This window comes from Sphaerotilus uruguayifluvii (assembly GCF_013294065.1).
Taxonomy (GTDB): Bacteria; Pseudomonadota; Gammaproteobacteria; order Burkholderiales; family Burkholderiaceae_C; genus Sphaerotilus; species Sphaerotilus uruguayifluvii.
Map to the genome: position 1 here is coordinate 1 of NZ_JABSNM010000020.1, position 57,671 is coordinate 57,671.

The 57,671-nt window shown below is 72.7% G+C and carries 38 protein-coding genes and 1 pseudogene (1 of these 39 running past the window's edge); 21 read left to right on the plus strand and 18 right to left on the minus strand.

What is annotated here, in order from left to right:
- Nucleotides 1-142 precede the first annotated feature (142 nt).
- Nucleotides 143-904 (minus strand): annotated as a pseudogene (locus HNQ01_RS18015) (SLC13 family permease); the annotation flags it as partial.
- Nucleotides 905-963: 59 nt separating this feature from the next.
- Between HNQ01_RS18015 and dnaG the strand changes: the two are divergent.
- From dnaG to HNQ01_RS18030, 3 genes are all read left to right on the plus strand, one after another.
- Complete coding sequence (gene dnaG / locus HNQ01_RS18020; RefSeq protein ID WP_173806889.1) at nucleotides 964-3,048, plus strand: DNA primase; 2,085 nt, start codon at nucleotides 964-966, stop codon at nucleotides 3,046-3,048.
- A 239-nt stretch (nucleotides 3,049-3,287) separates the two neighbouring features.
- Nucleotides 3,288-5,654, plus strand: a complete 2,367-nt coding sequence (rpoD, locus tag HNQ01_RS18025; protein ID WP_173806890.1) for an RNA polymerase sigma factor RpoD — start codon at nucleotides 3,288-3,290, stop codon at nucleotides 5,652-5,654.
- A 127-nt stretch (nucleotides 5,655-5,781) separates the two neighbouring features.
- Complete coding sequence (locus HNQ01_RS18030) at nucleotides 5,782-6,717, plus strand: adenylate/guanylate cyclase domain-containing protein (RefSeq protein ID WP_173806891.1); 936 nt, start codon at nucleotides 5,782-5,784, stop codon at nucleotides 6,715-6,717.
- 21 nt (nucleotides 6,718-6,738) lie between these two features.
- Here the strand turns inward: HNQ01_RS18030 and HNQ01_RS18035 are convergent, their stop codons facing one another.
- From HNQ01_RS18035 to HNQ01_RS18065, 7 genes are all read right to left on the minus strand, one after another.
- Nucleotides 6,739-8,277: a sensor domain-containing diguanylate cyclase gene (locus HNQ01_RS18035; protein WP_173806892.1), complete on the minus strand. Its 1,539-nt coding sequence runs from the start codon at nucleotides 8,275-8,277 to the stop codon at nucleotides 6,739-6,741.
- Nucleotides 8,278-8,279: 2 nt separating this feature from the next.
- Nucleotides 8,280-21,560: a putative Ig domain-containing protein gene (locus tag HNQ01_RS18040; RefSeq protein WP_173806893.1), complete on the minus strand. Its 13,281-nt coding sequence runs from the start codon at nucleotides 21,558-21,560 to the stop codon at nucleotides 8,280-8,282.
- Nucleotides 21,561-21,586: 26 nt separating this feature from the next.
- Entirely contained in the window at nucleotides 21,587-22,516 is a 930-nt protein-coding gene (locus tag HNQ01_RS18045) for an efflux RND transporter periplasmic adaptor subunit (protein WP_173806894.1), read from the minus strand.
- A gap of 4 nt (nucleotides 22,517-22,520) precedes the next feature.
- On the minus strand, nucleotides 22,521-24,470 hold the full coding sequence (locus HNQ01_RS18050) for a preprotein translocase subunit SecA (protein WP_173806895.1): 1,950 nt from the start codon (nucleotides 24,468-24,470) through the stop codon (nucleotides 22,521-22,523).
- A 5-nt stretch (nucleotides 24,471-24,475) separates the two neighbouring features.
- Nucleotides 24,476-26,650 (minus strand): site-2 protease family protein, encoded by a 2,175-nt coding sequence (locus HNQ01_RS18055; RefSeq protein WP_173806896.1) that lies wholly within the window; start codon nucleotides 26,648-26,650, stop codon nucleotides 24,476-24,478.
- The gene (locus HNQ01_RS18060; protein WP_173806897.1) at nucleotides 26,647-28,179 is read right to left on the minus strand and encodes an efflux RND transporter periplasmic adaptor subunit; all 1,533 of its coding nucleotides are present in this window, start codon (nucleotides 28,177-28,179) and stop codon (nucleotides 26,647-26,649) included. Before HNQ01_RS18060 ends, HNQ01_RS18055 begins: the two co-directional genes overlap by 4 nt.
- 94 nt (nucleotides 28,180-28,273) lie before the next feature.
- Nucleotides 28,274-29,035 (minus strand): HAD family hydrolase, encoded by a 762-nt coding sequence (locus tag HNQ01_RS18065; RefSeq protein WP_286180943.1) that lies wholly within the window; start codon nucleotides 29,033-29,035, stop codon nucleotides 28,274-28,276.
- Between the two features lie 59 nt (nucleotides 29,036-29,094).
- Here HNQ01_RS18065 and hemH point away from each other — a divergent pair, with 59 nt between their 5' ends.
- Nucleotides 29,095-30,192 carry a ferrochelatase gene (hemH, locus tag HNQ01_RS18070; protein ID WP_173806898.1) on the plus strand — a complete coding sequence of 366 codons (1,098 nt, stop codon included), beginning with the start codon at nucleotides 29,095-29,097 and terminating at the stop codon, nucleotides 30,190-30,192.
- Nucleotides 30,193-30,241: 49 nt separating this feature from the next.
- On the opposite strand, the gene HNQ01_RS18075 is transcribed toward hemH, so the two are convergent.
- From HNQ01_RS18075 to HNQ01_RS18090, 4 genes are all read right to left on the minus strand, one after another.
- Entirely contained in the window at nucleotides 30,242-30,988 is a 747-nt protein-coding gene (locus HNQ01_RS18075) for a PIN domain-containing protein (RefSeq protein WP_173806899.1), read from the minus strand.
- 166 nt (nucleotides 30,989-31,154) lie between these two features.
- On the minus strand, nucleotides 31,155-32,651 hold the full coding sequence (locus HNQ01_RS18080; protein ID WP_173806900.1) for a tripartite tricarboxylate transporter permease: 1,497 nt from the start codon (nucleotides 32,649-32,651) through the stop codon (nucleotides 31,155-31,157).
- Nucleotide 32,652: 1 nt separating this feature from the next.
- Entirely contained in the window at nucleotides 32,653-33,207 is a 555-nt protein-coding gene (locus HNQ01_RS18085; RefSeq protein ID WP_173806901.1) for a tripartite tricarboxylate transporter TctB family protein, read from the minus strand.
- A gap of 2 nt (nucleotides 33,208-33,209) precedes the next feature.
- Entirely contained in the window at nucleotides 33,210-34,172 is a 963-nt protein-coding gene (locus tag HNQ01_RS18090) for a tripartite tricarboxylate transporter substrate binding protein (RefSeq protein ID WP_173806902.1), read from the minus strand.
- Nucleotides 34,173-34,326: 154 nt separating this feature from the next.
- Between HNQ01_RS18090 and HNQ01_RS18095 the strand changes: the two genes are divergently transcribed.
- Genes HNQ01_RS18095 through HNQ01_RS18105 form a run of 3 tightly spaced genes read left to right on the plus strand, consistent with a single transcriptional unit; the run spans nucleotide 34,327 to nucleotide 36,948 of the window.
- Nucleotides 34,327-35,019: a response regulator transcription factor gene (locus HNQ01_RS18095; RefSeq protein ID WP_173806903.1), complete on the plus strand. Its 693-nt coding sequence runs from the start codon at nucleotides 34,327-34,329 to the stop codon at nucleotides 35,017-35,019.
- Nucleotides 35,016-36,482: a sensor histidine kinase gene (locus HNQ01_RS18100; RefSeq protein WP_173806904.1), complete on the plus strand. Its 1,467-nt coding sequence runs from the start codon at nucleotides 35,016-35,018 to the stop codon at nucleotides 36,480-36,482. Before HNQ01_RS18095 ends, HNQ01_RS18100 begins: the two co-directional genes overlap by 4 nt.
- A gap of 10 nt (nucleotides 36,483-36,492) precedes the next feature.
- The gene (locus tag HNQ01_RS18105; RefSeq protein WP_173806905.1) at nucleotides 36,493-36,948 is read left to right on the plus strand and encodes an RNA-binding S4 domain-containing protein; all 456 of its coding nucleotides are present in this window, start codon (nucleotides 36,493-36,495) and stop codon (nucleotides 36,946-36,948) included.
- Here the strand turns inward: HNQ01_RS18105 and HNQ01_RS18110 are convergent.
- Nucleotides 36,897-38,549, minus strand: a complete 1,653-nt coding sequence (locus tag HNQ01_RS18110; RefSeq protein ID WP_173806906.1) for a DUF5666 domain-containing protein — start codon at nucleotides 38,547-38,549, stop codon at nucleotides 36,897-36,899. The two genes, HNQ01_RS18105 and HNQ01_RS18110, sit on opposite strands and share 52 nt — an antisense overlap.
- A complete protein-coding gene (locus HNQ01_RS18115; RefSeq protein WP_173806907.1) occupies nucleotides 38,503-39,378 on the minus strand; it encodes a DUF6502 family protein in 876 nt (291 codons plus the stop codon). Before HNQ01_RS18115 ends, HNQ01_RS18110 begins: the two co-directional genes overlap by 47 nt.
- A 142-nt stretch (nucleotides 39,379-39,520) precedes the next feature.
- Here HNQ01_RS18115 and grpE point away from each other — a divergent pair, with 142 nt between their 5' ends.
- The 4 genes from grpE to HNQ01_RS18135 all read left to right on the plus strand — a co-directional run bounded on the left by grpE (nucleotide 39,521) and on the right by HNQ01_RS18135 (nucleotide 43,975).
- Nucleotides 39,521-40,078 carry a nucleotide exchange factor GrpE gene (gene grpE / locus HNQ01_RS18120; protein WP_173806908.1) on the plus strand — a complete coding sequence of 186 codons (558 nt, stop codon included), beginning with the start codon at nucleotides 39,521-39,523 and terminating at the stop codon, nucleotides 40,076-40,078.
- A gap of 132 nt (nucleotides 40,079-40,210) precedes the next feature.
- Nucleotides 40,211-42,154, plus strand: a complete 1,944-nt coding sequence (gene dnaK / locus HNQ01_RS18125; RefSeq protein WP_173806909.1) for a molecular chaperone DnaK — start codon at nucleotides 40,211-40,213, stop codon at nucleotides 42,152-42,154.
- Nucleotides 42,155-42,297: 143 nt separating this feature from the next.
- Entirely contained in the window at nucleotides 42,298-43,446 is a 1,149-nt protein-coding gene (gene dnaJ, locus HNQ01_RS18130) for a molecular chaperone DnaJ (RefSeq protein ID WP_173806910.1), read from the plus strand.
- A 130-nt stretch (nucleotides 43,447-43,576) separates the two neighbouring features.
- On the plus strand, nucleotides 43,577-43,975 hold the full coding sequence (locus HNQ01_RS18135; protein WP_173806911.1) for a polyhydroxyalkanoate granule-associated phasin: 399 nt from the start codon (nucleotides 43,577-43,579) through the stop codon (nucleotides 43,973-43,975).
- A 28-nt stretch (nucleotides 43,976-44,003) separates the two neighbouring features.
- Here HNQ01_RS18135 and HNQ01_RS18140 read toward each other — a convergent pair whose 3' ends face one another.
- Nucleotides 44,004-45,197 carry a CaiB/BaiF CoA transferase family protein gene (locus tag HNQ01_RS18140; RefSeq protein ID WP_173806912.1) on the minus strand — a complete coding sequence of 398 codons (1,194 nt, stop codon included), beginning with the start codon at nucleotides 45,195-45,197 and terminating at the stop codon, nucleotides 44,004-44,006.
- A 2-nt stretch (nucleotides 45,198-45,199) separates the two neighbouring features.
- Nucleotides 45,200-46,393, minus strand: coding sequence for an acyl-CoA dehydrogenase (locus HNQ01_RS18145; RefSeq protein ID WP_173806913.1), 1,194 nt, complete (start codon nucleotides 46,391-46,393; stop codon nucleotides 45,200-45,202).
- Between the two features lie 121 nt (nucleotides 46,394-46,514).
- On the opposite strand from HNQ01_RS18145, the gene HNQ01_RS18150 reads away from it, so the two are divergent.
- From HNQ01_RS18150 to HNQ01_RS18190, 9 genes are all read left to right on the plus strand, one after another.
- Nucleotides 46,515-47,450 carry a LysR substrate-binding domain-containing protein gene (locus tag HNQ01_RS18150; protein WP_173806914.1) on the plus strand — a complete coding sequence of 312 codons (936 nt, stop codon included), beginning with the start codon at nucleotides 46,515-46,517 and terminating at the stop codon, nucleotides 47,448-47,450.
- Nucleotides 47,451-47,534: 84 nt separating this feature from the next.
- Nucleotides 47,535-48,485, plus strand: coding sequence for a transporter substrate-binding domain-containing protein (locus HNQ01_RS18155; RefSeq protein ID WP_173806915.1), 951 nt, complete (start codon nucleotides 47,535-47,537; stop codon nucleotides 48,483-48,485).
- Entirely contained in the window at nucleotides 48,482-51,661 is a 3,180-nt protein-coding gene (locus HNQ01_RS18160; RefSeq protein ID WP_173806916.1) for a sensor domain-containing protein, read from the plus strand. Before HNQ01_RS18155 ends, HNQ01_RS18160 begins: the two co-directional genes overlap by 4 nt.
- A gap of 77 nt (nucleotides 51,662-51,738) precedes the next feature.
- A complete protein-coding gene (locus tag HNQ01_RS18165) occupies nucleotides 51,739-52,629 on the plus strand; it encodes a 3',5'-nucleoside bisphosphate phosphatase (protein ID WP_173806917.1) in 891 nt (296 codons plus the stop codon).
- 52 nt (nucleotides 52,630-52,681) lie between these two features.
- On the plus strand, nucleotides 52,682-53,308 hold the full coding sequence (locus HNQ01_RS18170) for an L-threonylcarbamoyladenylate synthase (RefSeq protein WP_173806918.1): 627 nt from the start codon (nucleotides 52,682-52,684) through the stop codon (nucleotides 53,306-53,308).
- Nucleotides 53,309-53,345: 37 nt separating this feature from the next.
- Nucleotides 53,346-53,849: a Cys-tRNA(Pro) deacylase gene (gene ybaK, locus HNQ01_RS18175; protein ID WP_173806919.1), complete on the plus strand. Its 504-nt coding sequence runs from the start codon at nucleotides 53,346-53,348 to the stop codon at nucleotides 53,847-53,849.
- Between the two features lie 61 nt (nucleotides 53,850-53,910).
- Entirely contained in the window at nucleotides 53,911-54,639 is a 729-nt protein-coding gene (gene plsY, locus HNQ01_RS18180) for a glycerol-3-phosphate 1-O-acyltransferase PlsY (RefSeq protein WP_173806920.1), read from the plus strand.
- Nucleotides 54,640-54,677: 38 nt separating this feature from the next.
- Entirely contained in the window at nucleotides 54,678-55,043 is a 366-nt protein-coding gene (locus HNQ01_RS18185) for a RidA family protein (protein WP_173806921.1), read from the plus strand.
- 30 nt (nucleotides 55,044-55,073) lie between these two features.
- Nucleotides 55,074-55,466, plus strand: a complete 393-nt coding sequence (locus tag HNQ01_RS18190; protein ID WP_173806922.1) for a glutaredoxin family protein — start codon at nucleotides 55,074-55,076, stop codon at nucleotides 55,464-55,466.
- A gap of 152 nt (nucleotides 55,467-55,618) precedes the next feature.
- Here HNQ01_RS18190 and HNQ01_RS18195 read toward each other — a convergent pair whose 3' ends face one another.
- Nucleotides 55,619-56,686 (minus strand): aldo/keto reductase, encoded by a 1,068-nt coding sequence (locus HNQ01_RS18195; RefSeq protein WP_173806923.1) that lies wholly within the window; start codon nucleotides 56,684-56,686, stop codon nucleotides 55,619-55,621.
- A 56-nt stretch (nucleotides 56,687-56,742) separates the two neighbouring features.
- Nucleotides 56,743-57,312, minus strand: a complete 570-nt coding sequence (locus tag HNQ01_RS18200; protein ID WP_434801524.1) for a cupin domain-containing protein — start codon at nucleotides 57,310-57,312, stop codon at nucleotides 56,743-56,745.
- An 81-nt stretch (nucleotides 57,313-57,393) separates the two neighbouring features.
- Here HNQ01_RS18200 and HNQ01_RS18205 point away from each other — a divergent pair, with 81 nt between their 5' ends.
- A protein-coding gene (locus HNQ01_RS18205) for a DMT family transporter (RefSeq protein WP_173806925.1) crosses the window boundary here: on the plus strand, nucleotides 57,394-57,671 show its start. Its footprint extends 652 nt past the window's final position; 278 of the gene's 930 nt are visible here — the first part of the coding sequence; its start codon is at nucleotides 57,394-57,396; its stop codon lies beyond the right edge, outside the window.

Below are 57,671 nucleotides of genomic sequence, written 5' to 3' on the forward strand. Positions count from 1 at the left end.
GAAGAACTGCGAGCGCTGGCTCAACACCAGCCTGCAGTTCGTCCATCTCGCCTTTCTGGCCTTGCTCCTCAGGAGATCGTGAACACGCTCTCAGCAGCAGCACGCCGGCGCCCACCAGCGCGGCCACGTCGCGCGGCCAGTCGGTGAACAAGAACACCCCGACCAGCGCCAGCGCCACGACCAGGCCCTTGGCCGTCTGCCAGCGGTCGAAGGGCTGCACCTCGGCGGTGAGGGCGGCGAGCTGCGCCGGATCCGGATCGGCCACCGGCGGCGTGCGGCGCATCGACACGGCCAGCAGCGCCCACAGCGCGGCCAGCCCCGCCAGCACCGGCCCGATCGCCTGCAGCGCATAGCCGGCGAACGGCATCTTCAGCACCTCGCCGATCAGCATGTTCTGCGGATTGCCGATCAGCGTCGCGGCCGAGCCGATGTTGCTCGCGCAGGCCAGCCCGAGCAGGAAGGGCACCGGATCGAGCCGCCGGCGCAGGCAGGCCTCGGCCAGCACCGGCGCCACAGCCAGGCAGACGATGTCGTTGGAGAACACCGCCGACAGCACCGCCGACACCGCGATCACCACGCCCATCAGCGCCGCCGGTCCCACCGGCAGCGCCGCGATGCGCCGGGTCACCGCGCCGTAGAAGCCGCCCAGGCGCATCTGCGCCGAGATCACCATGAAGGAGAACAGCAGCAGGATCGTCGGCAGGTGGATCGCGCGGGCGGCGGCCTCAGGGGTCATCACCTCGGCGCCGACGATGGCGATCGCGCCCAGCAGCGCCACGCCGGTGCGGTCGAGATGCAGCCGCGGCAGGCCGCCCAGGATCATGCCGAGATAGACGGTGGCGAAGACGGCCAGCACATAGGCATCGTGCAGGCCTTCGGAGAACAGGAGCGCGGGCAGGGACATCGCGGCATTCTAGGAAGGGCCGCCGAGGGCGCTCCGGTCGCTCCGCTAGACTCCGCCGCGTGATACCCCAAGGCTTCATCCAGGACCTGCTCTCCCGCGCCGACATCGTCGACGTGGTGGGCCGCGCCGTGCCGCTGAAGAAGGCCGGCATCAACTACAAGGGCCTGTGCCCCTTCCACGGCGAGAAGTCGCCCAGCTTCGTCGTCAGCCCCTCGCGCCAGACCTACCACTGCTTCGGCTGCGGCGTGCACGGCAACGCGGTCGGCTTCCTGATGGAGCACGGCGGCCTGGGCTTCGTCGAGGCGGTCAAGGATCTGGCCGGCGAGCTGGGCCTGACCGTGCCCGACGACGACCGCGACCCGCGCGAGCGCGAGCGTGCCGCCCAGGCCCGGGAGAAGCAGCTCTCGCTGGTGGACGTGCTCGCCAAGGCCTGCCGCCACTACCGCGGCCAGCTCAAGGGCAGCCGCCGCGCGATCGACTATCTGAAGGGCCGCGGCCTGACCGGCGAGATCGCCGCGCGCTTCGGCCTGGGCTACGCGCCGGCGGGCTGGCACGGCCTGGCCAGCGCCTTCGGCGAATACGACGACCCCAAGCTGGTCGAGTCCGGCCTGGTCATCCTGCAGGACGAGGCCGGCGAGCAGCGCCGCTACGACCGCTTCCGCGACCGGATCATGTTCCCGATCCGCAACCCGAAGGGCGAGGTCATCGGCTTCGGCGGGCGGGTGCTGGACAAGGGCGAGCCCAAATACCTCAACTCGCCCGAGACGCCGGTCTTCCTGAAGGGCCGCGAGCTCTACGGCCTGTTCGAGGCGCGCGCGGCGATCCGCCAGCGCGGCTTCATCCTGATCACCGAAGGCTACATGGACGTGGTGGCGCTGGCGCAGCTCGGCGTGGGCAACGCGGTGGCGACGCTGGGCACCGCCTGCACCGCCGACCATGTGGCCAAGCTGCTGCGCTTCGCCGAGCACCTGGTCTTCAGCTTCGACGGCGACGCGGCCGGGCGGCGGGCGGCGGCGCGCGCGATGGAGGCGGTGCTGCCGCATGTCGGCGACACCCGCAGCTTCCGCTTCCTCTTCCTGCCGGCCGAGCACGATCCGGACACCTTCATCCGCGAGCACGGCACCGAGGCCTTCGAGCAGTGCATCAATGAGGCGGTGCCGCTGTCGCGCCAGCTGCGCGCCATCGCCGCCGAGGGCTGCGACCTGACGACGCCGGAGGGCCGCACCCGCATGCTCGCGCAGGCCCGCCCGCTGTTCGAGCTGATTCCGGAGGGCCTGCTGAAGACGCAGCTGCTCGACGAGCTGGCGCGCGACGGCGGCGTCTCGTCCGAGGTGCTGGAGCGGCACTGGAGCGCCGCCGGCCGCCCCGGCCACGGCCCGGCCCGCGCGGCCGGCGAGCCGACGGCGCGCCGCCAGGAGCCGGCCCGCGCCCGGGTCGAGACCGATCGCGCGCCCGCCCCGCCGCCCGAGTGGGACGACATTCCGCCCGACGACCACACGCCGCCGGCCGAGGCCGTCGCGCAGGATCCGCTCGGCTACGACCCGCGCGACGACGGCACGCCGGCACACCGGCGCTTCGAGCGCGGCAACGGCCGCCCCTTCCGGCGCGACCGCGAGGGCCGTGACGGCGAGCGTGAACGCGGCCGCTGGCGCGATCGCCGCGGCGGCGATGCCACCGCCTCGCCGCGCAGCACGCCGCCACGCACCGCCTCGCTGCTCGACCAGATCGCCTGGACGCTGACCTGCGGCCTGGCGGCCTGGGAGACGCTGCCCGCCGAGATGCACGACCAGCTGGTGCAGCAGCCCGCGCCGCACGGCGCGCTGTTCTCGCGGCTGGAGCAGCTGCTGCACGACGAGGGCGCGCTGCCGCCCGAGGAGCTGCTGCCGCTGCTGCGCGGCGAGGCCGAGGAGGCCGGCACCGGCACGCTGCTGGCGCGCATGGAGCGCCTGCTCGCGCTGGGCAGCCTGCCGGCGGCCGGCGACCTGCCGGTGCTGATCGACCGGCTGCGGCTCGAGCAGATCGCCGACGAATGGAACCTGCTGCTCGAGTCCGGTCCCCTGTCGGACGAGGCGCGCACCCGCGCCGCCGAGCTCAATGCCCTGAGGGCGGCGCTGAAATCGAGGCTCAGCGGCAGCGCTGTATAATCGAAGGTTGGTTTCGATGCGGCAAGAGTGACAGCAGCGCCTGCCGGCCCCGGCCACCCGCGACACGGGCATGACATGAAGGCCACCCTCCCCGCCAGCGCTGCACCCGAGAACGTCCACGCCAGCTTGCCCGCCCGAACGCAGAGTCCGCGCCGCGTGCCGAAAGGTCCGCGGCTTCTCGGACTTGAGTTGCGGGCTCAAAGCCTCACCGTATCCGAGCACCCCAGCCGAGGAATCGCATGACCGCGAAGAACAGCCCCGACCAGACTTCCCCGACGAACAGCGCCGCCGCCCCGGCCGCCGCTCCGCGCACCGTGCGCGTGGTGCGTGCGGTCAAGGCCGTCAAGCCCGAAGCCGCCACGGCCACCCCGGCCGTGGCCGCTGCCGCTCCGGCACCGGTGACCCCGGCTGCCGCCGCCGCTGCCCCGTCGGAGGAACCGGTCGTCGTGCGCCGCGGCCGCAAGCCCAAGGCGGTGACCGCCGAGGCCGCGAAGAAGACCGAAGCCGCCAAGAAGCCGACCGACGCGAAGAAGAAGCCCGGCATCGAGGGCGGCGGCGACGACGACTTCACCGACCTGGACGGCGACCTGGACGTCGAGGGCGACGTCGAGGGCGATGTCGAGGCCGATCCGGAAGCCGAGAGCGCGACCGAGGACGAAGGCACCGGCGAGGTCGACAAGCCCAAGGCCAAGCCGCTGCGCATGAAGGTCAGCCGCGCCAAGGAGCGCGCGCTGATGCGCGAGTTCGGCCTCGACGAGACCACCCTGACCGAAGAGGAAGTCGCCAAGCGCCGCCAGGAGCTCAAGACCCTCATCAAGATGGGCAAGACGCGCGGCTACCTCACGCACCAGGAGATCAACGACCACCTGCCCGAGAAGCTGGTCGAGAACGAGATCCTGGAGGCCATCATCTCGATGCTCAACGACATGGGCATCGCGGTCTACGAGCAGGCGCCCGACGCCGCCACGCTGCTGATCGCCGGCGGCAACACCACCACGGCCACGGAAGAAGAAGCCGAGGAGGAAGCCGAAGCCGCGCTGTCGACCGTCGACTCCGAGTTCGGCCGCACCACCGACCCGGTGCGCATGTACATGCGCGAGATGGGCACGGTCGAGCTGCTGACGCGCGAGGGCGAGATCGAGATCGCCAAGCGCATCGAGGGCGGCCTGCAGGCGATGATGCTGGCGATCTCCGCCTCGCCCGCCACCATCGACGAGATCCTGGCGATGGCCGACCGCATCCGCGCCGGCGAGATGCAGATCTCCGAGGCGGTCGACGGCTTCGTGTCGTCGGAGGAAGCCGACGACTACGTCGCCGAGGAAGACTTCGACGAGTTCGACGAGGACGAGGAGGAAGGCGCCGGCACCTCCAAGGCGCTGACGAAGAAGCTCGAGGAGATGAAGAACCAGGCGCTGTCGCGCTTCGACTCCATCCGCACCGAGTACGCGCGCATGCGCGCCGCCATCGAGGCCGACGGCTACCGCTCGAAGGACTACGACGCCGCGCAGGACGCCATCAGCGCCCAGCTGATGACCATCCGCTTCACCGTCAAGACCATCGAGCGGCTGTGCGACCTGCTGCGCTCGCAGGTCGACGACGTGCGCCGCTACGAGCGCGAGCTGCGCAAGATCGTGGTCGACCGCTGCGGCATGCCGCAGGAGCACTTCATCAAGGTCTTCCCGCCGAACATGCTGAACCTGGCCTGGGCCGAGGGCGAGATCGCCACCGGCAAGGGCTACAGCGCGGTGCTGGGCCGCAACCTGCCGGCGGTGCAGGAGCTGCAGCAGAAGCTGATCGACCTGCAGAAGCGCGCGATCGTCCCGATCGAGCACCTCAAGGAGATCAACAAGCGCATGAACGAGGGCGAGGCCAGCTCGCGCGAGGCCAAGCGCGAGATGATCGAGGCCAACCTGCGCCTGGTGATCTCGATCGCCAAGAAGTACACCAACCGCGGCCTGCAGTTCCTCGACCTGATCCAGGAAGGCAACATCGGCCTGATGAAGGCGGTCGACAAGTTCGAATACCGCCGCGGCTACAAGTTCTCGACGTATGCCACCTGGTGGATCCGCCAGGCCATCACCCGCTCGATCGCCGACCAGGCCCGCACCATCCGCATCCCGGTTCACATGATCGAGACGATCAACAAGATGAACCGCATCTCGCGTCAGCACCTGCAGGAGTTCGGCTACGAGCCGGACGCGCCGGTGCTGGCCGAGAAGATGGACATGCCCGAGGACAAGATCCGCAAGATCATGAAGATCGCCAAGGAGCCGATCTCCATGGAGACGCCGATCGGGGACGACGACGACAGCCACCTGGGCGACTTCATCGAGGACACCAACAACACCGCGCCGATCGAGGCCGCGATGCAGTCGGGCCTGCGCGACGTGGTGCGCGACATCCTCGACAGCCTCACCCCGCGCGAGGCCAAGGTGCTGCGCATGCGCTTCGGCATCGAGATGTCCACCGACCACACGCTGGAAGAGGTCGGCAAGCAGTTCGACGTCACCCGCGAGCGCATCCGCCAGATCGAGGCCAAGGCGATCCGCAAGCTCAAGCACCCGAGCCGCTCGGACAAGCTGCGCACCTATCTGGACAATCTGTGATCGGCTGATCCCTGCAGACGTGCGGGGGCCGCGCCCCCTGCCCGAGGCCCCGCGTTCGCGGGGCCTTATCACTTCTGCAACCTTTGGATGCGCACTGCTTCACGAATCGGCAAGGTAAACTCGCGTCATGTCGCAGACCGTCACTTGCACCGTTCTCTTTGCCGATCTGCGCGGCAGCACGTCCCTGTACGAGAGCCTGGGCAATGCCGAGGCCGCGACGGTCGTCACCCACAGCGTGGCCGTCGTCGCACGGATCATGGAGGGACAGGGCGGCCGCGTGATCAAGACCCTCGGCGATGGCCTGATGGCGATGTTTCCGCACCCGGCCGGTGCGGTGCGTGCGGCCGAGGAAGTCCACGAGTCGCTCGAGCGGGTCATGGGCTCGGCGCGCCCGTCGCGCAGCCCGGTGATGCGCGTGCAGATCGCGATGGCGCACGGCGAGGTCATCGAGGTCGCCGGCGACTGCTTCGGTGATGCGGTCAACGTCGCCGCGCGGCTGCTCGACCATGCCGGCGACAACGAGACGCTGATCACCTCGCAGACGCTGGCGGTGCTGGCGCCCGACGTGCGCGAGCGCTTCCGCCGGCTCGAGCGGCTGCACCTGCGCGGGCGGGTCGAGCCGGTCGAGGTCTGGCGCTTCGAGGCGCGCCGCTCCGGTCCGGACCCGATGTCGACGATGTTCGGCGACACCGCGCCGGCCACCGTGCCCGAAGGCATCCGGCTGGTCTGCGAGGGCGTCTCGCGCATCCACACGGTGCGCAACCTGCCGGTCATCATCGGTCGCAGCCACGAGGCGGCCTACTGCCTCGACGACAGCCGCGTCTCGCGGGTGCACGCCCGCATCGAGTGGCACAGCGGCAACTTCCAGCTCACCGACCTGAGCTCCAACGGCACCTATGTGCGCTTCGGCCGGCAGTCCGAGGTGGTCACGCTGCGCCGCGGCGCCTGCACGCTGCATGGCCGCGGCATCATCTGCCTGGGCGTCAGCCCCAACATCATCAACGCGCCGACCGTCAGCTTCGAGGTCCTGCGCTTCGACGACACCGATCCGCTGCCGCTCTGAGCCGGCGCCGGGCGGCCCGGCTCAGGCCGGCTCGGCCACCTTCTCCTCGTGCAGCGTGCAGCGGTTGCGGCCGTTGCGCTTGGACTGGTAGAGCGCCTGGTCGGCCTGGTCGATCAGTACCTCCAGCCCGACGCGGGTCGAGCGGGTCACCGCGACGCCGAAGCTCGAGGTGACCGTCAGCCGCGGATCATGGTCGATGCCGTCGCCGGCGGTGTCCTGCACCAGGCGGCGCAGCGTGTCGGCGATCGCCAGCGCGACCTCCTCCTCGCAGTCCGGCAGCAGCACGCAGAACTCCTCGCCGCCGTAGCGGCAGACCAGATCGGCCTCGCGCGCGCTGCCGTTGTAGATGCCGGCGACCGCCTTGATGACCTCGTCGCCGATCGCGTGGCCGTAGCGGTCGTTGAAGCTCTTGAAGTGGTCGATGTCGCACATCACCGCGGCGACCGGTCGGCCCTCGAGGTTGCAGCGCTCCTTCAGCGCACCGGCCTGCTCGAAGAAGGCGCGCCGGTTCAGGCAGCCGGTCATCGGATCGCGGGTGGCCAGGCGGAACAGCTCCTCGTTCTTCAGGCGGATCTGCTCGTGCGCGGACTGCAGGTCGCGCATCGCGCGCGCGATCTGGTCATGCGCACGCTCGAGCGAGGTCTGGTCGGCCAGCACCACCAGGCAGCCGCTCAGCCCGCGGCGGCGCCCCGCCTCGCCGACCGGCGAGCAGGTCACCAGCACGATGCGCTGGCGCTCGCCCTGCCCGATCGTCATGCGCCGGCGCTCGACCACCGTGTTGTCGTCGAGCGTCATCTGCCACGGCACCTGTCCGTCGTCGAAGCGCACCTCGTCGGCGAACCAGCCATGCTCCTCGAGCTGGCGCCCGAGATGCACGTCGCGGCGACCGGTCAGCTCGCCGACGGCCTTGTTCATCAGCAGGATGCGCCCCTGGTCGTCGAGGATCAGCACGCCCTCGGTCAGCGTGTCATAGGCCGATCGCACCCGGTCCGGCACCGCGGCGTCCGGATCGAGCTGGCGCAGCACCCGGCCGAGGTACAGGCGCAGCAGCGCGGCGATGCCGACGAAGGCCAGCAGCGGCCACAGCGTCGGCAGCGTCCACAGCCGGCCCGGCCAGCTCTCGCCGGGAATGGGCGTCCACTGCAGCTCCAGCGCGCCCCAGGGCCGGCCCTGCAGCATGACCGGCACATCCAGCGACATGACCTGCGCATCGCCGCGCGGACGCATCAGGCCGCTGGCGGCCGGCACCTCGCCGTCGGCCGAGCGCAGCGCGATCGCGCGCGCCTGCGTCTCGCGGCGGCGGAAGGCGTTGAGCATCTCGATCACCTCGCGCTCGCCCAGCCGGGTCGCCGAGATCATCAGCTGGTCGGCGAGCGTCTGGCTGACCGCCATGCGCCGGGCCGATTCGCGCGCCGCCGGATCGGCGACTAGGCCGAACAGCGAGTCGATCGTCATCAGGCACAGCAGCACCAGCGCCGACACCCCGATCGACAGCCGGGTCACGGTATCGGGCACGCGCAGCCAGCGGTGCAGCAGCGGGGGCATCTTCGGCAGGGACATCATCATTCCTCGTCGCGTTGACGACGCTCGAGCAGGTCCTCGGCCAGTCCGGCCAGCGCACCCGACAGGGTGGTGTCGCGCCATTCGGGCTCGTTACCGGCCGGGACACGGCCGGCTCCGCGGGCCCGGGCCGGGCCGCCGCTGCGCAGCACCGGCAGCGGATCGAGCCGCCACCACACCGGCGACGCGAACGACAGGCTGGCCGCCAGCCCGCCCGCCCGCGTGGCCCAGTACAGCAGGCCGGCCGACATCGCCAGGCTGCCGGCGCGGGTCGCCGTGCCGCTGTCCCACTGCAGCAGTTCGGGCAGCGAATCCATGCCGCCGACCTCCGCGGCCCGCCCGCCGGCGCCCCCGCCGTGGACCGCATCGCCCGGACCGGCGCCCGGATGCAGCAGCGAGCCCGACGCGAAGCCGCTCAGGTCCAGCGAGATGTCGAGCAGCACCAGCAGATCGCCGGCGGGCAGGCGCATCAGGTCGACCAGGCCGGCACGCCGCTCGGTCTCGTCGCCACCACGCGGCGAGGGCGTGTCCTGCGTGCCGCGCGGCCCCGGACGGGCGGCACGCGCACCGGCCGGCACCATCGCGTCCTGCGCCGCGTCCTCCTCGCCGGCCGGCGCCGTCTCGTCCGAAGAGGCGACATGACGCATCACGGCGGCCCGCAGCGTCGCCGCGCGGCCGTCGGACTCCTGCAGCCGCAGCAGCGCCAGATCGGGCGGCTCGACCATGTCGCCAGCGACGGCCCTGTCCGCCGGCTCCGCCCCCGGCGCCTGCGCACCCGGCCGCGCCGGACCGGCAGGGGTCGCGGGCCGGTCCACCGCAGGCATCGAGGCCGGCTCGTAGGCGCGCTCGCGCACGACGACCTCGACGGTGAACGGTCCGGACAGGCTGGCGCCGTCCGACAGCCGGACGCTGAAGCGCGCCGCCAGGGCGTTCTCGTCATGCAGGAACAGCACCCGACCGGCATCGACGTCGGCCTGGCTGAAGCGGCCGAGCGTCACGTCGGGGCGCCCGGCCTCGATGAAGCGGCCGTGCTCGACCGACTCGACGACATAGACCAGCGAGGCCGCGCTGGTGTCGACATCGCTCGCCCGCAGCACCGAGCCGTCCAGCCGCGCGCCCATGCCCTGGTCGACCCGCAGCACGCCCACGCCCAGCGTCGGTGCCTCGTCCACGTCGGTGATGCGCAGCAGCACCCGCTGCGACGCCGAGCGCGCACCGTCGGACACCTCGACCAGCACCTCGTAGCGGTTGTCCCGGTCGGCGTCCCGCGGATCCTCGCGGTCGACGCTGCCGAGCAGCCGCAGCGCGCCGCTGTCGGCGTCGATCGCGAAACGGTCCGCATCCGCCCCGCCGGCGATGCGCCACTGCAGCGCCGAGGCCGGCCGGTCGGCGTCGCTCGCCTGCATCGTCATCTGCCAGGCCGCGTTCTCGGGCTGATCGATCACCACCTCGGCCTGACCGCCGTTCGAGACGATCACCGGCGTCTCGTCGTCGACCGGCGTGACGACGATGTCGAGCCGAACCGCGGCCGAGGCCGCACCCGCCGCGTCGCGCACGCGCAGCTCGATCGCATCGGCCGTCGTCTCGCTGCCGTCATGCACATAGCGGACCCGCCCGTCGGCCAGCGCCGCGCCATCGAAGCGATCGATCGCCACGCCAGGCGCATCGACCCGCTCCACCCGTCCCGCCTGCGGCCCGCCGGCCAGCTCGAACACCAGCGAACGCAGCGCATCGTCGTCGTCGGCAGCCACCAGATCCGCCGGCGTCAGAACGCGCGCCCCGCCCTCCTCCACCCGCAACGCCTCGCCCGCCTGCAGCGTCGGCGCGTCGTTGACGTTGGTCACCGTCAGCACGAACGTGTCGCTGACCGCAGCGTTGCTGCCGTCCCTGGCCGTCACCGTGATCGTCAGCGCGCCGACGTCAGCGTTGGCGGGCGTGCCACTGAAGGTGCGTGTCGCCGCGTCGAAGCTCAGCCACGTCGGCAGCGTGCTCGTCGTGTAGGTCAGCGTGTCGCCTGCGTCGACATCCGCAAAGGTGCCGGCCGGCAGCTGGAAGCTGAACGGCTGGTCCTCGGTCGCCGACTGATCGGCGATCGGCGTGGCGACCGTCGGCGCGTCGTTGACGTTCGCCACCGTCAGCACGAAGGCATCGCTGACCGCAGCGTTGCTGACATCAGTTGCCGTCACCGTGATCGTCAGCGCGCCGACATCGGCGTTGGCGGGCGTGCCGCTGAAGGTGCGTGTCGCCGCGTTGAACGTCAGCCACGTCGGCAGCGCGCTCGTCGTGTAGGTCAACGAATCACCCGCATCGACATCCGCAAAGGTGCCCGCCGGCAACTGGAAGCTGAACGGCTGGTCCTCGGTCGCCGACTGATCGGCGATCGGCGTGGCGACCGTCGGCGCATCGTTGACGTTGGCGATCGTCAGCACGAAGGCATCGCTGACCGCAGCGTTGCTGCCGTCCCTGGCCGTCACCGTGATCGTCAGCGCGCCGACATCGGCGTTGGCGGGCGTGCCGCTGAAGGTGCGTGTCGTCGCGTTGAACGTCAGCCACGTCGGCAGCGCGCTCGTCGTGTAGGTCAGCGTGTCACCCGCATCGACATCCGCAAAGGTGCCCGCCGGCAACTGGAAGCTGAACGGCTGGTCCTCGGTCGCCGCCTGATCGGCGATCGGCGTGGCGACCGTCGGCGCATCGTTGACGTTCGCCACCGTCAGCACGAACGAATCGCTGACCGCAGCGTTGCTGCCGTCCCTGGCCGTCACCGTGATCGTCAGCGTGCCGACGTCAGCGTTGGCGGGCGTGCCACTGAAAGTGCGTGTCGTCGCGTTGAACGTCAGCCATGTCGGCAGCGCGCTCGTCGTGTAGGTCAGCGTGTCACCCGCATCGACATCCGCAAAGGTGCCCGCCGGCAACTGGAAGCTGAATGGCTGGTCCTCGGTCGCCGCCTGATCGGCGATCGGGGACGCCACCGTCGGCGCATCGTTGACGTTGGCGATCGTCAGCACGAACGAATCGCTGACCGCAGCGTTGCTGACATCGGTCGCCGTCACCGTGATCGTCAGCGCGCCCACATCAGCGTTGGCCGGCGTGCCGCTGAAAGTGCGCGTCGCCGCGTCGAAGCTCAGCCACGTCGGCAGCGCGCTCGTCGTGTAGGTCAACGAATCGCCCGCATCGACATCCGCAAAGATGCCGGCCGGCAACTGGAAGCTGAATGGCTGGTCCTCGGTCGCCGACTGATCGGCGATCGGAGACGCCACCGTCGGCGCATCGTTGACGTTCGCCACCGTCAGCACGAACGTGTCGCTGACCGCAGCGTTGCTGACATCGGTCGCCGTCACCGTGATCGTCAGCGCGCCCACATCAGCATTGGCCGGCGTGCCACTGAAGGTGCGTGTCGCCGCGTCGAAGCTCAGCCACGTCGGCAGCGCGCTCGTCGTGTAGGTCAGCGTGTCGCCTGCGTCGACATCCGCAAAGGTGCCCGCCGGCAGCTGGAAGCTGAATGGCTGGTCCTCGGTCGCCGCCTGATCGGCGATCGGGGACGCCACCGTCGGCGCATCGTTGACGTTGGCGATCATCAGAACGAAGGCATCGCTGACCGCAGCGTTGCTGCCGTCCCTGGCCGTCACCGTGATCGTCAGCGTGCCGACATCGGCGTTGGCGGGCGTGCCGCTGAAGGTGCGTGTCACCGCATCGAAGCTCAGCCAGCTCGGCAGCGCGCTCGTCGTGTAGGTCAGCGTGTCGCCTGCATCGACATCCGCAAAGGTGCCCGCCGGCAACTGGAAGCTGAACGGCTGGTCCTCGGTCGCCGCCTGATCGGCGATCGGGGACGCCACCGTCGGCGCGTCGTTGACGTTGGCGATCGTCAGAACGAAGGCATCGCTGACCGCAGCGTTGCTGCCGTCCCTGGCCGTCACCGTGATCGTCAGCGTGCCGACATCGGCGTTGGCGGGCGTGCCGCTGAAGGTGCGTGTCGCCGCGTCGAAGCTCAGCCAGCTCGGCAGCGCGCTCGTCGTGTAGGTCAGCGTGTCGCCTGCGTCGACATCCGCAAAGGTGCCCGCCGGCAGCTGGAAGCTGAATGGCTGGTCCTCGGTCGCCGCCTGATCGGCGATCGGGGACGCCACCGTCGGCGCGTCGTTGACGTTGGTCACCGTCAGAACGAAGGCATCGCTGACCGCAGCGTTGCTGACATCGGTCGCCGTCACCGTGATCGTCAGCGCGCCCACATCAGCGTTGGCGGGCGTGCCACTGAAGGTGCGTGTCGCCGCATCGAAGCTCAGCCAGCTCGGCAGCGCGCTCGTCGTGTAGGTCAGCGTGTCGCCGGCATCGACATCCGCAAAGGTGCCCGCCGGCAGCTGGAAGATGAACGGCTGGTCCTCGGTCGCCGCCTGATCGGCGATCGGCGTGGCGACCGTCGGCGCATCGTTGACGTTGGTCACCGTCAGCACGAACGTGTCGCTGACCGCAGCGTTGCTGACATCGGTCGCCGTCACCGTGATCGTCAGCGCGCCCACATCAGCGTTGGCGGGCGTGCCGCTGAAGGTGCGTGTCGCCGCGTTGAACGTCAGCCACGTCGGCAGCGCGCTCGTCGTGTAGGTCAGCGTGTCACCCGCATCGACATCCGCAAAGGTGCCGGCCGGCAGCTGGAAGCTGAACGGCTGGTCCTCGGTCGCCGACTGATCGGCGATCGGGGACGCTACCGTCGGCGCATCGTTGACGTTCGCCACCGTCAGCACGAACGAGCTGCTGGCCGCTTCGGCGCTGCCATCGGCCGCCGTCACCGTGATCGTCAGCGCGCCCACATCAGCGTTGGCCGGTGTGCCGCTGAAGGTGCGTGTCACCGCATCGAAGCTCAGCCAGCTCGGCAGCGCGCTCGTCGTGTAGGTCAGCGTGTCGCCTGCGTCGACATCCGCAAAGGTGCCCGCCGGCAGCTGGAAGCTGAATGGCTGGTCCTCGGTCGCCGACTGATCGGCGATCGGCGTGGCGACCGTCGGCGCGTCGTTGACGTTCGCCACCGTCAGCACGAACGTGTCGCTGACCGCAGCGTTGCTGACATCGGTCGCCGTCACCGTGATCGTCAGCGCGCCCACATCAGCGTTGGCGGGCGTGCCGCTGAAGGTGCGTGTCGCCGCGTTGAACGTCAGCCACGTCGGCAGCGCGCTCGTCGTGTAGGTCAGCGTGTCACCCGCATCGACATCCGCAAAGGTGCCCGCCGGCAACTGGAAGCTGAACGGCTGGTCCTCGGTCGCCGCCTGATCGGCGATCGGGGACGCCACCGTCGGCGCATCGTTGACGTTGGCGATCGTCAGCACGAACGAATCGCTGACCGCAGCGTTGCTGACATCGGTCGCCGTCACCGTGATCGTCAGCGTGCCGACGTCAGCGTTGGCCGGCATGCCGCTGAAGGTGCGCGTCGCCGCATCGAAGCTCAGCCAGCTCGGCAGCGCGCTCGTCGTGTAGGTCAGCGTGTCGCCTGCATCGACATCCGCAAAGGTGCCGGCCGGCAGCTGGAAGCTGAACGGCTGGTCCTCGGTCGCCGCCTGATCGGCGATCGGAGACGCCACCGTCGGCGCATCGTTGACGTTGGTCACCGTCAGCACGAACGTGTCGCTGACCGCAGCGTTGCTGCCGTCCCTGGCCGTCACCGTGATCGTCAGCGTGCCGACATCGGCGTTGGCGGGCGTGCCACTGAAAGTGCGTGTCGTCGCGTTGAACGTCAGCCAGCTCGGCAGCGCGCTCGTCGTGTAGGTCAGCGTGTCGCCTGCGTCGACATCCGCAAAGGTGCCCGCCGGCAGCTGGAAGATGAACGGCTGATCCTCGGTCGCTGCCTGATCGGCGATCGGAGACGCCACCGTCGGCGCGTCGTTGACGTTGGTCACCGTCAGCACGAACGTGTCGCTGACCGCAGCGTTGCTGACATCGGTCGCCGTCACCGTGATCGTCAGCGCGCCCACATCAGCGTTGGCCGGCGTGCCACTGAAGGTGCGTGTCGCCGCATCGAAGCTCAGCCAGCTCGGCAGCGTGCTCGTCGTGTAGGTCAGCGTGTCGCCTGCGTCGACATCCGCAAAGGTGCCGGCCGGCAGCTGGAAGCTGAACGGCTGGTCCTCGGTCGCCGACTGATCGGCGATCGGAGACACCACCGTCGGCGCGTCGTTGACCGCGACGAGCTGCAGGGTACGGGTGGCGACGGTGCTGCCCAGGCCGGTGGGGTCGGTCACCGAGAAGCCGATCGTGCGGGTCGCGCCGCTCGGGCTGTCGCTGCCGTTGGCGTAGGTGACCGAGCGCAGCAGCGTGCGGTAGTCGGCCAGCGAGGCGGTGCCGCTGAAGCTGAGCGTGCCGGTGGCGGCGTTCCAGCTGCCGCCGATGCCGGCCACCGCGGTCCAGCCGAGCACGTCCTGCGCGGGCACCAGGCCGGCGCTGATGACGACGCTGGCGCCGCTCAGCTGGGTGCTGTCGGCGTCCGAGACCGTCAGCGCCGGGTCGACGGCCACCGGCGTGGCGTTCTCGGTGTAGGTGACGCTGCCGGCGCTCGTGCCGACGACCGGCGCCTGCGGGGCGACCCAGGTCACCGTCAGGTACGGGCGCAGCGTGACGTCGGTCGACTCGGAGGACGCGAAGGCCCAGCCATCGGCCGAGGTCGAGACGATCGCCCAGCCGAAGTTGCTCGCCCCGTTCGCCCAGGACTGCACCGCGTCGGCCAGCCCCGTGACGTCGATCCAGCCGGCGACGCCGGCATCGACGGCGATGCCGGTGGCCTCGGCATCGCTGCCGTCGGCCTGGACGCCGCCGACCAGCGAGGCATGGGTCGAGCTCTCGCTCCAGTCGACCAGCATCCGGTGCAGCACGAGCGCATCGAGCGCGTCGCGGTGGGTGACGTACAGCGACAGCGTCGCCGAGGTGATGGTCGAGCCCGGCAGGATCTGCCCGGCGCCGCTGCCGATGATCTGGTCGAAGCGGATCAGCGCGGTCTGCCGCGGCGCGCCGTCGTCGGACAGCACGCTGGTGGCGCTGCCGTTGGCGGTGTTCGGCGCCGAGTCGTCGACATAGGTGTCCTGCGTGCCGGCATAGCCGGCGCTGCCGTTGCGGAAGCGCAGCGCGCCGACCTCGACGACGACGCTGCCGGAGGCGGTCAGCACGCCGCCGGAGCCGCTGCCGCCCAGATCGCTGACATCGGCGCTGATCGTCGCGCTGCCCTGGAAGGCGGGCGACGGCGCGAAGCTCAGCCCCTCGAGCGCGGCATTGATCGCGGCCGCGGTGCCGCTGAAGCTCATCGCCGCGTCGGCGCTGCCGTCGCCCGCGGAAAAGCTCAGGCCGGTGGTGCGCGACAGCGTCAGCAGGCCGTGACCGTCGCTGGACAGCGTCATCTGCAGCAGCGCGGCATCGGCGTCGGCCACCTGCAGCGTCCGTCCGGAGGCCGCATCGAAGACCAGCGCCGTGCCGACCGGCGTCGACTGCCGCCCCGGCAGGGTCAGCACCGGCGCGTCGTTGACCGCGCTCACCGCCACGACGCTCGAGGCGCTGGCGGCGGCGCTGCCGTCCGACAGCAGCCAGTCGAGCGTGACCGTCGCAGGCGGCGCGTCGGAGCTGGATGCCCAGGTGATCTGGCGCAGCACGTCGCGCACGCTGTCGGCGCCGACGCCGCCGGCGAAGGCCAGGCTCAGCTGGCCGCCGGAGTTCGCGACGACGCTGCCCACCGTGATGCCGCCGAGCTGCAGCGCGCCGCCCGCGTTCAGCGCGCCCAGCGTGCCGCTGGCGCCGAAGACGTCGCTGGCGTCGGCGCCCCCCTGGCGGGCCAGCACCAGCGTCGCGCCGCTCCAGTCGGCCTGCGCATCGAGCTCGGCATCGACCGGCAGCGCCTCGGGCGCCAGCACGACCGGCGCCGCGCCTTCGGTCCAGGCGGCCGAGCCGGCCACCGTGCTGACGCGCACGTCGTCGACCAGCAGGCCGATGGTGTCGCCCGGCGCCGTGAAGCCGGTGATCGAGCCCAGCGAGCTGATGCGGATCGTCGTCGAGGCGCCCGTGGCGACGAAGCCGACCGCGTGCCGGCTCCAGTCGGCGCCCGTGGCGAAGCGCAGCAGCTCGACGCCGTCGACCGACAGGGCGCCGATGTCGTCGGTGTCGTACTGGTTGCGGGTGGCGGCCGCCAGGCTGAAGACATAGTGCTGGCCGGCGGTGGTCGCGATCGTCTGCTCGATCCAGCTCGGCGTGCTGCCGGTCGCCCCGAAGCCTTCAATCTCGACGAACCGGCTGCCCTCGGGCGGTGCGACAACCTGGAACTCGGCCAGCTTGTCCAGCCCGAGTGTCTCGATGCTCGCACCGGAATTGCTGCTCCAGCTCGCGCCACCGTTCTCGAAGGAGCCATCCTGCACCCGGTTGCCCGCGCCCAGCGCCAGCAGCGGCGCGTCGTCGACCGCGGTGATCTGCAGCACGAGCGTGTCGGGCGTCGCGTCGAGCGCGCCGCCGCTGTCGCGGACCTGGAAGGTGAAGGCGGTGGACAGGCTGCCGACGAGTCCGGTCGGCAGCCAGGTCAGCCGGCCGAGGTCGGCGGCGGCGATCGCCTGGCCGGCGGCGACCTTCTGCCCGTCGAGCATCAGCACGCCGCTGCCGGGCAGCGTGGTGATCGTGACCGACTGCAGCGCGTCGCCCTCCGGGTCGCTGTAGCCGAAGTCGGCCGCGGAGAATGTGCGCGGCGTCGTGTCGGTCACGGCGATCGTGGCCGGGCTGCCGCTCGGCGCGTCGTTGACTGCGGTGATCGCCACCGTGACGCTGCCGGCGCCGGCCAGCGCGCCGCCGCTGCCCTGCGCGCCGGTGTTGCCGTCGGCCAGCGTCCAGGCGATCGTCACGCTGGCGGGCGGCGCGTCCGAGCTGTTCCAGTAGACGATGTGGCGCGCGAGCCGGTCGACGCGGTCCTGCGTGGCCTGCGCGCCGAAGCTGACCTGCATCTGGCCGCCGGTGAAGGTGTAGGTGCCGACCTGCACGCCGTCGACGAGGACCGCCGGGCCGCTGACGGTCACCACCAGCCCGTCGAAGGCGAGCTGGTCCTGGGCCTGCGCGCCGCCCTGGCGCGCCAGCGTCAGCGTCGCGCCGGCGTAGCTGCCGGCCTGCGCCAGATCGGCATCGTTCAGGCGCACGTCGGCGTCGAGCACGACCGCGGCGCTGTCCTCGGTCCAGGCCACCGTTCCGCCCAGCGTCGCCGCCGCGCTGCCGACGCCTGGATCGAGCGAGCCGTCGGTCAGCAGCCCCAGCAGCAGCGGATCGCGCTGCGTGCCATCGGACGACCAGCCCGCGGCCACCAGCCGGCCGTCCGGGCGCAGCGCCAGCGCACCCGCGCCGGAGCTCGCGCCGATCGCCTGCTGGACGATGCCGCCCTGGCCGAACGCGGTGTCGAGCGAGCCGTCGGCCAGATGGCGCACCAGCGCGATCCGGCCCGAGCCGTCGTAGCCGGCCAGCACGATGCGGCCGCTGGCGTCGCGCACCATCGCCTGCACGATGTCCGCGCCGCCCAGGTCGGTCGTCACCCGGCCGTCGCCGGAAAAGCCGGTGTCGAGGCTGCCGCTGGCCAGGTAGCGCAGCAGCGTGAAGTCGATGTCGCCGCCTGCCTGGGTCGAATAGCCGCCGGCGAGAATGCGGCCGTCGTCCTGCACCACCAGCGCGCGGATCATGTCGAAGCCGCCGGCCACGTCGGTACGCACGATGCCGCCGCTGCCGAAGCCGGCATCCAGCGTGCCGTCGTCGTTCCAGCGCACCAGGGCATGATCGTTGCCGGCCGAGCCGCCGAGCAGGATGCGGCCGTCGGACTGGATCGCCAGCGCGCCGACCAGGTCGGCGCCGCTGCCGGCATCGACCCAGGCGTAGCCGTTGCCGCCGCCGAACGACGTGTCGAGCACGCCGTCGGCCGTCACCCGTGCGACCGCCGTGGTACCGCTGAGGGTGCCAGCGATGACGATGCGCCCCTGCGCGTCGATGGCCACCGCGCTGGCCTCGCAGACATAGCCAGCGTAGCCCCAAAGCGCGGTGCCGTCGCCGGAGAAGCTGCTGTCGAGGCTGCCGTCGGCCAGATAGCGCTGCACCAGCGCGTACTGCACGCCGCCGACCGTGGCCTGGCCGGCCAGGACGATCGCGCCGTCGGCCTGCACCGCCATCGCCCAGACCTGGGCGGTGGTGCCGCCGAAGCTCGCGGCCGCGACCGTGACCCGGCCGCCGCTGCCGAAGGTGGTGTCGAGCGTGCCGTCGGCCCGGTAGCGCATCAGCAGCACGTCCTGGGCGCCACCGGCGCCGGGCTGGTAGCCCGCCACGAGAATGCGGCCGTCGTCCTGGATCTGCATCGTGCGGATCCAGTCGTCGCCGCCGCTGACCGGGGTGATGACCTGGCCGCTGGCGGCGACGAAGCCCGGCGCGGTGTTGGTGCGTGCGGCGACCGTGACCGGCACGGCCGCCTCCGAGGTGCTGCCGCTCGACACCCGGGTCGCCGTCGCGGTGACCGTCGCGCCGACGACCAGGCTGGCCTCGAGCAGCGCGTCGATGCTGGCACGGCCGCCGGCATCCGACGTGACCGTGGTCTGGCCGAGGTAGACGCGCGCATCGCCCTGCCCGCTCGGATCGGCGAAGAACTCGATCCGGTACAGCGCCGAGGCCGCGCTGTCGAGCTGGCCGAGCACCCGCAGCGTGCCGGCGCCCAGCGTCGCGCTGCTCAGCAGCGGATGGTTCTGCAGGTCGTTGACGCCGCTGTCGGCGTCGAGCGAGTCGTTGCCGTCGAGCCCGTCGGCGCCGAGGTTGATGTCCTGGCCGGCATTCGAGTACAGCGTGTTGCGGCTGATCAGGTTGCCGCTGCCGGCGGTGGACAGCAGGTCGATGCCGTCGGTGTAGACGCCGCCCTGCCCGCTGAAGGCGACCGTGTTCTCGACGATCGACGACTGCGCCGCGCCGTGCTCGAGCAGGATGCCGTTCTGGAGCGCGCCGAAGTTGGCGCTGCCGGCCGGGTCGGTGCCGACGCGGTTGCCGCGGATCGTCGTGCCAGTCGAGCCGCCGTCGATCTCGATGCCGACCAGGCCGGGCGAGACGACCCAGTTGCCCTCGCCCGGCGCGGCGCCGCCGATGCGGCTGCTGTCGGCGCCGTTGCGGATGAAGATGCCGTCGCCGCCGTTGCCCGGCGCCGCGGTGCCGGCGGCGTTGCTGCCGATCCAGTTGCCCAGCACCGCATTGCCGTCGCTGGCCTCGTCGGTGATGCGCACGCCGTCGCGGCCGTTGCCGCTGATGACGTTGCGCGCACCGCTGGCCGCGCCGCCGACGGTGTTGCCGCTGGCGCCGTTCTCGAGCCGGATGCCGTCGAAGGTGTTGCCGATCGCGCTGCTGCCGGCGGCCGACAGACCGACCCAGTTGCCCAGGATCTGGTTGCCGCTGGCCGACCCGCCCGACAGCACGATGCCGTCGCCGTTGCCCGAGACGATGTTGCGCGCGCTGCTGCCCGTGCCGCCGAGGGTGTTGCCGGAGGACTCGACGCGCAGGCCGGCGCGGGCGTTGCCGAGCGCTGCGGTGCCGGCCGCGTTCAGGCCCAGGGTGTTGCCGGCGACCAGCGTGCCCGAGGCCCCGGAGCCGAGCATGATGCCGTCGTAGTTGACGGTGGCCGCGATCACGTTGCCCTGGCCGCTGCCGGTGCCGCCGAGGGTGTTGCCGGCCGACTCGACCAGGATGCCGAAGTTCAGGTTGCCCACCGCCGCCGTGCCGGCGCTGTCCAGGCCGATCCAGTTGCCCTGGACCCGGTTGCTGCTGCTGCCGCCCCCGATGTAGATGCCCGGCCCGGTGTTGCCGGAAATGATGTTGCGGTCGGCGGCGCTGCTGCCGCCGATCCGGTTGCCGCTGGTGTTCCAGAGGTTGACGCCCTGCTGGTTGCCGGCGGCGCCGCTGCCCAGGCTGTCCAGGCCGATCCAGTTGCCGGCGATCACATGGTTGCCGCTGCCGGAAATGTCGATGCCGTCCTGCGAGAAGTTCTGGATGCGCAGACCGCGCACGGTGCTGCCGTCCGAGCCGCTGTAGAGCTGCAGCCCGTCCGCGCCGCCCCCCAGGAAGCGGCCGTCGAGCGTCACGGTCGGCGCGCCGCCCGACGAGGCGTCGATCGACACGGTGCCGGTGATCATCGGCAGCATCGAGCTCAGCTCGATCGTCATCGGCACGCCGAAGTTGGCGAAGGTGATGGTGTCGGCGCCTGCACTGGAGTTGGCCGAATTGATCGCCGCACGCAGCGTGAAGAACGAGAACGGGTTGTCGGTGAAGTCGGTGACGGTGTAGCTCGCCAGCCGCCCTTCCCAGCGCGCCAGGGCCTCGGCCGCCGGCGCGGACAGCGTCGTCTCGACGGTGCCGCATGCGGCCTCCAGGTCCCAGTCGGCGCCGGCGGCGCTGCCGCCGGTGGCGTCGGTGCTGGCCGCCACGTCGGTGCCGGTCAGCGACTGCAGCGCCTCGAGCAGCGCCTCGCCCTGCGCGCCCGCGCCGGTGTCGCAGCCGTAGAGCAGCAGGTCGCCGCCCTCGGCGAAGGCACGGCCCCAGGCGCGCAGCGCGTCCTCATGCCGCGCCAGCGTGCCCGCGTCGATCGCGTCGCCGCCGAAGGAGAACTGCCCGGCCGTGCCGTGGCCGACCAGATGCAGCGCCGACAGCCCCTCGCGCGCGGCCAGCAGCTCGCCGACCTGGGTCAGGCCGTCGCGCGACGGATCGGTCACGACGACCTCGAGCGTGCGGGTCGCGTCCTCGTCGAGCCACCACCGCGCCGCCAGCGCCCCGGCGCCCTCGATGCGCCCGTCGATGACGACCAGCTCCCGCCGTGCGTTCAGCGTCCAGTCCTCGGCCGGCCCCGCCTCGACCTGTGCCTCGACAGGGGCCGCGGCCACCGGCGCGGCGACCGGCTCCGGCGGCGTGGCCTCGAGTGCGCTGCGGCCCAGCCAGGCCCGGCCGTCGGCGTCGGTCCAGGCGGCGACCAGCGCGGCCTGCCCGCCGTCGGCGGCGGCGGTGCGCAGCGCGGCACCGTCCTCGTCGGGCTCGACCCAGCGCAGCTGCAGCGGCCGCGCCGGATCCAAGGCCTGCGCCTCGGCCAGCAGGCGGTCCCAGTCCTCGGCGCGGCGATCGACCAGCAGCCAGCGCGCGCCGCTGTCGGCCAGCGGGGCGGCCGCGGTCGACGTCGAGGCGACCTGGCGCACGTCGGCCACCGGCAGCCCGCCCAGCAGCAGCGCCGCGTCGGCCGAATACAGCAGACGCGGCTCGAGCTCCTCGAGACCGGGACGCGGAGCGCCGGAACGCATCGGACGGACGGGCGGGCTCGCCCGGCTCAGCGCAGCACCGCGGGGCGCATGTCGCGCGCCGGACCGCTGCCCTCGGGAACGACGGACTGGGCGGCCGCCTTCGCGCCGCCCCAGTCCGCCACGCAGCGCACGCCCGCCGGAATCGCGTGCTCCGGATTGGGCAGCGTCAGCCGCGCGCGGAAGGTGCGGCTGGCCGCGTCGACCACCCGGTCGACGCGCTCGACGGTGGCGCTGCGCGTCGGCGCGCCGGGATAGTCGGGCTTGAGCGTGAGCGTGTCGCCCGCCTTCAGCCGGCCCATGTCGGCCAGCGGCAGCACCAGCTCGACCCGCAGCGGATCGAGCCGGGCGATGCGCAGGATCGGCTTGTCGTCGACCCGCTCGCCCGGATTCAGGAAACGCTCGGTGACGATGCCGTCGATGGTGGCGCCGAGCTCGCGCTGCGCGAACTGGGTGCGCGCGGCCTCGGCGTCGCTGGCGGCGGCGCGCTGCTGCTCGCGCACCGCGTCGACGCGGCGCTGGGCCACCTCGGCCTCGGAGCGCGCCTGCTCCAGCGCGACCTCGGAGATGAAGTTCTGCCGGCGCAGGTCCTCGGCGCGGACGAGCTTGCTCTGCGCCAGGGCAGCGGCGGCGCGGGCCGCGCGCAGCTCGGCCTGGACCTGCGAGCGTGCGGTGGCCGCACCCAGGTTGGCACGCTCGACGTCGCGGCGCAGCGTCGCCACCACCATGCCGCGGCGCACCGCGTCGCCGCGCTCGACCTCGACGCTGGCGATCACGCCGACCACCGGCGAGCCGATGTCGACCACCTGGGACGGCTCGATCAGGCAGGCCAGCGGCGCGGCGGCGCCCGGCAGGGCCGGCAGCGCGCCGGCCAGCGCCAGCGCCAGCCGCAACGGAACCGGAAATCGCGCCGCGCGGCGCAGGGCGCCCGGCAGCATCGTAGGCAGCACATCGTTCATCGCATCATTCCTCGGGCCCGCTCCAGGCCATCCGGCCGGCCTGCCGGCGCTCGTGGCGCTGCAGCGCGTGGCGCATGCGGATGCCGTCGAGCTCGTCGAGCCACTGCGCCAGCCGCCACAGCGCGGCGGTCAGGCGCGAGTCGGCAGGCCTGCCCACGAGGGTAGCCGCGAGCCGGCCGGGCAAGCGGCGGAACAGCACGCCTTCTCCCGAACACAACAGCGTTTCCGCCGACCCCGGATCGCCCTGGCGCGCGCAGCGGCCGACGAGCTGGCGCCAGGCCCGCGCGCCGAAGTCGTCGGCGCAGGCCAGCACATGCAGGCCGCCCTGGCGGTGCACCTCCGGATCGAGCGCGATGTCGGTGCCGCGGCCGGCGATCTGCGTGGCCACCGTGATGCGCCCGGGCCGGCCGGCGCGCGCGATGACCTCGTGCTCGAGCGCGCCCTGCAGCGCGTGCAGCACCAGCGGCCGCAGCCCGCGCTCGCGCAGCAGCGCCGCGATGCGCTCGGAATCGGCCACCGAGGCGGTGCCGATCAGCACCGCGCGCCCGGCGCCGGCCAGCGCGGCGGCGCGCTCGCTAACCGCCTGCCAACGCACCTGCGCCTCGGCGAAGACCCGCGTGCCCTGCAGCTCCAGCCGGGAGGCGCGGTGGCGCGCCACCCGCAGCACCGGCGTGCCGTAGGCCAGCGCCATCTCCGGCCCGACCTCGGCCAGCGTGCCGCTCAGCCCGCCGAGCCGGTGATAGCGCGCGAACAGGCGCCGGTAGGTGAGCTGCGCCAGCGTGCGCTGCGCCGCCGGCGGCGCCAGCCCCTCCTTCATCGCCAGCAGCGCATGCAGGCCGCGCGACCACTGCCGCTCGGGGGCGGCCCGGCCGGTCAGCGCATCGACCAGCACCACCGCGCCGGCCTGCACCACATAGTCGCGGTCGCGCTGCAGCCGGTGCTGCGCGGCGAGCGCGCGCCGCAGCCCGTCCTCGTGCCAGCGCGCATCCGACCAGGGCCGCGGCAGCGCCGCCGCCAGCGCCGCCAGCCCGGCCCGCCCCGCCGGCGTCAGCCGGGCCTCGCCGCCGTCGAGCACGAAGTCGACGCCGGCCCGCGCCGCACCGGCCTGCGCCAGCAGCGTGCGCAGCACCGCCTCGGGCAGCTCCGGCGGCGCCGGCGCGGCCAGCACCAGCGGCACGCGCGCCTCGTCGCAGAGCACGCTGTCGGCCTCGTCGATCAGCGCCAGGCACAGGCCGCGCAGCCGAGGCCGCGCACGCTCCGGCGCCGCCGCCTCGCCGCGGGCCTGCCAGGCCAGGCTGCCGTCGGGCCGGCCGAAGTCGACCCGGTCGCGCAGGTGGTCGAAGGCCAGCTCGCGCGCCGGTGCATGCACCACGTCGCAGGCATAGGCGGCGCGGCGGGCCGCGTCATCCAGCGACGAGGCGATCCAGCCCGAGCTCAGGTCCAGCGCGCGGTACAGCGGCTCGAGCCGGCGCGCGTCGCGCTCGGCGAGGTAGTCGTTGGCGGTCAGCACATGCACCGGCACGCCGGCCAGCGCCGCGGTCGCCGCGGCCAGGAAGGTCGCCACCGTCTTGCCCTCGCCGGTGGCCATCTCGACCAGACTGCCCTGCAGCATGGTCCAGGCCGCGAGCATCTGCGGCTCGTGCGGGAGGAAGCCGAGCTCGCGCTGCACCAGCAGCGCCAGGCGGTGCATCACCTCGGCGCCGACCTGCGCACCGAAGCCCTCGGTGCGCAGCCGCGCGCGCCAGCGCGGCGCCACGACATCCTCGGGCAGCGGCACCGCAGGCGCGGCCCGCAGCGCGCGCAGCCGCGCCAGGAACGCCGGGCGCTCGCGCCGCAGCCGCCAGACGGCGTGCAGCGCCTGCAGCCCCCCCGGCGCCTCCTCGCGCATCGGGTACGGCCCCCAGACCGGGCCGGGGCGCACCAGCGCCGCCGCCGCGTCGGCCCGCGTGCCCATCGCCGTCAGCGTCCGGCCGGCACGTCGACGGCCTCGCCGAGGTGGCGCAGCACCTGGCGCTGCAGCGCCTCCAGCAGCCGCGCGCCCAGCGGCCGGCTGCCGTGGTCGAAGCGCACCATCAGCCGCCCGCCCAGACGGCCGTCGAGCCGCTCGACCGGCAGCTCCGGCACCTGCACGTCGACGATGGCCACCGGCGCCAGCGGCGTCAGCCCCTCGCGGTCGGCCGGATCGACCTCGACGGCCCCGCCGCCCTGGCTGCCCAGCGCGGCCGAGGGCAGGCGCATCACCGTCGCCGGCACGCTGCCGTCCCACTGCCCGGCCAGCGTGCGGCCCGGGCGCTCGAGCGCGACCACCTCGACCGCGCGCACGCCGCGCAGCAGCGCCGCGCTGCGGTCGCCCGCCACCGCCACCCGCGCGACCAGCCGGTCATCGGCGATCAGGTGGCCGAGCACCTCGCCGCGGCTGACCTGCCGGCCGGCCAGCGCCTGCGGCGCGATCCAGCGGATGCGGCCGGCCCGGCGCGCGCGCAGGTCGAGCGCCTCCAGCCGCGCCGCCAGATCCTGCTGCTGGCGCGCCAGCGCCGCGGCCTGCGCCTCGGCCCGGGCCGCGCCGGCCGGATCGCGCACCTGGCGCGCGGTCGCGTCGACCTCCAGCGCCAGGCGCTGCGCCTGCACCCGCGCCAGCTCGACCGGCAGCGTCGGGCTGTCGATGCGCAGCAGCGGCGCCGAGGCCGCCAGCGCCGCACCGTCGGCCGCGCGCACCTCGACCACCTCGCCGTCGGCCGGCGCGCGCACCAGCGCCTCCTCCGGCATCCAGGCCACCGCCTCGGCCACCGTCGCCTCCGGCACCGGCAGCGCCAGCAGCAGCGCCGCCAGCGCCGCGACCGTGCCCAGCACCGCCGCGGCGACCTGCGCCCGCCGGCCCTGCAGCTCGGGCGCGCCGGCCAGCCAGCGCACCAGCCCCGCCAGCGGCCGCAAGCCCAGGCGCACCAGCGCCAGCGCCGCCACCGTCAGCGCCAGGAGCGCCGACAGCTTCGCCAGCCAGAACACCACCGACACGCTCACCGTCACCGAGAACAGCCAGGCCAGCGGCGCATGCAGCCCCAGCGCCAGGCGCTGCAGCGCCGGCCGCGGCGCGCGCCGCGGCAGCGGCTGGCGCGAGATCCACGCACCCAGGCGCTCGAGCCAGGCGGTGCGGCTGCGCGCGGCCAGGTTCGGCAGGTCCAGCAGGTCCGACAGGACGTGATAGCCGTCCATGCGCACCAGCGGATTGGCGTTGGCCAGCAGGGTCGAGCCGGCGCCGACCACCGCCAGCGTCAGCGCCAGATCGCGCGGCAGGCCCGGCTGCAGCGCCGACCAGGCCAGCACGCCCAGCGCCGCCAGCACCAGCTCGACGGCGACGCCGGCCAGGCCGACGGCCACCCGCTCGCGCCGGCGCGCCAGGCCGGCGGCGGCCGACGCATCGACATAGGGCGCCGGCAGCAGGTACATCACCGCGATGCCGACATGGCGCACCTCGGCGCCGAAGCGCCGCATCGCCAGCGCATGTCCCAGCTCGTGCAGCGCCTTCATGAAGGGATAGATCGCCCAGGCGCTCGCGACGAAGACCGGGCTGGCCAGACGCCGGCGCAGGTCGTCGTGCAGCGCCGGCGCCTCGAGCAGCGCCTGCACCAGGCCGGCCAGCACCAGCAGCGCCGCCGCCAGCAGCACCGGCGGCTGGCCGAGCAGCCACGCCAGCGGATCGAGCCGTGCCAGCCACCGCCCCGGATCGCCCAGCGGCAGCCGCCACGACAGCGGATCGAGCGCGGCGCGGCGCCGGCGGCGCTCCTGCTGCGCCTGGCCGCGCAGCAGCGCCTGCAGGTCGGGCAGCTGCTCGCACTGCAGCAGCCCGGCCGCATCCAGCCGCGCCAGCCACTCGACCACCTCGACCTGGGTCGGCGGGCGCAGCTCGTGCTCGCACAGCCAGCCCCAGAGCTCGCCGACGCTGAGCCGGCCGTCGAAGCGGCCGACGAAGGCCCAGCCGGCCTCGTCGAGCAGGTGATGGCGCCCGGTCAGCATGTCGGCGAGCAGATGGCGCGCCTGCTCGCCCTCGCCGCGATGGCGCACCCGCACCGTCGCGCGCAGCCGCGGAACGACCGCGGCGACCCGGTGCCAGAGCGGGCTGTCGATCGCCGCGTTCATCCGGCCAGCGTCCACCAGCTCATGCGCAGCCAGTCCGGCAGCCGGCCCAGCAGCGCACGCACCATCAGCTGCCGCCCGGCCTCGAGCCGGGCGACGCCCTCGTAGCCGGGCCGCAGCGCCGGCGCCGCCTGCGCCAGCGCCGCCTCGACCTCGAAGCCGTTGCGCCCCTCGCGCAGCGTCGCCACCGGCGTGACCCGGGTCACCGTCAGCGCCATCGCCCGGCCCGGGCTGGCGCTGACCCGCAGCGCGCCGGTCTGGCCGACCCGCACCGCGGCGATGTCGCGCTCGTCGACCCACAGCACCAGCCGGAAGCCCTCGGCCGGCGCCACCGTCATCAGCGCCTCGCCACGGCGCACCGGCGCACCCACCGAGCGGCTCAGGTCGCCGGCGACCACCAGCCCGGACATCGGCGCCAGCACCCGGCCGCGCTCGAGCTCGGCGCGGGCCTGCTCGGCGCGCGCCCGGGCCTCGTCGACCCGGGCCATCTGCACCACCAGCTGCGCCTGGTCATGGCGGGCGAGCGCCTCGCTGACGGCGGTCTCGGCCTGGCTCTGCGCGGCCTCGGCCGCGCGCAGCTCCTGGCGCGCGCCCTCGCCGTCGAGATCGACCAGCGGCTGCCCTTCGACGACGCGCGCGCCCGGCCTCGCATGCACGACCGCGACGAAGCCGTCGCGCGGCGCCACCAGCTGGCGCTCGTGCAGGCCGTGCACTGCCGCCGGCGCGACCACCTCGCGGCGCACCGGCAGCAGCGCCAGCGCGCACAGCAGCGCCGCCGCGCCCAGCATCAGCGGACGGCGCAGCGGCGCCAGTCCGGCCGGCCAGCCGCCCAGCCCCGCCAGCGGATCGCGGCGGCGGCGCTCGACATGCATGCGCAGCATCGGCGCGAGGAACTGCGCCGCCTGCTCCAGCCGGAGGATCTCCTCGGTGCGGAACGGCGCGCCGAGATCGCGCTGCAGCGTCAGCGCGCCGACGACCCGCCCGTCCAGCCCCAGCGGAACGGTGCAGACCGCACAGGCGCCCAGCACCCGGCCGAGCTGCACATGCGCCAGCCCGGGATGCAGCGGCACGGCGCGGCGCGACGGATGCGTCAGCGTGCAGGCACTGGCCGCGGCCTCGCTCATCGCCGCATGCAGGTCGCGCACCAGCTCGGCGGCCTCGGACGGACGGTTCAGGTCCGACACGGCCAGCACCTCCATCTCGGAGGCGGCACGCCGGCGCAGCCCGAGCGCGACCCGGTCGCAGCGCAGGCTCGCGGCCAGGTGCAGCACCAGCGCCCGCAGCGGATCGGTGCCGCGCGGCGGCTGCAGGAAGGCCGCGAGCGTCTCCATCAGCCAGCCGGCGGCCGGCATCGGGCGCGCGGCCGCCGCAGCGGCCGGTGCGGGCGCCGAGGCACCGAAGCCGACCGGCGCAGCCAGCCGGCGGGCCTCGCGCAGCGCCTGGTCGAGCCGGGCCGAGGCCTCGTCGACCGGAGCGGTCGCGGCGGGGCCGGGCTCGGAGCGTGTCGGAAGCGAAGAAATCGGGGCGTTCACCGGCGCCTATTCAAGCGCGTCGGCGCCGCGGCGGTACGGCGATGAAACCGGCAAACCCCCTTCAAACGCCCGCCGGCCGAAGACCGGCCGACGCTCAGGCGCCGAGCCGCTCGGCCAGCACGCGCAGGTCGGCGACCGTCAGATGGCCTGCGGCGTGCTCGTCGTCGGGGCGGCCGTCGGCGGGGCCCGGCCGGTGCGCCGCGTCCGGCCGGCGCACCCAGGCGCTGTGCAGCCCGGCGCGGCGGGCGCCCACCACGTCGAGCGCCCAGTCGTCGCCGACATGCAGCACCTGCGCCGGCGCCAGGCCGAGCCGCGCGCAGGCGGCGTGGAAGATGCGCGCATCCGGCTTGGCCACGCCGCACTCGCGCGCGCCGACCGAGCCGGCCAGATGCGCCGACAGGCCGGTGGCGCCCAGCTCGGCATTGCCGTTGGTCAGCCCGAACAGCACGAAGCGGCGCCCGAGCCGCTCCAGCGCCTCGGCGACATCCTCGTACCAGGTCACCTGCTGGCGCGCGGCGAAGAAGACGTCGAAGGCCGGATCGGCCAGGGCGACGTCCTCGCCGCAGGCAGCGAGCGCCTCGCGCAGCGTGATGCGGCGCAGCTCGGTCAGGTCATGGGCCAGATCGGGGCGGCGTCGCGCCACGTCCTGGCGCAGCGCCAGCATGCGCTCCACGCCGAAGGCGGCGGCGGTGGCCGGCGCCTGCGCCCGCAGCCAGTCGTGCAGCAGCCGCTCGGCGCGCACCAGCGTCGGTCCGACCGGCCAGAGCGTGTCGTCGAGATCGAGCGTGAGCGCACGGATCGTGCCGGCGGACCACGGAGAGACGGAAGGCAGGGCTGGACAGTCGATCGACATCATGAACGGGGAAGACGGCACGGCCCCGCAGTGTCGCCGAGTCGGCGAGAATCCGCCCCGCCATGCGATATGCCCCCGAACCCGAACACCGTCACGGCCGTGCCGCCCGCACCGGCGTGCTGCTCGTCAACCTCGGCACGCCGGACGCGCCGACCGCTCCGGCCGTGCGCCGCTACCTGGCGCAGTTCCTGTCGGACCCGCGGGTGGTCGAGATCCCCGCGGCGCTGTGGAAGCCGATCCTGCACGGCATCATCCTGCGGGTGAGACCGGCGAAGTCGGCCGCCAAGTACGCCAGCATCTGGACGCCCGAGGGCTCGCCGCTGGCGGTCTGGACCCGCCATCAGGCCGCCGGCCTGCAGCGCCTGGCCGACGCCGCCGGCGAGGCGCTGACGGTGCGCCACGCGATGCGCTACGGCCAGCCCTCGATCGCCTCCGAGCTCGACGCGCTGAAGGCCGAGGGCTGCGAACGCATCCTGGTCGTGCCGATGTACCCGCAGTACTCCGGCACCACCACCGCCAGCGTGATGGACGACGTGCACCGCTGGCAGCTGACCCAGCGCGCGCTGCCCGAGATCCGCTGGGTGCGCCAGCACCATGACGAGCCGGCCTACATCGACGCGCTGGCCGCACGGGTGCGCGACCACTGGGCCCGCGAGGGCCGCGGCGACCACCTGCTGCTGAGCTTCCACGGCGTGCCTGAGCGCACGCTGCACCTGGGCGACCCTTACCACTGCCAGTGCCACAAGACCCGGCGTCTGCTGGCCGAGCGCCTGGGCCTGACGGCGGACCAGATCTCGCTGAGCTTCCAGAGCCGCTTCGGCAAGGCCAAGTGGCTCGAGCCCTACACCGAGCCGACGCTGCAGGCGCTGGCGAAGAAGGGCGTCAGGCACCTGCAGGTCTTCTGCCCCGGCTTCGCCGCCGACTGCCTGGAGACGCTCGAGGAGATCGCGATCGAGGGCCGGCAGGTCTTCCTGACCGCCGGCGGCCAGCGCTTCGACCACATTCCCTGCCTGAACGACCATCCGGCCTGGATCGCCGCGCTGCAGGCGGTCGTGCGGCGCCACTGCGCCGGCTGGCCGCTGCATGCCGAGGAGCTGCCCCGCGCGGCCGAACTGGAAGCGCAGCGCCAGCAGGCACTGGCGCTCGGCGCGAAGCGATGATGACGCGGTGACGCCATGAAGGGCTGAAGCGCCGAGGGCGTCCCGGACCTCAGACCGGCGGCTCGCCCTCCGGCGCGCGCGGCGCCAGCAGCCAGGCCGGCAGCACCGGCACCGCCGGGCGGGCCGGCGGCGCGGCCTCGGCCGGCGCGCTGTCGGCGCGCTCGCCGTCGCCGCCCGGACGGCCGTCGTCGAAGATCGAGTCCAGCGCCTGCGCGATGTCGCGGAAGACCGACAGGTCCATGCCGGGCGCGCGCATCAGCGCGGGCGGCGCCGCGACCGGGGCGGCAGCCGCCGCCGGTGCACCCTCGTCGTCGAGCGGCAGCGCGAGCTGGCGCAGCGCGCAGCCGGCGACCTGCTCGCGCACCGACTGCACGGCGACGCCGGTCTGCTGCGCGAGCTGGCGCAGCGACGCCTCGCGCGTCAGCAGCGCCGCGCCGCGCAGCCGCGCCAGCACCGCCAGCTGGCGCGCGACCGGCTCGGCCGAGCGCAGGGCCACCGCCTGCGCCGCGCCCTCGCCGGCCAGCCGCGCCTGCTCGCGCGCGGCACGCTCGTCGAAGGCCAGCACCTCGACCACCCGGTGCGCGCGCAGCGTGCGCCAGGCGCCCTCGCCCGCCGCCCCGGTGAGCATCAGCACCTCGGCCAGCACGATCGCCGGCACGAGCAGCGCGCCGCGCTGCTGGTCGATCTGGTCCAGCCAGGCCGAGCGCGAGGCCACCGGGCGGTGCTCCTCGTCGTCGTGCTGGCCCAGCAGCCAGGTCAGGGCATCGGCATCGGTCAGGAAGCGCATCGTCGTCATCGGAACAGGCTCGGGATCGCAGGCAAGGCGGGGGCGGCAACGGACTCGGGCCCGCCACGGCGACATGCACCGTGGCGGGCCCGGACAGCGGACAGCGGACAGCGGACAGCGGACAGGATCCGCCGATGGTAAGGCGTCGGGCCGGTCGTGCGGCCCGCGCGGCGCCTCAGCCGTTGCGGCGCAGCATCTTCATCAGGCGCGGCAGCACCAGCACCGAGACCACCACCGCCAGCAGCGTGGCCGACATCGGACGCTCGACCAGCACGCTCCAGCGGCCCTCGCCGATCGACAGCGCGTTGCGCAGCTGCGCCTCGGCCAGCGGGCCCAGGATCATGCCCACCACCACCGGCGCGGTCGGGATGCCGAAGCGGCGCATCATCACGCCCAGCAGGCCGATGGCGTACATCAGGAACAGGTCGAACGCGCTCTGGCGCATGCCGTAGACGCCCACCGTGGCGAAGATCAGGATGCCGGCGTACAGCGGCGCCTTCGGGATCTTCAGCATCTTGACCCACAGCCCCACCATCGGCAGGTTCAGGATCAGCAGCATCACGTTGCCGATGTACAGCGACGCGATCAGCGCCCAGACCAGCGCGCCGTTCGTGTCGAACAGCTGCGGGCCCGGATTGATGCCGTAGTTCTGGAACGCGCCCAGCAGGATCGCGGTGGTGTTCGAGGTCGGGATGCCCAGCGTCAGCAGCGGGATCAGCGTCGCGGTGATCGCGGCATTGTTCGCGGCCTCCGGGCCGGCCACGCCCTCGATCGCGCCGGTGGTGCCGAACTGCTCCTTGTGCCTGGAGAACTTCTTCTCGGTGGCGTAGCTCAGGAAGGTCGGGATCTCGCTGCCGCCCGCGGGAATCGTGCCGAACGGGATGCCGATGAAGGTCGCGCGCAGCCAGGCCGGCCAGGAACGGCGCCATTCGTCGCGCGTCATGTGGACCTTGCTCATCGCGTTCTGCGTCTCGACCTCGCGGCCCTGGTAGAGCACCGCATAGAGCGCCTCGCCGACCGCGAACAGGCCGACGGCGATCAGCACCACCTCCAGGCCATCCATCATTTCCGGCACGCCGCCGGTGTAGCGCGCCTGGCCGGAGATCTGGTCGATGCCCACCAGGCCCATCGCCAGGCCCAGGCCCAGCGCGGTCAGGCCGCGCAGCGTGCTCTGGCCGAGCACCGCGCTGACGGTGCAGAAGGCCAGCAGCATCAGCATGAAGTACTCGGGCGGACCGAGCCGCACCGCGTACTGCGCCACCACCGGCGCGAACAGCGTGACGACGACGGTGGCGATCGTGCCGGCGACGAAGGAGCCGATCGCCGCGGTGGCCAGCGCCGCACCGGCGCGGCCGCTCTTGGCCATCTTGTTGCCCTCGAGCGCAGTCACCATCGAGCCGGCCTCGCCGGGCGTGTTGAGCAGGATCGAGGTGGTCGAGCCGCCGTACATCGCGCCGTAGTAGATGCCGGCGAAGAAGATCATCGAGGCGGTCGGATCGACCTTCAGCGTGATCGGCAGCAGCATCGCCACCGCGGTCGACGGGCCGATGCCGGGCAGCACGCCCACGGCCGTGCCCAGCGTGCAGCCCACCAGGGCCCAGAGCAGGTTGACCGGCGTGCCGGCGGTCAGGAAGCCGTTGATCAGCTGCGACCAGATATCGAGACCACCCATGTCAGATCCATCCCGTCTGCGTCAGGCCCGGCAGGCTGATCGCGAGACCCTTCGTGAACATCCAGAAGACCGGCGCGGAGATCGCCAGCCCGATGGCGGCGTCCTTCAGCCAGCCGGTCACGCCTGCGGCGGCCGTGCCCTGCGAGCGGCGGAAGCCCTGCACCGCCAGCACGTAGCACAGCGCGCAGCTGGCCACGAAGCCGACCGTCGTGATCAGCGCGGCGTTGAGCAGGATGCCGCTGGAGACCCAGGCGAAGCTGCCCCAGTCGCCCTGCTCGGCGCCATCGACATCGTCGAGCTCGCGGAAGCCCCCGGTCAGCGCCTCGCGCAGCATCAGCACGCCGCACAGCGCCAGCAGGCCAGTCACCACCCAGGGCAGGAAGTTCGGGCCCACGCCGGAGTAGCCGGCCTCGGCCGGGATGGACAGCGCCCCGCCGGCCAGCGCGGCCGCGGCCACCAGCGTGCCCACGCCCACCAGGGCCTGCGCACGGATCGCGCCCGCCGGCAGCGCATCGGCTGCCGCGGTGACCGCGACGTTCGGATTCGTCGCGTCCATCGTCAGATCATCCCGGCCTTGGACATGATCACGCGCAGCGAGGCGAACTCGCGCTCGACGAACTCGTCGAAGGCGGGGCCGGCCAGCCAGGCGTCGGTCCAGCCGTTGCGCTCCATCGCCTCGGTCCAGGCCTTGGACTTGACGGCCTTCTGCAGCATCGCGGTCAGCGCCTTGCGCTGGTCCGGCGTGACGCCGGGGGCGGCGTAGACGCCGCGCCAGTTGCCGATCTCGATGTCGAAGCCCTGCTCCTTCATCGTCGGGATGTTCGGGGCGTTCTTCAGGCGGGTGGCCGAGGTCACGCCGATCGGGCGCATCTTGCCGGCCTCGATGTACTGCTGGAACTCGCTGTAGCCGCTGCCGCCCACCGAGACGTTGCCGCCCAGGATGGCGGCGGTCGCCTCGCCGCCGCCGCGGAAGGGCACGTAGTTGATCTTCGCGGCGTCCAGGCCGGTGGCGCGCGCCAGCATCGCCGCGGCGATGTGCTCGGTCGAGCCGCGCGAGCCGCCGCCCCACTTGACGCTGCCGACGTCCTTCTTCATGGCCTCGACCACGTCCTTCATCGACTTGAAGGGCGAGTCGGTCGGCACGACGAAGACGTTGTATTCGCTGGTCAGGCGCGCCAGCGGCGTGGCCTGGGTCAGCGAGACCGGCGGCTTGCCGGTGATGATGCCGCCCACCATGACCGCGCCCATGACCATCAGCGCGTTCGGATCGCCCTTGCTGGCGTTGACGAACTGCGCCAGGCCGATGGCGCCGGCCGCGCCGCCCTTGTTGTCGAACTGCACCGTCGCGGCCACGCCCGCATCCTGCAGCGCCTTGCCCAGCGCGCGGCCGGTGGTGTCCCAGCCGCCGCCCGGGTTGGCGGGGATCATCATCTTGAGGTTGGCATTGGCCAGCGCGGGCAGCGGCAGCGCACCGGCGGCGGCCATCGCGGCCAGCGACTTCAGGAAGGTGTCTCGGCGCATGGGATGTGTCTCCAGGAAGCGGTGGAACGGATCAGTCTCGGACGGCTCCGATGCTCCTGTCGGAGGCTGTCAAACGGCTGTCCGCGACCCCAGGGGAAACACCAGGGACCCCGGCGGCTGCAGCCGCGCGCCGATGGCGCTAGGCTTCGCGCCCATGAAACTGCTGCTGGTGGAAGACAACCCGACGATGCAGACCACGCTGCGGCGCGCCTTCGAGCGCCGCGGCATGCAGGTCGTCGGCTGCGAGGACGGCGCGCGCGCGCTCGACCGCTGGGAGGCCTCGATGCCCGACGTGGTGCTGCTCGACCTGAGCCTGCCGGGCCTGGACGGGCTGGAGGTGCTCTCGCGCGCCCGCGCCGCCGGGCTGCGCACCCCGGTGATGATCCTGACCGCGCGCGGCACGGTGGGCGACCGCATCCTGGGCCTGAACACCGGCGCCGACGACTACCTGGCCAAGCCCTTCGACCTCGACGAGCTGGAGGCGCGGGTGCGCGCGCTGGCGCGCCGGGCCGCGCCGGCGGGCACGCCCGGCGCCCCGGCGCCGGGTCCGGCCTTCTGCGGCCTGCAGATCGACGCCGAGAGCGGCGCGGTCTGCCACGCCGGCCAGCCCATGGACCTGACCGCGCGCGAGCTGGCGCTGATGCGCGCGCTGCTGGCGCGCCCCGGCCAGGCGGTGGCCAAGGAGCGCCTGTTCGAGCTGGTCTTTCCCGGCGAGCGCGAGGTGCAGACCGAGGCCATCGAGGTGGTCGTCTACCGGCTGCGCAAGAAGATCGCGCACACCGGCGCGCAGCTGGTGACGCTGCGCGGCCTGGGCTACCTGCTCAAGGCCGCGCCGGCCGGCACATGAGGGCGCCCGGCCTGCGCGCGCGCCTGCGCCACCGTCTGGCACACCTGTCGCTGCGCGCCGAGCTGCTCGCCGGCATCCTGCTGCCGGTGGCGCTGCTGATCGTCATCAACACGGTGAGCCTCTACCGCGAGGCGCTGGACTCGGCCGACATCGCCTACGACCGCACGCTGCTGGCCTCGGCCAAGGCCATCGGCGAGCGGCTGGAGGTGCTGCCCGGCGCCGACGGCCCGCGCGTCGGCGCCGACGTGCCCTACTCGGCGCTGGAGGCCTTCGAGGCGGACAACCGCAGCCGCATCTTCTTCCGCGTCAGCGGCTTCGCCGGCGAGATGGTCGGCGGCTTCGAGGACCTGCCGCCCTGGCGCGGGCAGATCCCGCAGCGCAGCGTCTACGCGGCGCTGGTCGACTTCCAGGACGCCGAGTACCGCGGCATGCCGGTGCGCATGGCGGTGCTGCTGCAGCCGGTGGCCGGACCCGCCGGCCAGGGCATGGCCACCATCCAGGTCGCCGAGACGCTGGAGCTGCGCCGCACGCTGGCGCGCCACATCCTGATCGACACGCTCTGGCGCCAGGCGGCGCTGGTGGCGGTGATCGCGCTGGTCGTCGTCTGGGTGGTGCAGCACGCCACGCGGCCGGTGCGCCGGCTCAGCCACGAGCTGGCGCAGCGTGCCGAGGACGACCTGACGCCGCTGAGCAGCGACGATGCGCCGCGCGAGCTGCGCCCGCTGGTGGAGGCGACCAACGCGATGATGGACCGCAGCGCGCGGCTGCTCGAGCACCAGAAGCGCTTCGTGCGCGACGCCTCGCACCAGCTGCGCACGCCCCTGGCGGTGCTCAAGGCGCAGGTGCAGTCAGCCCGGCGCGGCGACACCGACGGCGCCACCGCGCTGGCCGAGATCGAGCACACCGTCGACCGCGCCACCGAGCTGGCCAACCAGATGCTCGCGCTGGCCAAGGTCGAGCAGCTGCGCCAGCAGGGCCAGCCGCCGTGCACCGACTGGGAGCCGGTGGTGCGCGAGGTCGCGCTCGACCTGGCCGCGCTGGCGGCCGAGCGCGACCTCGACTTCTCGGTCGAGACGGTGCCGGCGCGGGTGCGCGGCCACGCCTGGGCGCTGCGCGAGCTCGCGCGCAACCTGCTGCACAACGCGATCAAGTGCTCGGCGCCGGGCGGCACGCTGGCGGTGACGATGCACCGCGACGATCACCACGCCGCGCTGACCATCGCCGACAGCGGCCCCGGCATCGCCGACGCGCAGCGCGAGCGGCTCTTCCAGCCCTTCGCGGCCGGGGCGCAGCGCGCCGACCTGCGCAGCGGCGCCGGCCTCGGGCTGACGATCTGCCGCGACATCGTCGCCTCGCTGGACGGCACGCTGGCGCTGGACAACCGCGTCGAGCATTCGCGCATCCGCGGCCTGGACGCGACGGTGCGCCTGGCGCTGGCCGAGACCGCGCCGGATCGCGAATAATCCCGCCACGATGAGCCGATCCGCTTCCCGTTCCCCTGCCCCGGGCGCCGACGCCCCGGCCGGCCAGCGCCTCGACAAGTGGCTCTGGGCCGCCCGCTTCTTCAAGACCCGCTCGCTGGCGGCCGACGAGATCGACCGAGGCCGGGTGCGCGTCAACGGCCAGGACGCCAAGCCCTCGCGCGAGGTGCGCGCCGGCGACCGTGTCTCGGTGCGCCAGGGCGACTGCCCGACGCCGCGCGAGGTCGAGGTGCTCGGCCTGTCGGCGGTGCGCGGGCCGGCCCCGCAGGCGCAGCTCCTCTACCGCGAGACGCCCGAGAGCGTGCTGGCCCAGGCCGAGTGGCGCGAGCGGCGCCACTACGCCGCCGACCCGGCGCTGAGCATCCAGCAGGGCCGCCCGACCAAGGCCGACCGGCGTCAGCTTGCCGACTGGCAGCGCTGGAGCGTGTCGCTCGACGACCTGGACTGATCCGCTGCAGTTCGCACGCCGGTCGAGCCGCTTCCGACGCCGGAATCGGCGACCGTCTCGCGCAGACGCACCTGCTGCGCCTGCAGGCGCAGCCCGTCGGCCGACAGCAGGCCCTCGACCTCGATGCGCTGCGTCGTGCCGACCAGCGCGGCCAGCGCCTGCGCCGACAGCGGCGTGCGCCAATGGGTGCGCTCGTCCCAGGCCACCGTCAGCGCCGCATCCCCGGGGCGATGGAGAAGCTGCAGCGTGCGCGCGACCGCGTCGAGCGCGGTGACCCGGCCGTGGCGGGTGAGACGGGCCGAGGTGCCGCGCGGCTCGGGCAGACAGCGCACCGTCGCGGCCAGAACGCCACGCGACCCGACGGTGCCCGCGACCTCGACATACAGCCCGTTGGCCAGCGAGGCCGTGCCGTTGCACGAGGCCAGGTCGATCGTCGTCTGCGCGTCCATCTGCACCCGGGTGTCGCGCACCCGGAAGCTGCGGCTCGTCACCGACCAGTCGGTGACATTGCCCACCAGCAGCGCGGCGCTGCGGCTGGCCACCGCCTCGATGCGGCTGACGTGCCAGCGCGCGTCGGTGCCGCGCAGCGCCGTGACCCGCGCGTACAGGCCGTCGGCCGGCGACAGCGTCGCCGGCACGCGCTCGGTCGTGGCGTCGACCGTCATCGACACGCCGTCGAGGGTCAGCGCGCTGCCGCTCCAGCCGGCGATCAGGCCGACCCGCTCGAGACGCACGCCGGCCTGGGCCGACAGTTCGACCGGATCGGACTCGGCGCGCAGCGCCTGCAGCGACAGCCGCGTCGCGTCGAAGGCGCCGGCCTCGGCGAAGACCGTCGTGGCCACCCCGAGCGTGGCCGAGGCGCCGGCCGGCAGCGAGACCGCCAGGCTGCCGATGCGCACCGGCAGGCGGCCGTCGGTCCCGGCCGTGCCGACCGCGGTCACCGGCAGGTTCAGCCGCAGCGCCTCGAGCGTGGCCAGCGGCTCGATGCGGGTGGCCAGCAGGCGCAGGCCGGCGCCGCCGGCACTGGCCGGCACGCCCAGCACGATCGCGTGCACCTCGACCGCCTGCCCGATCGCGATCTGGTCGGCGCCGGTCCAGCTGCCGCCCAGCACGGTGACCGGGCCCAGCGCCGGATCGGCATTGACGACCACCGTCTGGCCCAGCACGCCCAGCGTCTCGTCGGTGCGCTCGCTGACGCGGCCGACCAGCGTCGGCCGGACCTCGATGCGCTCGAGCTGCAGCGCGCCGCCGGCCGCGGCGGCGTAGTCGAGCGCGACGCGCTGGCCGATCGCCATCTCGGTGCCGTCGCTGCCGCCGTCGGCGCGCTCGCGCTCGACCGCCGCGGCGCTGTCGTCATGGCGCACGCCGTCGACGACGACGCTGCCGAAGCCGGAGACGGTGCCCACGCTCTGCGCCGCCAGCACCGGGCTGCCGGTGCCGTTGCTGCCGACGCCGCCTCCGCCGCAGCCGCCGAGCCCGCCCGTGCCCAGCCCGGCCCCCAGGCCGAGCCAGCCCAGGCGCAGCGCGGTGGCCAGCACCTCGCGGCGCGAAGGCTCAGCCGGGGCCCTGGCCGGTGTCCGCGGCTCGCGCTCGATCCTCATCTCCGTCCTCCATGTAGAAATAGCTGCCGAAGCGCATGCGCGCGGCGCCGCCGCGACCGGCGGCGGCATCGTCGGCCAGCCGGCGCTCGGCCTCGTGCACCATGCGCTGCAGGGCCTCGGCCCAGATCTCGCGCGCGACGTCGCCCAGCTCGGCCGCGGCCTGCGCCGACAGGCCCTCGGCGAAGACGCTCTGCTCGAGCAGGCGCGCCAGCGGATCCTCGCAGGCCAGGTTGCGCACCGCCGCGGCGAGGTGGTCGGCGACGTTGACCGCCATGGCCTGCGCCGCGGCCGGATCGCGCCCGGGCAGCACGAAGCGGTCCGACAGCCGCAGCACCTCGTCGCCGTCCTCGCGCACCAGGCCCAGCCGGCCGAGCTCCTGCAGCAGCGTGCGCGGATGCACGTCGCGGCAGACCTCGCGCGCCAGCGCCTCGAAGCTCGGCGCCGGCCCCTGGCGCGGCAGCCGCTCGAGCACGCGGCCGGCCGCGTCGCGGCAGCCGGCATCGGTGATCCAGCGGGTGAACAGCATCGCCGCCGGCGTCGGCGCCAGGTCGCGCTCGACCGGGGTCTCGGCCTGCAGCGCGCGCACGTCCTTGCGGTGCACGCCGCTGAGCACGCTCAGCGCCGAGTCGGTGACGCGCTGGCCGCGCCGGCTCAGCTCGCCTCGGGCCTCGTCCAGGTAGACCCGCTTGAGGGTGCGCACCAGCGACCCGATCGGCACGCCATGACCGAGCAGCCAGCGCACCAGCGGCGCCAGCATGACCGCCGCGTCGGCCAGCACGGGCGCGGACGGATCGGCTGCAGGGTCGGATTCGGAAAAGGGAACGCTCATGATCAGCGTGACAGTTTGCATGAAACCGCGGCGACCCCGTCCGGCGCGCCGGACGATGTCGCGCGCGCGGGCCCTCTTGAAGCCTGTCCGGCCATCCCCATGTCGCACCGGGATGCCGCCGCAGGCGGCCGAGGAAACGACCATGTCCGACACGCAGAACACCCCGCCCTTCCCCGACACCGAACCGTCCGCGATGAACGGCGACGCGGCCGCCCAGGCCGCCGATCCCGCCGCCGAGGCGCTGGCCCGCGTGGCCGAGCTCGAGGCGAAGAACGTCGAGCTCGCCGATGCCTACCTGCGCGCCAAGGCCGAGATGGAGAACATCCGCCGCCGCGCCGACGAGGAGATCGCCAAGTCGCGCAAGTTCGCGGTCGAGTCCTTCGCCGAGAGCCTGCTGCCGGTGCGCGACAGCCTGGAGGCCGCCATCGCCGCGCAGACCGCCGGCCAGGGCACGCCCGAGCAGCAGCTCGAGGGCGTGCAGGCGACGCTGCGCCAGCTCTCGCAGGCGCTCGAGCGCAACAAGGTCGTCGAGGTCAACCCGCCCGCCGGCACGAAGTTCGATCCGCACCAGCATCAGGCCATCAGCATGGTGCCGGCCGATCAGGATCCCAACACCGTGGTGAGCGTGCTGCAGAAGGGCTACCTGATCGCCGAGCGCGTGCTGCGCCCGGCGCTCGTGATGGTCGCCGCGCCGAAGTGAGCCGGTCCGCGTCCGATCGCGGCGAAAGACCCTGAGCCAGACCAAGAAAAGCGCATGACCGGCTCTTGAAAGACGCCGGTCCATCCGCAGATCAGCCAGCAACCAGACAAATTTCCCGGAGTCAGAAACACCATGGGCAAGATCATCGGCATCGACCTCGGCACCACCAACTCGTGCGTGGCCATCATGGAAGGCAACACCACGAAGGTGATCGAGAACTCGGAAGGCGCGCGCACCACGCCCTCCATCATCGCCTACCAGGAAGACGGCGAGATCCTCGTCGGCGCCTCGGCCAAGCGCCAGGCGGTCACCAACCCGAAGAACACGCTGTACGCGGTCAAGCGCCTGATCGGTCGCAAGTTCACCGAGAAGGAAGTGCAGAAGGACATCGACCTGATGCCCTACACCATCACGGCCGCCGACAACGGCGACGCGTGGGTGGCGGTGCGCGGCAACAAGCTCGCGCCCCCGCAGGTCTCGGCCGAAGTGCTGCGCAAGATGAAGAAGACCGCCGAGGACTATCTCGGCGAGGCGGTGACCGAGGCCGTCATCACCGTGCCGGCCTACTTCAACGACGCGCAGCGCCAGGCGACCAAGGACGCCGGCCGCATCGCCGGCCTGGACGTGAAGCGCATCATCAACGAGCCGACCGCCGCAGCGCTGGCCTTCGGTCTCGACAAGGGCGGCAAGGGCGACCGCAAGATCGCCGTCTATGACCTGGGCGGCGGCACCTTCGACGTCTCGATCATCGAGATCGCCGACGTCGACGGCGAGATGCAGTTCGAGGTGCTGTCGACCAACGGCGACACCTTCCTGGGCGGCGAGGACTTCGACCAGCGCATCATCGACTACATCGTCACCGAGTTCCGCAAGGAGCAGGGCGTCGACCTGACCAAGGACGTGCTGGCCCTGCAGCGCCTGAAGGAAGCCGCCGAGAAGGCCAAGATCGAGCTGTCGTCGTCGACCGCCACCGACGTCAACCTGCCCTACATCACCGCCGACGCCACCGGCCCGAAGCACCTCAATATCAAGCTGACCCGCGCCAAGCTGGAGTCGCTGGTGGAGGAGCTGATCGAGCGCACCATCGCGCCGTGCCGCACCGCGATCAAGGACGCGGGCGTCTCGGTCGGCTCGATCGACGACGTCATCCTGGTCGGCGGCATGACCCGCATGCCCAAGGTGCAGGACAAGGTCAAGGAGTTCTTCGGCAAGGAGCCGCGCAAGGACGTCAACCCTGACGAGGCCGTCGCGGTCGGCGCCGCCATCCAGGGCCAGGTCCTGGGCGGCGAGCGCAAGGACGTGCTGCTGCTCGACGTCACCCCGCTGAGCCTGGGCATCGAGACCCTGGGCGGCGTGATGACGAAGATGATCAAGAAGAACACGACCATCCCGACCAAGTTCAGCCAGACCTTCTCGACCGCCGACGACAACCAGCCGGCCGTGACGATCAAGGTCTTCCAGGGCGAGCGCGAGATGGCCGGCGGCAACAAGCTGCTGGGCGAGTTCAACCTGGAAGGCATCCCGCCGGCTCCGCGCGGCATCCCGCAGATCGAGGTCTCCTTCGACATCGATGCCAACGGCATCCTGCACGTCGGCGCCAAGGACAAGGGCACCGGCAAGGAGAACAAGATCACCATCAAGGCGAACTCGGGCCTGTCGGAGGACGAGATCCAGAAGATGGTGCGCGACGCCGAGGTCAATGCGGCCGAGGACAAGAAGAAGCTCGAGATCATCCAGGCCCGCAACCAGGGTGACGCGATGGTGCACTCGGTGCGCAAGTCGCTGACCGAGTACGGCGACAAGATCGAGGCGGCCGAGAAGGACGCGATCGAGGCCGCGATCAAGGACGTCGAGGAAGCGCTCAAGGGCGACGACAAGGACGCCATCGAGGCCAAGACCAATGCGCTGATGACCGTCAGCCAGAAGCTCGGCGAGAAGATGTACGCCGACATGCAGGCCCAGCAGGCTGCGGCCGGCGCCGCCGGTGGCGCCGCGCCGGGTGCCGGCGAGGCCCCGAAGGCCGATCCGAAGGATGCGGACGTCGTCGACGCCGAGTTCAAGGAAGTCAAGAAGTGATGGCCCCGGGCGTGGCGGGCTGCGCGGCGTGAGCCCGCGCCGCCCCGCCCTCGTGCCTGTCGCCGCGCTCGAGTCGCCGGTCCTCGCGGGCCGGTGCCGCTCGGCGCGGCGTTCCTGTTTCACCGCTGGCGGACCCCCATCCCATGGCAAAGCGTGACTACTACGAAGTCCTTGGCCTCGCCAAGGGCGCGAGCGAAGACGACATCAAGAAGGCCTATCGCAAGCTGGCGATGAAGTACCACCCTGACCGCAATCAGGGTGAAGGCGCGAAGGTGGCCGAGGAGAAGTTCAAGGAGGCCAAGGAGGCCTACGAGATGCTCTCCGACGCCCAGAAGCGCCAGGCCTACGACCAGTTCGGCCATGCCGGCGTCGATCCGAACGCCGGCGGCTTCCGTCCGGGCGGCCCGGAGGGCTTCGGCGGCGGCGGCTTCGCCGAGGCCTTCGGCGACATCTTCGGCGACATCTTCGGCCAGGGCGGCGGCGGCCGGCGGGGCGGCGGCCAGCAGGTCTACCGCGGCGCCGACCTCTCCTACGCGATGGAGATCACGCTGGAGGAAGCGGCGCTGGGCAAGGAGACGCAGATCCGCATCCCGACCTGGGAGGAATGCGAGACCTGCCACGGCTCCGGCGCCAAGCCCGGCACCAGCGCCAAGACCTGCTCGACCTGCCACGGCTCGGGCACCGTCCACCTGCGCCAGGGCTTCTTCAGCATCCAGCAGACCTGCCCGCACTGCCACGGCACCGGCAAGATCATTCCCGAGCCCTGCACCACCTGCGGCGGCCAGGGCAAGGTCAAGAAGCAGAAGACGCTCGAGGTCAAGATCCCGGCCGGCATCAACGAGGGCCAGCGCATCGCGCTGCGCGGCCACGGCGAGCCCGGCACGCACGGCGGCCCTCCGGGCGACCTGTACGTCGAGATCCGCATCAAGCAGCACGACATCTTCGAGCGCGACGGCGACGACCTGCACTGCACCGTGCCGGTCAGCGTCATCACCGCATCGCTCGGAGGCACCGTCTCGGTGCCCACGCTCGGCGGCGAGGCGGAGATCGAGCTGCCCGAGGGCACGCAGCACGGCAAGACCTTCCGGCTGCGCGGCAAGGGCATCAAGGGCATCCGCTCGAACTACCCCGGCGATCTGTACTGCCACATCCAGGTCGAGATCCCGGTCAAGCTCACCGAGCACCAGCGCAAGCTGCTCAAGGAACTCGACGAGTCGCTCAAGAAGGGCGGCGACAAGCACTCGCCGAACGCGAAGAGCTGGACCGATCGCATGAAGGACCTGTTCAAGTAAAGGTCAGCCTTCGCCTCGGGCGAGGGATATCCTCCGGGCGTGCCACGATGTGGCACGCCTTTTTCTTGCGTGCCCACAACGAATCGATCGAAGGAAGGATGTCCTGATGCCCTGCGTGCCCGTGCCCCCGATGAACACCGCCGCCGCCGGCGACGTGTTCGCCCAGATGACCGAGCTGGCCTTCTCGGTGCCCTTCGTCGTCAGCCACCGGCTGACACGCATGGCGCTGGCCGGTCCGAACCCCTCGGCGCGCGACCGCAAGGAGTTCATGACGATGGGGCTGGAGAAGGTCACCGCCTTCCAGCAGTCCTGGCTGGCGATGATGTGGACCGGCGCCGGCGTCTCGCAGGAGATGGTGGCCGCCGGCCTGCGCTGGTGGATGATGCCGTGGTCCTCGGCGCCGGCCAGCAAGGCGATGGAGGTGATGCACCAGGCGCCGATGAAGGTCGCCAGCGCCGGGCTGAAGCCGGTCAGCCGGCGTGCCGGCGCCAACGCGCGCCGGCTCTCGCGCAGCGCCCCGCGGCCCTGAGCCGGCGACTGCCCCGGCCTCGGCCCGCTCAGCCCGGGCCGGTCTCGCCCAGCCAGTCGGCGAGCACCGCCGCGCCGTCCTGCCCGAGCACCGGCGGCGCGCTGCGGTAGACCGGCGGCGTGGCCGACAGCCGGATCGGGCTGGCCACGCCCGGCACGCTGCCCGCCACCGGGTGCGGCAGGTCGACCCGCAGCCCGCGCGCGACGACCTGCGGATCGGCGAACACCTCGTCGAGCCGGTTGACCGGCCCGCAGGGCACCGCCTTCGACTCCAGCGCCGCGATCCATTCGCGCGTCGTGCGCATCACGGTCGCCTGGCGCAGCAGCGGGATCAGCACCGCGCGGTGCGCCACCCGCGCCGCGTTGGTGGCGAAGCGCGCGTCGCTCGCCCACTCGGCGTGGCCGGCGACGTCGCAGAAGCGCGCGAACTGGCCGTCGTTGCCGATCGCCAGGATCATGTCGCCGTCCGCGGTCGGGAAGTCCTGGTAGGGCACGATGTTGGGGTGCGCATTGCCCATGCGCTTCGGCACCGTGCCGCCGATCAGCCAGTTGGCGGTCTGGTTGGCCAGCGCGGCCACCTGCACGTCGAGCAGCGCCAGGTCGATGTGCTGGCCCTCGCCGGTGCGATCGCGGTGGCGCAGCGCGGCCAGGATTCCGACCGCCGCATGCAGCCCGGTCATCACGTCGGTCAGCGCCACGCCGACCTTCTGCGGCCCGGCGCCCTCCTCCGCGTCGCCGCGGCCGGTCACGCTCATCAGCCCGCCCATGCCCTGGATCAGGAAGTCGTAGCCGGCGCGCGGCGCGTAGGGCCCCGTCTGGCCGAAGCCGGTGATCGAGCAGTAGACCAGCCGCGGATTCAGCGCGTGCAGGCTGTCGAAGTCCAGCCCGTAGGCCTTCAGGCCGCCGACCTTGAAGTTCTCGACCAGCACGTCGGCCTGGCCGGCCAGCCGGCGCACCAGCGCCTGGCCCTCGGGCGTGGCGATGTCGATCGCGATCGAGCGCTTGTTGCGGTTGGCGCAGCAGAAATAGGCGGCGTCCGGGGTGTCGCGGCCCTGCGCGTCCTTCAGCCACGGCGGGCCCCAGGCGCGGGTGTCGTCGCCGGCGCCGGGGCGCTCGACCTTGACGACATCGGCGCCGAGGTCGGCCAGCGTCTGCGTCGCCCACGGCCCGGCCAGCACGCGCGACAGGTCGAGCACCTTCAGGCCATCGAGCGCGGTGGCCATGCTCAGAACGCCGCCAGCCCAGTGATCGCGCGGCCCAGGATCAGCGCGTGGATGTCGTGCGTGCCCTCGTAGGTGTTGACCACCTCGAGGTTGACCAGGTGGCGCGCCACGCCGAATTCGTCCGAGATGCCGTTGCCGCCGAGCATGTCGCGTGCGGTGCGGGCGATGTCGAGCGCCTTGCCGCAGGAGTTGCGCTTCATGATCGAGGTGATCTCGACCGAGGCGCTGCCCTCGTCCTTCATCCGGCCCAGGCGCAGGCAGCCCTGCAGGCCCAGCGTGATCTCGGTCAGCATGTCGGCGAGCTTCTTCTGCACCAGCTGGTTGGCCGCCAGCGGCTTGCCGAACTGCTTGCGGTCGAGCGTGTACTGGCGCGCCGTCTCCAGGCAGAACTCGGCCGCACCCAGCGCGCCCCAGGCGATGCCGTAGCGGGCGCTGTTCAGGCAGGTGAACGGGCCCTTCAGGCCACGCACCTCGGGGAAGGCGTTCTCCTCCGGGCAGAAGACCTCGTCCATGACGATCTCGCCGGTGATCGACGCGCGCAGGCCGACCTTGCCGTGGATCGCCGGGGCGGAGAGGCCCTTCCAGCCCTTCTCCAGCACGAAGCCGCGGATCTGGCCCTCGTCGTCCTTGGCCCAGACCACGAAGACGTCGGCAATCGGCGAGTTGGTGATCCACATCTTCGAGCCGCTCAGGCTGTAGCCGCCGTCGACCTTGCGGGCGCGCGTCACCATGCTGCCGGGATCGCTGCCGTGGTTCGGCTCGGTCAGGCCGAAGCAGCCGATCCACTCGCCGGTGGCGAGCTTCGGCAGGTACTTCTGCTTCGTGGCCTCGCTGCCGAACTCGTTGATCGGGACCATCACCAGCGAGGACTGCACGCTCATCATCGAGCGGTAGCCCGAGTCGACGCGCTCGACCTCTCGGGCGATCAGGCCGTAGCTGACGTAGTTCAGGCCGGCGCCGCCGTACTGCTCGGGGATCGTGGGCCCGAGCAGGCCCAGCTCGCCCATCTCGCGGAAGATGGCCGCGTCGGTGCGCTCGTGGCGGAAGGCCTCGGTGACACGCGGCATCAGCCGATCCTGGCAGTAGGCGCGCGCGGCGTCGCGCACCGCGCGCTCGTCGTCGAGGAGCTGGCTGTCGAGCAGCAGCGGGTCGTTCCACTGGAAGGAAGCGCGGGACGTGCGGGGGGTGCTGGCCATGACGGAGGCTCCTCGAAGGTTCTGAAGTTCGATGGATGCAATCCTATGGAGCCCGGCGTGCAGGCACAACCGAATAATATGCATCGATCTATTCCATGAACGCACTCCGAGATCGTCCCCGATGAGCGAACTCTCCCGCCGCCGCCTGCCCGGCACGACCGCGCTGGCCGTCTTCGAGGCCGCCGCGCGCCACGAGAGCTTCACCCGCGCCGCCGAGGAGCTGGCGATGACGCAGAGCGCGGTCTGCCGTCAGGTCGCGGGGCTGGAGGCGCTGCTGGACGTCAAGCTGTTTCGCCGCACCCGCCGCGGCGTGCGCCTGACCGAGGCCGGCAGCAGCTACGCGCTGCGGGTGGCCGACTGGCTCGACACGCTGGAGCGCGACACCCGCGAGCTGATGGCCGGCGCCGGGCGGGTGCCGGTGATCGAGCTGGCGGTGGTGCCCACCTTCGCCACCTGCTGGCTGCTGCCGCGGCTGCCGGCCTTCCGGCCCGGGCGGGTGCAGGTCAACCTGCACAGCCGCACCCGCCCCTTCCTGTTCGACGAGACCCGGCTGGACGCGGCCATTCACGCCGGCGACGGCCACTGGCCGGGCTGCATCAGCCGGCCGATCCTGTCGGAGCGGCTGATCCCGGTGGCCAGCGCAGGCCTGCTGGTCGCGCACGGCCTGGCGCCGGACGGCCCGCCGCTGCCGGCCGAGGCGCTGGCGCGGCTGCCGCGCCTGCAGCAGACCACCCGGCCGCTGGCCTGGCGGCGCTGGTTCGCCGCCGCCGGCCTGCGGGTGTCCGACGACCAGAGCGGGCCCGCCTACGAGCAGTTCTCGATGAGCGTGCAGGCCGCCGCGCTCGGCCTGGGCGTGGCGCTGGTGCCGGACTTCGCCGCGGCCGCCGCGCTGGCCGACGGCCGCCTGCGCGGCGTGGCCGCCGCGCTCGACAGCGAGCTGGCCTACCACTATGTCGTGCCCGAATCCCATGCCGACGACGCGCTGCTGCGCGAGTTCGGCGACTGGCTGGAGGCTCAGGCCCGCCTGCCTGCACCGGACGGTGACCGGCCCGCCTGACCGGCGTCAAGAAGGCACGATGAAACGCCATCCGACCGGTCGGACTCCCGGCGGACTGCGGATCGAACCCCCTGTGCACGGCGCATGGATCTGAAAGAATGGCCGATCCTGCGCTGCGCCATCCGGTCACACATCTATTCCATCCAGTACCACGACATGCTCAAGCCCCTGCGCCTGCTCATCTGGCTCGGCCTGGTCCTGGCGACGACCTGCGCCGTGATCGTGATGATCGGACGCATGAGCCCCGACGAGCCCGCATCGCCATCGCGCCAGCTGCGGGTGGGCTATGCGATCGAGGCGCCCTACGCCTTCCGTGACATCGGCGGCGGCCTGCACGGGGAGTCGGTCGACGTGCTGCGTGCCGCGCTGCGTCGGCTCGGCCGGCCCGAGCCGATCTGGATCCATGCCGAGTTCCCGACGCTGCTCCACGAGCTGCGCATGGGGCGCATCGACGTGATCGCCGCCGGGCTGTTCGTCACGCCGGCGCGCGCCGCGCAGGTGGCCTTCACCCGGCCGACCGCGGCGGTGCAGCCGGCGCTGCTGGTCGGCCTGGGCAATCCGGAGCAGCTGCACGCGCTGCAGGACCTGGTGGTGCGCCCCCGGCTGCGGCTGGCGGTCATCGACCGCTCGGTCGAGGCGGGCCAGGCGCTCGAGGCCGGGATGCCCGACGAGCGGCTGCTGCGTCTGCCGGATGCGGCCGGCGGGCTGGACGCGGTGCGCAGCGGCCGGGCTGCCGCCTTCATGCTGTCGGCCCCGGCGCTGCAGTGGGCGCTGGCGCAGCCCGGCACGCCGGCCGGCGAGCTGGCCCGCCCCTTCTCGCCGCCGACCGGCAGCTCGCTCGGTCTGCCGGCGCTGGCGATGCGCCGGGGCGACCCGCTGCGCGACCAGATCGACCAGGTGCTGGCCACCTATGTCGGCAGCCAGGAGCACCTGGAGCTGGTGCGCCAGTACGGCTTCCGCGAAAGCGAGATCGCGCCGGTGCGTGGCACTCATCCTCCGGGCGACCCGGCGACCAACGCCGAGGCAGAGCGGTGACCCGGCCGGCCTCGCTGCCGTCCCGCATGGTGCCGGCCATCGCGCTGTTCGGCATCCTGTGCCTGCTGCTGCTGGGCTGGACGACCCGGCTGTGGCACGAGACGCTGGGCGACGCCCTGGTGCCGATGCGCACCGTGGACCAGATGCGGCTGCACCTGACCCGCGCGCAGCTGCAGGCCGAGCGGCTGCGCCAGGCCGCCGATCCGACCGACTTCACCCGCATCGACGCCGAGCTCGAGAACGCCCGCCAGGACAGCCTCTCGCTGGTCGAGCAGATCGAGCGCATCGTCGACGACGAGCATGCGCAGCGCATGCGCCACATCGCGCGCCAGTTCGCCGACACGATCGACTCGGCGCGCGCGGCGATGCGCGCGCGGCTGGAACACGGCGACGAGGCGCCGGTGCTGGAGCTGCGCCGGCTGCAGGCCGGCATCGACGCGTCGGTCATGGAGATGGAAGAGATCATCGAGATGCGCCGCCATGACCGGATGCGCCACCAGGCGCGCCTGGGCATGCTGACCGCCGCGCTGATCGGCGTGGGCGTGTTCTCGCTGCTGCTGCTGCAGCACCACCAGGGCCTGCAGCGCCAGCGCCTGATCGACGAGCTGTCGCTGCGCGAGCGCCACATGCGCGCCTTCGCCGACGCGGTGCCGGACGTCTCCTTCGTGCTGGCGGCCGACGGCACCTACATCGAGGCCTTCGGCCGCGAGGACCGGCTGGTCGCGCCAGCCCGCGAGCTCGTCGGCCAGCGCTTCCAGGACCACCTGCCGCCCGCCGCGGCCGCCCGCATCGAGGCGATCCTGCGCCGGGCGCTCAGCACCGGCGAGATCAGCCAGACCGAATACATGCTGACGATCGCCGACCAGCCGGCCTGGTTCGAGGCGCGCGCCCATGCGCTGCCGGGCGAGCAGGACCGGGTGGTGCTGATCAGCTGGGAGATCTCCGAGCGCAAGCGCAGCGAGGAACGCGTCGCCACGCTGGGCCGGCTCTACAGCTTTCTCGGCCAGATCAACCAGGCCATCGTCTGGACCGGCACGCCCGCCGATCTGTACCAGCGCATCTGCGATGTGGCGCTCAGCCACGGCAGCTTCCAGCTCGCCTGGGTCGCGGAGGCCGAGGCCGGCAGCACGCAGGCTCTCGTGCCGGTGGCCAGCAGCCGCACGAGCAGCCCGGTGCCGACCGGCCACCTGCCCGAGCGCATCGCGCTCGACACGCTGCACCACCATGTGGTGGCGCAGGCCTGGCGCAGCGCCGAGCTGCGCTGGGACACGCCGGGCAGCGCCGCGCTCAGCCACGCGGTCGCCATTCCGGTGACCTGCCAGGGCCGCATGCATGCGGTGCTGGTGCTGGTGCGCGAGCGGCTGATGCCCGACGACGCCGAGGAGCGCATGCTCTTCCACGAGATCGGCTCGGACCTGTCGTACGCGCTGACGCAGTTCCGCCGCCAGCAGGACTGGCAGCGCGCGCAGGAGCGGGTGCGCCTGCACGCGGCCGCGCTCGAGAGCACGCAGGACGGCGTCATCGTCTCGGACCTGCACGGGCACATCGTCTCGGTCAACCGCGCCTTCACCGCGATCACCGGCCATGACGGCCAGGCCTGGACCGGGCGCACGCTGACCGGCCTGGGCGCGCAGGCCGGCACGCTCGAGCACATTCTCGAGCAGGTGCTGCAGGACGGCAGCTGGGCCGGCGAGATCCGCAGCCGCCACCGCGACGGCCACGGCCAGGTGCTGTGGACCTCGGTGGCCACGGTGCGCGACGACACCGGGCTGCCGACCCATCTGGTCACCGTCTTCACCGACATCAGCGCGCAGAAGGCGGCCGAGGAGCAGCTGCACCGCCTCGCTCATGTCGACGCGCTGACGCAGCTGCCCAACCGCCGCATGGTGCTGTCGCGCCTGGAGCATGCGCTGGCGGCCGCCCGGCGCCAGAAGCACCGCGTCGGCGTGCTGTTCATCGACCTGGACAATTTCAAGACCGTCAACGACAGCCTCGGCCACAACGTCGGCGACGCGCTGCTGCGCGAGGTCGCCGCGCGGCTGGCGCAGCGCACGCGCCGCCAGGACACGCTCGGCCGGCTCGGCGGCGACGAGTTCATCCTCGTGCTGGAGACGCTGCGCGACCAGGAGGACGCGGCCGCGGTGGCGCGCGAGCTGCTGCAGCTGCTGACCCGCCCCTTCGAGATCGAGGGCAGCGAGGTCTGGGTGCAGGCCAGCATCGGCATCAGCCTCTACCCGGAGGACGGCGGCGAGGTCGAGGAGCTGCTGCGCGACGCCGACGCGGCGATGTACCAGGCCAAGCGCGCCGGCCGCGGCACCTTCCGCTACTACACCGAGGCGCTGACGCAGGCCGCGCAGCAGCGGCTGCAGCTCGACGGCCGGCTGCGCCGCGCGCTCGAGCGCGGCGAGTTCGCGCTCTTCTACCAGCCGCTGTACCGGCTGGCCGACCGGCAGCTGCTCGGCCTGGAGGTGCTGGTGCGGCTGGACCAGCCGGGGCTGCCGCCGGTCGGCCCGGCCGAGTTCATCCCGCTGCTCGAGGACAACGGCCTGATCTGCGAGCTCGGCGCCTGGGTGATGCGCCAGGCCTGCCTGCAGGCGCGCGCCTGGCTGGACGAGGGGCTGGACTGCGGCCGCATCGCGGTCAACGTCTCGTCGGTGGAGCTGCTGCGCGACCCCTCGATCGAGCGCATCCGCCACGCGCTCGACGAGGCCGGCCTGCCCGCCTCGCGCCTGGAGATCGAGATCACCGAGTCCGGCCTGATGCAGGCCGGCAGCCCGGCCGAGGAGGTGCTGCACCGGCTGCGCGCGATGGGCGTGCGGCTGGCGATCGACGACTTCGGCACCGGCTATTCCTCGCTGGCCTACCTGAAGCGCCTGCCGGTGGGCAAGCTGAAGATCGACCGCAGCTTCGTCGCCGACCTGGGCGACGAAGCCTGCCACGGCAGCGCGCTGGTGGGCACGATGGTGGCGATGGGCCGCGGCCTGGACCTGGCGGTGCTGGCCGAGGGCATCGAGACCGAGGAGCAGCTTCGCCGGCTCGTCGCGCTCGGCTGCGAGGCCGGCCAGGGCTACCTGTTCGGCCGGCCGGCCCCGGCGCCGCTGGCGCGGCAATGGCTGCCGCCGCTGCAGCACGCGCCGGCGCAGGGGGCGCTCGCCTCGGTCTGGCCGGACATCTGAGACACCGGCCACGCCGGCGGCCTCGGCGTCGATGACCCCTGCCCCGGAAGGCCCCGGGCGCCTCCTACAATGCGTCGGTGAACAGCACCGCCCTCCTCAACGCCGACCTGCACTGCCACTCGACCGTCTCCGACGGCACGCTCAGTCCCGAGGCGCTGGCCGCCCGGGCCGCCGCCAACGGCGTCGAGCTCTGGGCGCTGACCGACCATGACGAGATCGGCGGCATCGCCCGCGCCCGCGCCGCCGCCCACGCCGCGGGCATGGCCTTCCTCAGCGGCGTGGAGGTCTCGGTCACCTTCGCCGGCGAGACGGTGCACATCGTCGGCCTGGGCTTCGACGAGAACGACCCCGGACTGCGCCACGGCCTGGAGTCGACCCGCGGCGGCCGCGAGGGCCGCGCGCGCGAGATGGCCGCCGAGCTGGCCAAGGTCGGCATCCACGGCGCCTTCGAGGGCGCGCTCAAGTATGTCGGCAACCCGGACCTGATCTCGCGCACCCACTTCGCGCGCTACATCGTCGAGGTCGGCGCCTGCAGCGACACCGCCGAGGTCTTCCGCAAGTACCTGGCCGACGGCAAGCCCGGCTTCGTGCCGCACCGCTGGGCCTCGCTGGGCGACGCGGTGCGCTGGATCCGGGACGCCGGCGGCGTCGCGGTCATCGCGCATCCGGGCCGCTACCACCGCTTCGACGCCACCAAGGAATACGCGCTGTTCTGCGAGTTCCGCGATCACGGCGGCCGGGGCGTCGAGGTGGTCACCGGCAGCCACACCGCCGCCGAGTACGGCAAGTACGCCGACATGGCGATCGAGTTCGGCCTGGCGGCCTCGCGCGGCAGCGACTTCCACTCGCCGGCCGAGAGCCGCACCGACCTGGGCCGGCTGCCCATCCTGCCCGGCCAGCTCACGCCGGTCTGGTCGCTGCTGCAGGAGCGCATCGAGCCGCCGCCGGCAGCACGCGCGGCCGCCTGAAGTTCCGGCGCGGCGCGAAGTCCCTGCGCGAATGGCGGACAATGCCGCCACCATGGCCCAGTTCTTCGAAGTCCACCCCGACAACCCGCAGCCCCGGCTGCTGCGCCAGGCCGCGGCGATCCTGTCGGCCGGCGGCATCGCGGCGATCCCGACCGATTCCAGCTACGCCCTGGTCTGCCACCTCGACGACAAGGCCGCGGTCGACGCGCTGCGCCGCGTGCGCGGCGTCGATGACCGGCACCACCTGACGCTGCTGTGCCGCGACCTGTCCGAGCTGGCCAGCTACGCGCGCGTCGACAACCGCCAGTACCGGCTGCTCAAGAGCGCCACGCCCGGGCCCTACACCTTCATTCTCGAGGCGACCAAGGAGGTGCCGCGGCGCGTCTCGCATCCGTCGCGGCGCACCATCGGCCTGCGCGTGCCCGAGCATGGCGTGGCCCAGGAGCTGCTCAGCCTGCTCGGCCAGCCGCTGCTGGGCACGACGCTGATCCCGCCCGGCGAGAGCGATCCGCTCAACGACGCCGAAGAGATCCGCGAGCGCTTCGAGCGCCAGATCCAGGCCATCGTCGCCGCCGGCCCCTGCCCGGCCGAGCCGACCACCGTGATCGACCTGAGCGGCGGCGAGCCGGTGGTGGTACGCGCCGGCCGCGGCGACCTGGCCGCCATCGGCCTGGCCTGAGCGCGGCAAGAACCGCAAGAACCGCAAGAGCAGCACGATGGCGAAGAAGACCGCCCACGTCAGCGAGACGCCCGCCACCCAGTGGCTGCGGGCGCACCGCGTCGAGTTCACCGAGCACCCCTACGACTATGTCGACCACGGCGGCACCGCCGAGTCCTCGCGCCAGCTCGGCGTCGACGAGCACGCGGTGGTCAAGACGCTGGTGATGCAGGACCAGGACGCCAAGCCGCTGATCATCCTGATGCACGGCGACCGCCAGGTCAGCACCAAGAACCTCGCGCGCCAGATCGGCGCGAAGAAGGTCGAGCCGTGCAAGCCCGAGGTCGCGCAGCGCCACAGCGGCTACCTGGTCGGCGGCACCTCGCCCTTCGGGCTGCGCAAGGCCATGCCGGTCCATGTGGAGTCGAGCATCCTCGCGCTGGAGCGCATCTGGATCAACGGCGGGCGCCGCGGCTTCCTGGTCGGCCTGACGCCGACGGTGCTGACCGAGGTGCTGGGCGCCCGGCCGGTGCAGGCCGCCGATCCCGCCTCGGCCGGCTGAAGCCGCGCGCTTACACTGGCGGGCTGTTCCCTCGAACGACACGCATCCGTTCCCGCACACCATGACCACGCTCTGGATCGCGGCGGCCTTCGTCGCCGCCTACCTCATCGGCTCCCTCTCGTTCGCCGTCATCGTCAGCCGCGCGATGGGCCTGGACGACCCGCGCAGCTACGGCTCGGGCAATCCCGGCGCGACCAACGTGCTGCGCTCGGGCAGCAAGAAGGCGGCGGTGCTGACGCTGCTGCTCGACGCGGTCAAGGGCCTGATCCCGGTGCTGCTGGTGCGCCTGTTCGGCGAGCGCGCCGGCCTGGGCGAAGGCAGCGCGATGCTGGTCGGCCTCGGGGCCTTCCTCGGCCACCTGTGGCCGGTGTTCTTCCGCTTCCAGGGCGGCAAGGGCGTGGCGACCGCCGCCGGCGTTCTGCTCGGCTTCGAGCCGCTGCTCGGCCTGGGCGTGCTGGCGCTCTGGATCCTGGTGGCCAAGACGACGAAGTACTCCTCGCTGGCCGCGCTGATCGCCGCCGGCAGCGCGCCGCTGCTGCACGCGATCTTCTGGGGCGGCTCGTCGGCGACGCTGGCGATCTTCGTGATGTCGCTGCTGCTGATCTGGCGCCACGGCAGCAACATCGCCAAGCTGATCAACGGCACCGAGAGCCGCATCGGCCAGAAGGCCCGGCCCGCCGCGGCCGGCACGCCCCCCGCCGGTGCGGCACCGGCCGCCGCGCCGAGCGCGCCGGCCAATCGCGCCGAACGCCGCCGCAGCGCCCGCCAGGCCCGGCGCAAGACGCACTGAACCGCATCCGCACGCACCCTTCACCGGATTCCCGAGAGATGACGACCTCCCCCGCCCCGCTGCAGCGCTTCGACGTCGGCCCGCGCCTGTCGGAAATGGCCATCCACAACGGCACGATCTGGCTGGCCGGCCAGGTGCCCGACGACGCCACCCAGGACATCCGCGGCCAGACCGCGCAGGTGCTGGCGATGATCGACCGCCTGCTCGAGCGCGCCGGCTCCGACAGGACCCGGCTGCTGATGGTGCAGATCTATCTGGCCGACCTGGCCGACTTCGACGGCATGAACGCGGTCTGGGACGCCTGGGTGCCGGCCGGCCACACGCCGCCGCGCGCGACCGTGCAGGCCCGGCTGGCGCGGCCCGACTGGCGCATCGAGATCGTCGCCACCGCCGCGGTGGCCTGAATCCGGCCGCTGCCGCCCGCCCCCGCGACGATGCACGCCGAGCCACGCCCGAGCCTCTGGACCCGCGCCCGCCACAGCGGCCTGATCGCCGCGCTGGTCATCGGCGTGGCCGCCTGGGGCGCCGGCCGGCTGCTGCAGCAGCACGAGCGCGACAGCCACGCCGAGACGCTGCGCCAGCTCGTCCGGCCCGGCGACCTGAAGCTGATCTCCTCGACCAGCTGCCTGTTCTGCACCCGCGCGCGCCAGTACCTGACCGAGCAGCGCATTCCCTTCGAGGAATGCTTCATCGAGCGCGACAGCGCCTGCCTGGCCGAGTACCGCACCCGCGGCGCCGCCGGCACGCCGACGGTGCTGGTGCGCGGCCAAGCGCGGCTGGGCTTCGACCCGGGCCAGGTGGCCGAAGCGCTGGCGGCAGCGCGCTGACGCTCGTGGGCCCCCGCCTGCGCGGGGGTGACGGGCAGCAGTTATGCCGTCATTCCCGCGAAGGCGGGAACCTACGTGTCACCACGGCCGCCGCCCTGCGTGCCCCCCCGCCTGCGCGGGGGTGACGGTGGCGGCAGGCTCGCTCGTCGGCGTCAGACTGCCGGATCCCAGTGGCGGCGCCGCAGCGCGTCGATGCGCTCGAGCAGTTCGGGCGCGAGCGCCACGTTCCATGCCGCGACGTTCTCCTCGAGCTGCGCCACGCTGGTCACGCCGATGATGGTGCTGGCGACCGACCCGCGCCGGTAGCAGAAGGCCAGCGCCAGCTCGGTCGGCGTCAGGCCGTGCTCGCGCGCCAGCGCGTTGTAGGCGCGCGCAGCCTCCAGCGCCTCGGGCCGGGCCCAGCGCTGCTTCTTCATGCTGGCGAACAGCGCCAGCCGGCCCGGCTGCCGCGCCGGATCGTGCAGGCCGACCTCGTCGTACTTGCCGGTCAGCAGCCCGAAACCCAGCGGCGAGTAGGCCAGCAGCGAGACCTGGTGCTGGTGCATCGCCTCGTCCAGGCCGTTGTCGGGCACGCGGTTGACCAGGCAGTAGGCGTTCTGCACCGTCGCCACCCGCGCCAGACCGTGCCGCTCGGCCAGATGGACGAACTCGCACACGCCGTAGGGCGTCTCGTTCGACAGGCCGATCGCGCGCACCTTGCCCTCGCGCACCAGCCGGTCGAGCGCGCGCAGCTGCACCTCGATCGGGGTGACCTGCGCCTGGGCGGCGCGCGCCGGGTCGAAGTAGGTGGCGCCGAACATCGGCACCGGCCGGGTCGGCCAGTGCAGCTGGTACAGGTCGATCGTCTCGACGCCCAGGCGGCGCAGGCTGCCCTCGCAGGCCGCGACGATGTCGTCGGCGCTCAGGTCGGCGCTGCCGCCGCGGATCCAGTCCATGCCGCGCGACGGGCCCGCCACCTTGGTGGCGATCGTCAGCTTCTCGCGCACGCCCGGCCGCGCCGCCAGCCAGCGGCCCAGGATGATCTCGGTGGCGTTGAAGGTCTCGCGCCGCGGCGGCACCGCGTACATCTCGGCGGTGTCGATGAAGTCGATGCCCAGCTCGAGCGCGCGGTCCAGGATGCGGAAGGCGCCGGCCTCGTCGACCTGCTCGCCGAAGGTCATCGTGCCCAGGCAGACGGGCGAGACGCGCAGATCGCTGCGACCGAGGGAAACGGATTGCATCGGGAGGACTCCTGCAGGAAGGACACCGATCTTAGGCGACACCGCCGCACGCCGCTTCAGCCCACCACGCTGCGCACGAAGCGGGTGCAGACCTCGCCCGGGTTCTCGTAGGCGTAGGCGCGGGCGCTGTCGTAGATCGCGTGCGTTCCGGCCTCCAGGCGCAGCGTCTCGTCGTCGAAGCGCAGCAGCAGGCAGCCGGCGGTGACGACGATCATCTCGTGCCAGCCGGGCGGGTCGGGCTCGGCGCGGTAGATCTCGCCCGGGCCGAGCGTCCAGGACCACAGCTCGGCGACGCTGCGCGCCGGCGCGCTGCCCAGCAGCACCGCGCGGCTCTCGGCATGGGCGCCGCGCCAGGCCAGTGCATCGACCCGCTGGCGCACCGCCCCAGGCGCCGCCACCAGCGTGACGAAGTCGGTGCCCAGCGCCCGCGCCAGCCGGTCCAGCCCGGCCAGGCTGAGGTTGGCCTCGCCCGCCTCCAGCCCGACGATGGTGCGCCGGCTCAGACCGGCGGCCGCGGCCAGCGCCGCCTGGCTCAGCCCGGCGGCCGCACGCAGCCGGCGCAGATTGGCCCCGACATGCGCCAGCACCGGCACCTCGCCGGCCTCGGCCTCGGGTTGACTGCGCAATATTTTGCTCATACGCTCGGACGCTTTTGGAATGCGCAGCATTCTGCGCATTTTTCATCCCGCCGTCTGTTCCTGTCGCCCATGTCTGCCCCGCCCCCCTCCGACGCGCGCCGCACCCTGCGCACCGATCTGCTGATGATCCTGACCGCCGCCATCTGGGGCTCGACCTTCGTCGCGCAGCAGATGGGCATGGACACGGTCGGCCCCTTCACCTACACCGCCTCGCGCATGCTGCTGGGCGCACTGCTGGTGGCGCCGCTGTGGTTCTGGCGCGGCGGGCCGTTCGCGGCGATGCCGGTGGTCGAGAGCCGCGGCTGCATCGGCGCGGGCGTGCTGCTCGGGCTGGTGCTGTTCATCGC

Bases quoted from the DNA above. Each gene is read 5' to 3' on its own strand.
- rpoD (WP_173806890.1), top strand. From the start codon at position 3,288: ATGACCGCGAAGAACAGCCCCGACCAGACTTCCCCGACGAACAGCGCC.
- HNQ01_RS18030 (WP_173806891.1), top strand. From the start codon at position 5,782: ATGTCGCAGACCGTCACTTGCACCGTTCTCTTTGCCGATCTGCGCGGC.
- HNQ01_RS18035 (WP_173806892.1), bottom strand. From the start codon at position 8,277: ATGTCCCTGCCGAAGATGCCCCCGCTGCTGCACCGCTGGCTGCGCGTG.
- HNQ01_RS18040 (WP_173806893.1), bottom strand. From the start codon at position 21,560: ATGCGTTCCGGCGCTCCGCGTCCCGGTCTCGAGGAGCTCGAGCCGCGT.
- HNQ01_RS18045 (WP_173806894.1), bottom strand. From the start codon at position 22,516: ATGAACGATGTGCTGCCTACGATGCTGCCGGGCGCCCTGCGCCGCGCG.
- HNQ01_RS18050 (WP_173806895.1), bottom strand. From the start codon at position 24,470: ATGGGCACGCGGGCCGACGCGGCGGCGGCGCTGGTGCGCCCCGGCCCG.
- HNQ01_RS18055 (WP_173806896.1), bottom strand. From the start codon at position 26,650: ATGAACGCGGCGATCGACAGCCCGCTCTGGCACCGGGTCGCCGCGGTC.
- HNQ01_RS18065 (WP_286180943.1), bottom strand. From the start codon at position 29,035: ATGATGTCGATCGACTGTCCAGCCCTGCCTTCCGTCTCTCCGTGGTCC.
- hemH (WP_173806898.1), top strand. From the start codon at position 29,095: ATGCGATATGCCCCCGAACCCGAACACCGTCACGGCCGTGCCGCCCGC.
- HNQ01_RS18075 (WP_173806899.1), bottom strand. From the start codon at position 30,988: ATGACGACGATGCGCTTCCTGACCGATGCCGATGCCCTGACCTGGCTG.
- HNQ01_RS18080 (WP_173806900.1), bottom strand. From the start codon at position 32,651: ATGGGTGGTCTCGATATCTGGTCGCAGCTGATCAACGGCTTCCTGACC.
- HNQ01_RS18085 (WP_173806901.1), bottom strand. From the start codon at position 33,207: ATGGACGCGACGAATCCGAACGTCGCGGTCACCGCGGCAGCCGATGCG.
- HNQ01_RS18090 (WP_173806902.1), bottom strand. From the start codon at position 34,172: ATGCGCCGAGACACCTTCCTGAAGTCGCTGGCCGCGATGGCCGCCGCC.
- HNQ01_RS18095 (WP_173806903.1), top strand. From the start codon at position 34,327: ATGAAACTGCTGCTGGTGGAAGACAACCCGACGATGCAGACCACGCTG.
- HNQ01_RS18100 (WP_173806904.1), top strand. From the start codon at position 35,016: ATGAGGGCGCCCGGCCTGCGCGCGCGCCTGCGCCACCGTCTGGCACAC.
- HNQ01_RS18105 (WP_173806905.1), top strand. From the start codon at position 36,493: ATGAGCCGATCCGCTTCCCGTTCCCCTGCCCCGGGCGCCGACGCCCCG.
- HNQ01_RS18110 (WP_173806906.1), bottom strand. From the start codon at position 38,549: ATGAGGATCGAGCGCGAGCCGCGGACACCGGCCAGGGCCCCGGCTGAG.
- HNQ01_RS18115 (WP_173806907.1), bottom strand. From the start codon at position 39,378: ATGAGCGTTCCCTTTTCCGAATCCGACCCTGCAGCCGATCCGTCCGCG.
- grpE (WP_173806908.1), top strand. From the start codon at position 39,521: ATGTCCGACACGCAGAACACCCCGCCCTTCCCCGACACCGAACCGTCC.
- dnaK (WP_173806909.1), top strand. From the start codon at position 40,211: ATGGGCAAGATCATCGGCATCGACCTCGGCACCACCAACTCGTGCGTG.
- dnaJ (WP_173806910.1), top strand. From the start codon at position 42,298: ATGGCAAAGCGTGACTACTACGAAGTCCTTGGCCTCGCCAAGGGCGCG.
- HNQ01_RS18135 (WP_173806911.1), top strand. From the start codon at position 43,577: ATGAACACCGCCGCCGCCGGCGACGTGTTCGCCCAGATGACCGAGCTG.
- HNQ01_RS18140 (WP_173806912.1), bottom strand. From the start codon at position 45,197: ATGGCCACCGCGCTCGATGGCCTGAAGGTGCTCGACCTGTCGCGCGTG.
- HNQ01_RS18145 (WP_173806913.1), bottom strand. From the start codon at position 46,393: ATGGCCAGCACCCCCCGCACGTCCCGCGCTTCCTTCCAGTGGAACGAC.
- HNQ01_RS18150 (WP_173806914.1), top strand. From the start codon at position 46,515: ATGAGCGAACTCTCCCGCCGCCGCCTGCCCGGCACGACCGCGCTGGCC.
- HNQ01_RS18155 (WP_173806915.1), top strand. From the start codon at position 47,535: ATGGATCTGAAAGAATGGCCGATCCTGCGCTGCGCCATCCGGTCACAC.
- HNQ01_RS18170 (WP_173806918.1), top strand. From the start codon at position 52,682: ATGGCCCAGTTCTTCGAAGTCCACCCCGACAACCCGCAGCCCCGGCTG.
- ybaK (WP_173806919.1), top strand. From the start codon at position 53,346: ATGGCGAAGAAGACCGCCCACGTCAGCGAGACGCCCGCCACCCAGTGG.
- plsY (WP_173806920.1), top strand. From the start codon at position 53,911: ATGACCACGCTCTGGATCGCGGCGGCCTTCGTCGCCGCCTACCTCATC.
- HNQ01_RS18185 (WP_173806921.1), top strand. From the start codon at position 54,678: ATGACGACCTCCCCCGCCCCGCTGCAGCGCTTCGACGTCGGCCCGCGC.
- HNQ01_RS18190 (WP_173806922.1), top strand. From the start codon at position 55,074: ATGCACGCCGAGCCACGCCCGAGCCTCTGGACCCGCGCCCGCCACAGC.
- HNQ01_RS18195 (WP_173806923.1), bottom strand. From the start codon at position 56,686: ATGCAATCCGTTTCCCTCGGTCGCAGCGATCTGCGCGTCTCGCCCGTC.